The organism is Nitrospira defluvii, assembly GCF_905220995.1.
GTDB lineage: Bacteria > Nitrospirota > Nitrospiria > Nitrospirales > Nitrospiraceae > Nitrospira_A > Nitrospira_A defluvii_C.
In genome coordinates, this window is the sequence record NZ_CAJNBJ010000018.1 from 230686 (window position 1) to 274707 (window position 44022).

52 protein-coding genes and 2 rRNA genes (1 of these 54 only partly in view) are annotated in these 44022 nt (G+C 58.3%); 22 read left to right on the forward strand and 32 right to left on the reverse strand.

Annotated features, from left to right (window positions below; translation table 11 throughout):
• The 6 genes from KJA79_RS19780 to KJA79_RS23405 form a co-directional block, all read right to left on the reverse strand.
• A protein-coding gene (locus KJA79_RS19780) for an ABC transporter permease (RefSeq protein WP_213043819.1) crosses the window boundary here: on the reverse strand, positions 1–514 show its 5' portion. It extends 299 nt beyond the left edge of the window; only the first 514 of its 813 coding nucleotides appear in the window; its start codon is at positions 512–514; the stop codon falls past the left edge of the window.
• A 184-nt stretch (positions 515–698) separates the two neighbouring features.
• Positions 699–1031, reverse strand: a complete 333-nt coding sequence (locus KJA79_RS19785) for a PilZ domain-containing protein (RefSeq protein WP_213043820.1) — start codon at positions 1029–1031, stop codon at positions 699–701.
• 34 nt (positions 1032–1065) lie between these two features.
• Positions 1066–1446, reverse strand: a complete 381-nt coding sequence (locus tag KJA79_RS19790) for a PilZ domain-containing protein (protein WP_213043821.1) — start codon at positions 1444–1446, stop codon at positions 1066–1068.
• A gap of 145 nt (positions 1447–1591) precedes the next feature.
• Positions 1592–2530, reverse strand: a complete 939-nt coding sequence (gene lpxL, locus KJA79_RS19795; protein WP_213043822.1) for an LpxL/LpxP family Kdo(2)-lipid IV(A) lauroyl/palmitoleoyl acyltransferase — start codon at positions 2528–2530, stop codon at positions 1592–1594.
• Positions 2531–2677: 147 nt separating this feature from the next.
• Positions 2678–3058, reverse strand: a complete 381-nt coding sequence (locus tag KJA79_RS19800) for a PilZ domain-containing protein (RefSeq protein ID WP_213043823.1) — start codon at positions 3056–3058, stop codon at positions 2678–2680.
• Positions 3059–3222: 164 nt separating this feature from the next.
• Positions 3223–3582 carry a cysteine rich repeat-containing protein gene (locus KJA79_RS23405; RefSeq protein WP_213043824.1) on the reverse strand — a complete coding sequence of 120 codons (360 nt, stop codon included), beginning with the start codon at positions 3580–3582 and terminating at the stop codon, positions 3223–3225.
• A gap of 228 nt (positions 3583–3810) precedes the next feature.
• Here KJA79_RS23405 and KJA79_RS19810 point away from each other — a divergent pair, with 228 nt between their 5' ends.
• Both KJA79_RS19810 and KJA79_RS19815 read left to right on the forward strand, forming a co-directional pair.
• Positions 3811–4680, forward strand: coding sequence for an acyl-CoA desaturase (locus KJA79_RS19810; RefSeq protein WP_213043825.1), 870 nt, complete (start codon positions 3811–3813; stop codon positions 4678–4680).
• A 312-nt stretch (positions 4681–4992) separates the two neighbouring features.
• Entirely contained in the window at positions 4993–5307 is a 315-nt protein-coding gene (locus KJA79_RS19815; RefSeq protein WP_213043826.1) for an RNA-binding regulator, read from the forward strand.
• Between the two features lie 76 nt (positions 5308–5383).
• Here KJA79_RS19815 and arfB read toward each other — a convergent pair whose 3' ends face one another.
• Positions 5384–5800, reverse strand: a complete 417-nt coding sequence (gene arfB / locus KJA79_RS19820; protein WP_213043827.1) for an alternative ribosome rescue aminoacyl-tRNA hydrolase ArfB — start codon at positions 5798–5800, stop codon at positions 5384–5386.
• 215 nt (positions 5801–6015) lie between these two features.
• On the opposite strand from arfB, the gene KJA79_RS19825 reads away from it, so the two are divergent.
• The 8 genes from KJA79_RS19825 (at position 6016) to KJA79_RS19860 (ending at position 13459) form a co-directional block, all read left to right on the forward strand.
• Entirely contained in the window at positions 6016–7785 is a 1770-nt protein-coding gene (locus KJA79_RS19825; protein ID WP_246507817.1) for a sensor histidine kinase, read from the forward strand.
• 31 nt (positions 7786–7816) lie between these two features.
• A complete protein-coding gene (locus tag KJA79_RS19830; protein WP_213043829.1) occupies positions 7817–8278 on the forward strand; it encodes a response regulator in 462 nt (153 codons plus the stop codon).
• Complete coding sequence (locus KJA79_RS19835) at positions 8275–10518, forward strand: PAS domain S-box protein (RefSeq protein WP_213043830.1); 2244 nt, start codon at positions 8275–8277, stop codon at positions 10516–10518. Before KJA79_RS19830 ends, KJA79_RS19835 begins: the two co-directional genes overlap by 4 nt.
• A 69-nt stretch (positions 10519–10587) precedes the next feature.
• On the forward strand, positions 10588–11232 hold the full coding sequence (locus KJA79_RS19840; RefSeq protein ID WP_213043831.1) for a response regulator: 645 nt from the start codon (positions 10588–10590) through the stop codon (positions 11230–11232).
• Between the two features lie 169 nt (positions 11233–11401).
• Positions 11402–11758: a hypothetical protein gene (locus KJA79_RS19845; protein ID WP_213043832.1), complete on the forward strand. Its 357-nt coding sequence runs from the start codon at positions 11402–11404 to the stop codon at positions 11756–11758.
• The gene (locus tag KJA79_RS19850) at positions 11755–12183 is read left to right on the forward strand and encodes a hypothetical protein (protein ID WP_213043833.1); all 429 of its coding nucleotides are present in this window, start codon (positions 11755–11757) and stop codon (positions 12181–12183) included. The genes KJA79_RS19845 and KJA79_RS19850 overlap by 4 nt, the downstream gene beginning before the upstream one ends.
• Before the next feature lie 140 nt (positions 12184–12323).
• Positions 12324–12734: a hypothetical protein gene (locus tag KJA79_RS19855; protein ID WP_213043834.1), complete on the forward strand. Its 411-nt coding sequence runs from the start codon at positions 12324–12326 to the stop codon at positions 12732–12734.
• A 23-nt stretch (positions 12735–12757) separates the two neighbouring features.
• On the forward strand, positions 12758–13459 hold the full coding sequence (locus KJA79_RS19860) for a response regulator transcription factor (protein ID WP_213043835.1): 702 nt from the start codon (positions 12758–12760) through the stop codon (positions 13457–13459).
• A gap of 76 nt (positions 13460–13535) precedes the next feature.
• On the opposite strand, the gene KJA79_RS19865 is transcribed toward KJA79_RS19860, so the two are convergent.
• Complete coding sequence (locus KJA79_RS19865; protein ID WP_213043836.1) at positions 13536–14078, reverse strand: MlaC/ttg2D family ABC transporter substrate-binding protein; 543 nt, start codon at positions 14076–14078, stop codon at positions 13536–13538.
• Between the two features lie 283 nt (positions 14079–14361).
• Here KJA79_RS19865 and KJA79_RS19870 point away from each other — a divergent pair, with 283 nt between their 5' ends.
• On the forward strand, positions 14362–15612 hold the full coding sequence (locus tag KJA79_RS19870; protein WP_213043837.1) for a murein transglycosylase domain-containing protein: 1251 nt from the start codon (positions 14362–14364) through the stop codon (positions 15610–15612).
• Positions 15613–15752: 140 nt separating this feature from the next.
• Positions 15753–17258 (forward strand): hypothetical protein, encoded by a 1506-nt coding sequence (locus KJA79_RS19875; RefSeq protein WP_213043838.1) that lies wholly within the window; start codon positions 15753–15755, stop codon positions 17256–17258.
• Positions 17259–17264: 6 nt separating this feature from the next.
• On the opposite strand, the gene KJA79_RS19880 is transcribed toward KJA79_RS19875, so the two are convergent.
• The gene (locus tag KJA79_RS19880) at positions 17265–18392 is read right to left on the reverse strand and encodes a glycosyltransferase (RefSeq protein WP_213043839.1); all 1128 of its coding nucleotides are present in this window, start codon (positions 18390–18392) and stop codon (positions 17265–17267) included.
• 48 nt (positions 18393–18440) lie between these two features.
• Entirely contained in the window at positions 18441–19190 is a 750-nt protein-coding gene (locus KJA79_RS19885; protein ID WP_213043840.1) for a sterol desaturase family protein, read from the reverse strand.
• Positions 19191–19681: 491 nt separating this feature from the next.
• Here KJA79_RS19885 and KJA79_RS19890 point away from each other — a divergent pair, with 491 nt between their 5' ends.
• The 4 genes from KJA79_RS19890 (at position 19682) to KJA79_RS19905 (ending at position 24177) form a co-directional block, all read left to right on the forward strand.
• On the forward strand, positions 19682–20173 hold the full coding sequence (locus KJA79_RS19890) for a hypothetical protein (RefSeq protein WP_213043841.1): 492 nt from the start codon (positions 19682–19684) through the stop codon (positions 20171–20173).
• A 136-nt stretch (positions 20174–20309) separates the two neighbouring features.
• Positions 20310–21992: an alginate export family protein gene (locus KJA79_RS19895; protein ID WP_246507809.1), complete on the forward strand. Its 1683-nt coding sequence runs from the start codon at positions 20310–20312 to the stop codon at positions 21990–21992.
• A gap of 6 nt (positions 21993–21998) precedes the next feature.
• Positions 21999–23558 (forward strand): sigma-54-dependent Fis family transcriptional regulator, encoded by a 1560-nt coding sequence (locus KJA79_RS19900; RefSeq protein WP_213043843.1) that lies wholly within the window; start codon positions 21999–22001, stop codon positions 23556–23558.
• 337 nt (positions 23559–23895) lie between these two features.
• Positions 23896–24177 (forward strand): hypothetical protein, encoded by a 282-nt coding sequence (locus KJA79_RS19905; RefSeq protein ID WP_213043844.1) that lies wholly within the window; start codon positions 23896–23898, stop codon positions 24175–24177.
• A gap of 282 nt (positions 24178–24459) precedes the next feature.
• On the opposite strand, the gene KJA79_RS19910 is transcribed toward KJA79_RS19905, so the two are convergent.
• Positions 24460–24801: a hypothetical protein gene (locus KJA79_RS19910; RefSeq protein ID WP_246507811.1), complete on the reverse strand. Its 342-nt coding sequence runs from the start codon at positions 24799–24801 to the stop codon at positions 24460–24462.
• Between the two features lie 34 nt (positions 24802–24835).
• A complete protein-coding gene (locus KJA79_RS19915; protein WP_213043845.1) occupies positions 24836–26131 on the reverse strand; it encodes a DEAD/DEAH box helicase in 1296 nt (431 codons plus the stop codon).
• A gap of 304 nt (positions 26132–26435) precedes the next feature.
• On the opposite strand from KJA79_RS19915, the gene KJA79_RS19920 reads away from it, so the two are divergent.
• Positions 26436–26723 carry a hypothetical protein gene (locus KJA79_RS19920; RefSeq protein ID WP_213043846.1) on the forward strand — a complete coding sequence of 96 codons (288 nt, stop codon included), beginning with the start codon at positions 26436–26438 and terminating at the stop codon, positions 26721–26723.
• Positions 26724–26865: 142 nt separating this feature from the next.
• Entirely contained in the window at positions 26866–27174 is a 309-nt protein-coding gene (locus KJA79_RS19925; protein ID WP_213043847.1) for a DUF3574 domain-containing protein, read from the forward strand.
• A 28-nt stretch (positions 27175–27202) separates the two neighbouring features.
• Here the strand turns inward: KJA79_RS19925 and KJA79_RS19930 are convergent, their stop codons facing one another.
• Positions 27203–28225 carry a FecR family protein gene (locus KJA79_RS19930; protein WP_213043848.1) on the reverse strand — a complete coding sequence of 341 codons (1023 nt, stop codon included), beginning with the start codon at positions 28223–28225 and terminating at the stop codon, positions 27203–27205.
• Between the two features lie 311 nt (positions 28226–28536).
• On the opposite strand from KJA79_RS19930, the gene KJA79_RS19935 reads away from it, so the two are divergent.
• Complete coding sequence (locus KJA79_RS19935) at positions 28537–30123, forward strand: tetratricopeptide repeat protein (RefSeq protein ID WP_213043849.1); 1587 nt, start codon at positions 28537–28539, stop codon at positions 30121–30123.
• Positions 30124–30277: 154 nt separating this feature from the next.
• Here KJA79_RS19935 and KJA79_RS19940 read toward each other — a convergent pair whose 3' ends face one another.
• The 13 genes from KJA79_RS19940 to KJA79_RS20000 all read right to left on the reverse strand — a co-directional run bounded on the left by KJA79_RS19940 (position 30278) and on the right by KJA79_RS20000 (position 37349).
• The gene (locus tag KJA79_RS19940) at positions 30278–30622 is read right to left on the reverse strand and encodes a hypothetical protein (protein WP_213043850.1); all 345 of its coding nucleotides are present in this window, start codon (positions 30620–30622) and stop codon (positions 30278–30280) included.
• 85 nt (positions 30623–30707) lie between these two features.
• Positions 30708–30950, reverse strand: a complete 243-nt coding sequence (locus tag KJA79_RS19945) for a CsbD family protein (protein ID WP_213043851.1) — start codon at positions 30948–30950, stop codon at positions 30708–30710.
• Positions 30951–31381: 431 nt separating this feature from the next.
• Positions 31382–32275 (reverse strand): thiamine pyrophosphate-dependent enzyme, encoded by an 894-nt coding sequence (locus KJA79_RS19950; protein ID WP_213043852.1) that lies wholly within the window; start codon positions 32273–32275, stop codon positions 31382–31384.
• Between the two features lie 52 nt (positions 32276–32327).
• Entirely contained in the window at positions 32328–33224 is an 897-nt protein-coding gene (locus tag KJA79_RS19955; RefSeq protein ID WP_213043853.1) for a thiamine pyrophosphate-dependent enzyme, read from the reverse strand.
• A 269-nt stretch (positions 33225–33493) separates the two neighbouring features.
• Positions 33494–33814, reverse strand: coding sequence for an iron-sulfur cluster insertion protein ErpA (erpA, locus tag KJA79_RS19960; protein WP_013248027.1), 321 nt, complete (start codon positions 33812–33814; stop codon positions 33494–33496).
• A 419-nt stretch (positions 33815–34233) separates the two neighbouring features.
• Entirely contained in the window at positions 34234–34422 is a 189-nt protein-coding gene (locus KJA79_RS19965) for a hypothetical protein (protein WP_213043854.1), read from the reverse strand.
• 92 nt (positions 34423–34514) lie between these two features.
• Complete coding sequence (locus tag KJA79_RS19970) at positions 34515–35105, reverse strand: phycobilisome rod-core linker polypeptide (protein ID WP_213043855.1); 591 nt, start codon at positions 35103–35105, stop codon at positions 34515–34517.
• A gap of 14 nt (positions 35106–35119) precedes the next feature.
• Positions 35120–35287, reverse strand: a complete 168-nt coding sequence (locus tag KJA79_RS19975) for a hypothetical protein (RefSeq protein ID WP_213043856.1) — start codon at positions 35285–35287, stop codon at positions 35120–35122.
• 102 nt (positions 35288–35389) lie between these two features.
• Positions 35390–35578, reverse strand: coding sequence for a hypothetical protein (locus KJA79_RS19980; RefSeq protein ID WP_143833442.1), 189 nt, complete (start codon positions 35576–35578; stop codon positions 35390–35392).
• A gap of 55 nt (positions 35579–35633) precedes the next feature.
• Complete coding sequence (locus KJA79_RS19985; RefSeq protein WP_213043857.1) at positions 35634–36242, reverse strand: MlaC/ttg2D family ABC transporter substrate-binding protein; 609 nt, start codon at positions 36240–36242, stop codon at positions 35634–35636.
• A 197-nt stretch (positions 36243–36439) separates the two neighbouring features.
• Positions 36440–36736 carry a ComEA family DNA-binding protein gene (locus tag KJA79_RS19990; RefSeq protein WP_213043858.1) on the reverse strand — a complete coding sequence of 99 codons (297 nt, stop codon included), beginning with the start codon at positions 36734–36736 and terminating at the stop codon, positions 36440–36442.
• 140 nt (positions 36737–36876) lie between these two features.
• On the reverse strand, positions 36877–37164 hold the full coding sequence (locus tag KJA79_RS19995; protein WP_213043859.1) for a hypothetical protein: 288 nt from the start codon (positions 37162–37164) through the stop codon (positions 36877–36879).
• Positions 37165–37211: 47 nt separating this feature from the next.
• Positions 37212–37349, reverse strand: a complete 138-nt coding sequence (locus KJA79_RS20000) for a hypothetical protein (protein ID WP_213043860.1) — start codon at positions 37347–37349, stop codon at positions 37212–37214.
• Between the two features lie 873 nt (positions 37350–38222).
• On the opposite strand from KJA79_RS20000, the gene KJA79_RS20005 reads away from it, so the two are divergent.
• Entirely contained in the window at positions 38223–38609 is a 387-nt protein-coding gene (locus tag KJA79_RS20005) for a hypothetical protein (protein ID WP_246507812.1), read from the forward strand.
• A gap of 366 nt (positions 38610–38975) precedes the next feature.
• Here KJA79_RS20005 and KJA79_RS20010 read toward each other — a convergent pair whose 3' ends face one another.
• A complete protein-coding gene (locus tag KJA79_RS20010; RefSeq protein ID WP_213043861.1) occupies positions 38976–39665 on the reverse strand; it encodes a carbonic anhydrase in 690 nt (229 codons plus the stop codon).
• Positions 39666–39740: 75 nt separating this feature from the next.
• Positions 39741–40463: a uracil-DNA glycosylase gene (locus KJA79_RS20015; RefSeq protein WP_246507813.1), complete on the reverse strand. Its 723-nt coding sequence runs from the start codon at positions 40461–40463 to the stop codon at positions 39741–39743.
• 294 nt (positions 40464–40757) lie between these two features.
• On the opposite strand from KJA79_RS20015, the gene KJA79_RS20020 reads away from it, so the two are divergent.
• Together KJA79_RS20020 and KJA79_RS20025 are read left to right on the forward strand one after the other, a co-directional pair.
• Positions 40758–40919, forward strand: coding sequence for a hypothetical protein (locus tag KJA79_RS20020; RefSeq protein WP_213043862.1), 162 nt, complete (start codon positions 40758–40760; stop codon positions 40917–40919).
• Positions 40920–40939: 20 nt separating this feature from the next.
• The gene (locus KJA79_RS20025) at positions 40940–41473 is read left to right on the forward strand and encodes a class I SAM-dependent methyltransferase (protein ID WP_213043863.1); all 534 of its coding nucleotides are present in this window, start codon (positions 40940–40942) and stop codon (positions 41471–41473) included.
• Between the two features lie 186 nt (positions 41474–41659).
• Here the strand turns inward: KJA79_RS20025 and KJA79_RS20030 are convergent, their stop codons facing one another.
• From KJA79_RS20030 to KJA79_RS20045, 4 genes are all read right to left on the reverse strand, one after another.
• Complete coding sequence (locus KJA79_RS20030) at positions 41660–42061, reverse strand: hypothetical protein (protein WP_213043864.1); 402 nt, start codon at positions 42059–42061, stop codon at positions 41660–41662.
• Entirely contained in the window at positions 42037–42420 is a 384-nt protein-coding gene (locus KJA79_RS20035) for an IS110 family transposase (protein ID WP_213043865.1), read from the reverse strand. The genes KJA79_RS20030 and KJA79_RS20035 overlap by 25 nt, the downstream gene beginning before the upstream one ends.
• Before the next feature lie 265 nt (positions 42421–42685).
• Positions 42686–42802: ribosomal RNA gene (gene rrf, locus KJA79_RS20040) — 5S ribosomal RNA — on the reverse strand.
• 64 nt (positions 42803–42866) lie between these two features.
• A 23S ribosomal RNA gene (locus tag KJA79_RS20045) occupies positions 42867–44022 on the reverse strand; the annotation flags it as partial.

Here is a 44022-nt window from a genome sequence, read left to right on the forward strand (position 1 = left end):
ACGTCAGGCACAGCATCGAGAGCACCATGCCGACCATACGAGGCATAATGACGAATTGGCTGATGGGAATTCCCATGAGTCGGAGCGCGACCACTTCCCGCGTCACCGACATGTTGCCCAGTTCGGTCGCGATGGCCGTGCCCGATCGCCCGACGACGATGAAGGCGGTGATCAAGGGACCGAGCTCCCGAATCACCGTGACCACGATGATGCTGCCCACCAGTCCGCCAGCCCCGAGCTTGGGAAGCTGTGTCCCGGCCTGCGTCACAATGATGATGCCGAGCAAGAGCGCAATGACGCTGGTCACGGGCAGCGCGTCGACACCCGTGAAGAGAATCTGACGGATCAACACCCGCAGCGTTTCCCGCCGCCCCTGTCGCGCCGGTGATACCAGATCCAATACCGCTTGTGTGAAAAGCGTGGCCAACGCCGCCAGGTAGGCATATCCGGCTATGGTCTTCCGTCCTACCCACTCGATCATCGGGTGTGCGCGGCCTCCCCCACGTCGCAGCATGCACCGAGCGCCTTGCGTCCGCGCCTGGCGTCACGGCGAAATTGTAGGGAAGCACCACACGTAAAGCAACGAGGCCAGCCCCGGCAGGCGTCACGAGGCGGACGGGTGAGATATGGGATCTGCGACCTGATCAGGATCTGAACAATGGACGCGGAAGAAAGAGGGAGCACATCTCGATGAAGGGTTACGAGACGGGCCGATGCTTGATGACGAACTGCTGGATGCGGTGGAGTTGCGGAGGGCGCATCACCACAAACTCGATTCCGACCTCGCCCCCGCGCGCCCATCGGACCACCGCCTCGTCCACGCGGACCGGCCACTCCAGCCCGTCCGTAAGGAACAGCGAGAGCCGCAGGCGAAAACCAGGTGGCATGACATGCTCCGATCGTGCCATACAGCCGGTGAAGGACACATCGAGCATTTCCGCTACCCCGTCGACCTCATCCTCCCCGATAAACTCCAGGCGACAATCGGTAGCGACCCGACGAGACTTGCGCAGCGTGTTCGTCTGTTCCACGCACCCCTCCCCTCTCACTGCCGAATCCTGCGGCCTACAAGCCCCCAACGGAAGCGACCGCCACGAATTGACGCAAGCGAGCCTGTTCGACCGTTCCCATGGACACGAACTCCACACCAAAACAGGCATCGCCCCCCCAACGCACCAACGCCAGATCCACAGCGGTAGGCGACGACTCTCCCGGCAACAGCAAAATGAGCGACATCGCATCCCCCACCTTCACGCCCACGTCGCTGGTGATTTTGCAGCCACCTGGCGAGAGGTTAAGAATCACGCCCTCGCCCTCCACATCACCATTAAAACTGGTGGTCGGGGCAAACGGTGCGAAGGAGAGCAGGCAACCAGGCGGCGCCAGACGCCGTTGATGCTGACGCAACTCCTTCTGAGCGGGGGCAAGCTTGTCGGATTGATCCATAACGGAACGGATGATGCGATCGTCTGTAAGATGCAGCAGGGTCAGTATATCGCAGGAGGGAGCAGTCGCCGAGTACTTCGCGAGAATTCACCAGCGTCTCGCCGGTGAGCCTCGCTGCAGGCTCAGTCGGGACCTGCGGTACTCCCTACCGCCTGTAGAGCGGCGGCTCACCGGGAGGACGACTCTTGAAGCGGCGATGTTGCCAGAAATATTGCTCCGGCACCCGACGAACGGCATCTTCAATCAAGCGATTGATCCGTGTGGCATCCTCGATCATTTCTCCCGACGGAAACTGATCCAAGGCCTGCCCGACTTCGATGTCATACCCGGATCCATCAGCTCGTCGATAGTAGAAACAGGGAACCACCGCCGCGCCACTGACCTTGGCCAGTCTGGAGGTGGCAGTCAATGATGCGGCCGGCACCCCGAAGAACGGAGCAAAGACACTGCGCTTGGTACCCGCGTCGATGTCCGGGGCGTACCAAACCACCTGATTTCTCGCCAACGCGCGGAGGATGCCCCGCATATCACGGTGTTGAATCAGGTCTGAATAGTATCGGCTCCGGCAGCGATTGGCGATCATGTCCGCCACGATATCGTTTTGGGGCCGATAGACGATGGCGACTGGTTGCTCCAGGGCCATAAATCGTCCGGCCAGTTCGGCCGAATGTAAATGTGCCCCGCAGAGCAATACCCCTCGCCCGGCCTGGAGCGCCTCCCGAAGATGGTCCAACCCCTTGATCGTATATTCGCAATGCTCCCGAGGGTCCTTTGCCCACCAGGCCATCGCGATTTCCAACACTCCCATTCCCATGGACTCGAAACAGTGCAACGCAACCGCGTTCCGTTCATCCGGCGTCTGTCCGGGGAAACAGAGCTTCAGGTTGACCCGCACGATCTCCCGCCGCTTGGTGAGCAGGCCATGCAACAACCGTCCACACTGTCGTCCAAACGCCAGTTGTGACCGGTAGGGAAGCCAGGACAGCAACCGAAACAGAGCAATGCCGACCCAGGTGGGCCAATACATGGGGTGGTAGGGACTGCGCGGCTGGCGCCGAGTATGTGGGGTCTGTGTCCTAGACATGGGAATGGGGAGGCCATTGTATGGAAACGGAGCGGCGAGCGCAATCTCGAAGGAGGCTGGGACGCGGTATACGCGATTGAACGAGGAGCCGCACCAACCAAGCCGATCGGCACCTGCATGATCAGAGGCGGCAACCAGGCAGTGGCGCTAGGAGGTGGGCTTCGTCGCGAGCGTGATAAACTTCCGCAGCCGCATTTCAGCCACCGACGACAGATTGACAAACTCCAATCCGTACACCTGCTCCCGCTCCCATCGCACTGTGGCTTCCTCAACCGTCATCGGCGACACCTGATTCGGCAGGGAAAGACTGACCGACAGCCTATCACCCCGCTGAATCCCCGCTTCGCTCATGACTTTGGCCCCCCTCATCGACACGTCAAACACGACACCGATGCCATCGCCGCCGCGACCGAGCCATTTGGCCAAGCCCAAGCGCGACAACGAGCAGACGAATGGTGCCGGCACGCGTAACCTGGGATGCTGACGCAAGTCGACGGAAAACTGTTCCTGCCCCGTAGTGCCACTCATACGTACCCTCCCGTATGTCTAGTGGTCACTCTATCGCACGGGACGCGGTTCCGAAAATAAATTGACGAAATCGACCGATGACCATGGAGGACACGGACCGTGAGACGGTGAGACAGGCACGGATCGTCCTCGTGACCAATCCGTGTCCCGGCACGTCCAAAAGCTTACGGCCGGCGCTTGCTTCGTTGTTGCACGGTTTCTGCGCACGTGGGGGAGAGGTCCTGCGTATGCGCCTTCAAGCACTGGGCTATTCTGCCCTCCCCCGGTTTGACGTTCGCACACAGTCGCGTGACATCCTCGGCGCAGGCTTTCCTCCCCGGACGACCACCCCGCCTCCGTTCTTCAGCTCCCGCCCCGTTTGCATCGGATGGCGCGGAGGATACCGCCGGTGCATCCTGCCCAGACGGAGTAGCCGCATCGCCGGCCGACCAGGCGACACCGCTTGCTCCCGATATCCCAAGCACGACGCCACCCAAGAGCCCCACCAACCTGCATATTCCCTGTTTCGCGCATTCGATTCGCATACACACTCCCTTCGATGCTGGATGACAACCTTGACTCGCCGCAACCGGTCCAGTCGTGAGGTCAACGGCCTCTGCTCCCCTCTGCTTCACTCAACGCCTCCCCGCACCAACGGTTGACGGACATATGGGCACCACATAGCGGCCGCCGGCTCCCTCTCCCTTCACACCCGTCCCGAATACCCAGGTCGACCTCTTGCGAAATCCCGCCTGCTTATCTATTCTAGCGGGATGCAACAAGCCTCCCCGAACTCCGTTCCAGCCCACATCGTCCACCGGGTTCATCATAAATTCTGGACCTACCTGCTCTTCTGGTCGGTCGTGGCTGGTTCCGTCATTGCCGTCCCCGGTTATGGACTGCTGTACGGCTATTCGTGGTTGGATTGGACCATGTTCGCCGTTCTCTATGTGGTCACCGGGCTAGGGATCACGGTCGGGTACCACCGGCTGTTGACTCATCGTAGTTTCGAATGTCCAGACTGGGTCAAAGCCTGTCTCTTGATCGCCGGTGGATGGGCCCTGCAGAATTCCGGCGCAAAATGGACCGCCGACCACTTACGCCATCACGCGCATTGCGACGACCCGCAAGATCCCTACAACGCCAAACGGGGATTCTGGTATAGCCACTGCGGATGGTTGCTGGACCCTATTCCCTGCAATGACGAGCGATTCGGCTCTCGCGTGATGCAGGACCAGGTCGCCATGTGGCAACACCGGAACTACGCAACCATCGTCCTGATCGGCCTGGCACTGCCCTTTGTCGTCGGTTTTCTTCATAACGGCTGGCAGGGAGGCATCGGCGGATTCATGTTGGCAGGGGTCGGACGTACCTTTGCCGTGCTGAACTCCACATTCTGCATCAATTCCGTCTGTCACATTTGGGGCGATCAGCCGTATGGGACAGCCGATTCAAGCCGCAACTCCTGGCTCGTCTCCCTGCTCACGTTCGGCGAGGGCTATCACAACTATCACCACACGTACCCGAGCGATTATCGCAACGGTCCGCTCTGGTACAACTTCGATCCGTCGAAGTGGCTTATCTTCACCCTGTCGAAGCTGGGACTTGCCTCGTCACTCCGGACGGCCTCCTCGAACACGTGATCCGCCCGCATCCGATGTTGCCGGTTCCACGCCCTGTTGCACGACCACATCATGCCCCGAATAAGCGAACCGCCCCTCGTTGACAGCTCTAGCAATCTCACAGGACATCTGGTAGGATGCTGTGTGCGCTTATGACGGGCCACATAAGTTCACATCACTAAACGGCCCATCACCGATATTGTTTGTTAGCGAGCAGTTGATCGGAAGTCAGACCCAAGTCGCCTCAATCATTGCGCCTTCGGCCCGCTCATTCCCCTCATCCCTCTGTTCTCGTGTCGCCGACAATGTCATTTTTCAAAAGGAGAGACCCCTATGGGTACTAAATTGTATGTCGGCGGACTGCCGTATGCTGCCACTGAATCGCAACTGAACGACTTGTTTTCGGCTCACGGCACCGTCGAATCGGCGCGCGTAATCACGGACAAGTTTACCGGACAATCACGCGGCTTCGGCTTCGTGGAAATGTCGACCGAGGACGAGGCGAAGGCAGCCATCACGGCCTTGAACGGTTCGGACATGGGCGGACGCCAACTTACCGTCAATGAAGCGAAACCGCAGGAGTCCCGTTCTGGTGGCGGCGGTGGACGTTTCGGCGGCGGTGACCGAGGCGGACGGTCCCGCTTCTAGTCAGCGACGAACATCGTTTGGGCTCTGAAGGGGCGCGTCATCCGACGCGCCCCTTCCTTTTTAGACCGCCGTCGCATCACTCATGGTCGGGCCTTCCACGCAATGCTTTCAGCCGCCCCCGTTGTGTCTTTTCCTCCACACGTCGCTTCTTGGCCCCTTGCGGCGGTTTGGTCTGACGCCGCGACGGGCGTGAAATTGTTACGTGCCGGATCATCTCTCGCAGACGGTCCAAAGCCAGCTCGCGATTGCGCTCCTGACTTCGTGAGTCCTGCGCCTTAATGATGATGACGCCCTCGCGGGAAATACGATGGTCGCGCAACGCCAGCAGACGCTCCTTGTAGGCAGGAGGAAGGGATGAGCCCCGGATATCGAAACGAAGATGGATCGCGGACGAGACCTTATTGACATGTTGTCCGCCCGCGCCTTGCGCGCGCACAGCCGTCAGTTCGATGTCGTCGTCCGGAATCGTCACGTGAGCCGAAATAAAGAACATCTCTATCGACCCCCTTGGTCTCAGGAACGTACTCGGGCCAGACCAGAGGAGTCAACTCTTCGGCCAAGCGATGGTTACGAGGAGCAGACCCTTCGCTGAATGGACCGGGCCGGAGGCTTCCGATTGGATCTGCGTACAAGAACCGGTTATTATATCTAAGGTGTTACCCGCAGGCGGCCAGTCCGAACAGACCCATGAGCAACCGCGTGAACCACATGGTATCGCAGGCAGACGCCCCCCCACATCGCAGCAGATGGACCGGCAGGATCCTCCCGATACTGCTCGTGCTCTGCTTCCTCATCGCCACCGCGTTGGGGCTGTATGCCTTATCCTTCCTTCGCTCCATGCTGGTCATGGAGCGAGGCCAGGAGCTCGCGAGAAACGCGGCTGCCGTCGCGGATACGCTCGATCGTATCCTCTTCGAACGGTTCGGTGATATTCAATTGTTTGCGAACGACGGCATCCTCCGGAACGGCGCCCGGGATGAACAGCACCGCAGGCTTCTCCACTACAAGCAGCTGTACTGGTACTACTCCTGGTTGGGTGTGGCCGATGCCGAGGGCCATGTCATTGCCGCGACAGATTCGCTTGCCCCGGCCAGCATCACCGCACTCCCTCCCGACGCGCTTGAGTTCGTACGTCGGACAGGAACCATATACGTGGATAAGGTCCCCTCGACTGCGGGCCCGGCGCGGCAGAATGCCGTTGGATTCATGGCCCCACTCTATGGACCTCAAGGAACGTTTCGTGGAGCCGTGGCGTCGTACGTCCCGATTGAGAATCTCAAGACCATCTTCGACCAGGAAGGGAGGCTGCGATACGGCCGGGATATCTATGACTGGCTCCTGCTCACCCGTGACGGCGTCATCCTCAGTGAAAAACACCTTCTGAACGGCACTGCGGGGGAACCCCTGAAACTGGACATCCCCTCCGTGGGCAAAGCGGCTGCCAACCGCGATCAACCGGGCTTTGTCGAGGAGACGCATCACCGCCGAGGGGATTCCGTCGTCACCGGCTACGCCTCAACCAGGGGGTATCACAATTTTGCCGGGCTCGACTGGATCGTACTGTTCCGCCAAACCCACGAACAGGTCTATGCGCCGGTCGACCGACTCCTCTGGACAGTGGGCGGAGTGGGCCTCCTGGTGATCCTGCCGTTGACGGGATTCGGTATCTGGGTCTCGTGGCAACTGGGACGGGAACGTAACAGGTTGCTCCTCACGCAGCACACCTTGGAAAAGTCCGTGACGGAACTGGGGCGATCCAATGCCGATCTCCAACAATTTGCGTATGTCGCCTCGCACGATCTCCAAGAGCCGCTCCGCATGGTCAGCAGCTACACCCAACTCATCGCAAAACGGTACCGAGGAAAACTCGACGCGGATGCGGATGAATTCATCGGATACGCCGTCGACGGGGCGACCCGCATGCAAAAGCTCATTCAGGATCTCCTGACCTATTCCCGTCTCAGCACGATGGCACGGGAGTTCGAACCGGCCCCGATGGGGGCGGTGCTGAACTGTGCCCTGGACAACATGGTAAACGCCGTGAAGGAAAGCCACGCCGTGATCACCCACGACCGGCTGCCGACGGTACGGGGCGACGCCCAGCAGTTGGCGCACGTCTTCCAGAACCTGCTGAGCAATGCCATTAAGTTCAGCGGGAACGCACCCCCCCGCATTCACATCTCCGCCCGGCGGGAGGGGGAGGAGTGGCGGTTTTCGGTACAAGATGAGGGAATCGGTATCGACCCCCAATACGCGGGCCGCATCTTCGTCATTTTCCAAAGGCTTCACACCAGAGCGGAGTATCCGGGCACGGGAATCGGCCTAGCGATCTGCAAAAAGATCATCGAACGCCACGGCGGACACATCTGGGTGGAGTCAGAACTCGGGAAAGGCGCCACTTTCTGGTTCAGCATTCCCGACCCTGCGCAGGCCCCATCAGCCGTTCACCACACACGCGAAGCCGCATTGTCCGAGTGAATTCGCGACAGCACGCAAAGGAGTATTGCCCATGGCCATCCCTAATCTGGTGAAGCCGATCGAAATTCTCCTGGTGGAGGACAACCCGGGGGACGTACGCTTGACCATTGAGGCGCTGAAGGAAGCGAAGGTCATCAATCATCTCACCGTGCTCAAGGATGGCGTTGAAGCGCTCGCGTTTCTCCGCCGCCAGGCGCCGTACTCAGCGGCGCCACACCCCCACCTCATTCTTCTCGACTTGAACCTTCCCAGAATGGACGGCCGCGAAGTCCTAGCCGCCATCAAAGCCGACGACAGCCTGAAGCACATCCCGGTCGTCATACTGACGACCTCACAAGACGAACAGGACGTGCTAAAAAGTTATAACCTTCACGCCAATTGCTACATCTCAAAGCCGGTGGACCTGGATCAATTCGTCCGGGTCGTGCGATCGATCGAAGACTTCTGGCTGGGCATCGTGGTGTTACCGGCCTCGCAACCTGGAGGAACATGACCAGTGGTCCGATGCATGTGCTGCTGATCGAGGACAATCCGGGCGACGTTCGCCTGTTGCGTGAATTGCTGGGGAAGACCCGAGCCGGAGCATTTGTCCTCACCCAGGTCGATCGTTTGGCTGCCGGCATTCGGCATCTGGACGAGTGCGCCATCGACGTCATTCTCCTGGATCTTTCCCTGCCCGACAGTCAAGGCATCGAGACACTGCTCAAGACACATGCGGCAGCGCAGGGGGTTCCTATTGTGGTCATGACCGGAACGGAGGACGAGGAATTGGGGCTCCGACTCATTCAAGCCGGAGCCCAAGATTATCTCGTCAAGGGCCAGACGACCGCCTCCCTGCTGGCTCGTACACTGAAATATGCCGTCGGCCGCAAGCGGCTGGAAGAAACCCTGCGCGAACAAACGCGGTTTCTCCAATCCGTCCTGAACAGCATGGCCGACGGGGTGGTGATGGCGGATGAAACGGGAGCCTTTCGAATCTGGAATCCTGCCGCCGAACGGATTCTTGGAAGTAGGCCGGCTGGCCGGAAAATCGGGCAGTGGTCCGAGCACTTTGCCATCTTTCTGCCGGACAAAGTCACGCCGTACCCGCCGGAGGACGTCCCTCTGGCTAAGGCGATCCGCGGCGAATCAGTAAGCAATGCCCTGATCTTTTTCCGACCGTCGGCCGACGCCGATGGGCTCTGGCTTGACGTTTCCGCCCAGCCACTATGCGACGAGAATGGACAGGCGAGGGGCGGAGTCGTGGTCTTTCGCGATATCACCGCCAGCAAACGCACCGATGAAGCATTGCGGGACAGCGAAGAACGCTTTCGCGCCATCATGGACAACAGCCCTGCTCTGATCTTCATCAAGGATCTCGAGGGACGATACCTGCAGGCCAACCGCCAATTTGAAACCGTCGCCCGGTTGTCGCACCACGGTCTGGTCGGGAAAACGGATGAGCAGGTCTTCCCTCCCAATCAAGCTCACGCCTACCGAGCGAATGATCGCCAAGTCCTCGAGGCCGACGCCCCGATGTGGTTCGAGGAGTCGGCGCTTCATGATGACGGGCTCCATACCAGCATCGTCGTCAAGTTTCCCCTGCGCAATGCGCAGGGCCAGTGCTACGCGCTGTGCGGAATCGCCACCGACATCACTGATCGGAAGCGCGCGGAGGAAACGCGACAACGACTCGCCAAAGACCGCCTGCTCCTGCTCGAATCGACCGGAGAAGGTATTTATGGCATCGACAAGGCCGGCCTCTGTACGTTCATTAACTCAGCAGCGGCGCGCATGCTGGGTTATGTGCCGGATGAACTCCTCGGGAAAGACATGCATACATGCATCCATTCCCGCTATCCGGATGGGGCCGTGTATCCCCGTGAACGCTGCTACATCCACGACACGCTCAACAGCGGTACCGGGTGCAAGATCGACCACGAAGTCTACTGGCGGAAAGACGGGACCGCTTTTCAAGTTGAATACTCGTCCTTTCCGGTTATCGAGCAGCAACAAATTACCGGAGCGGTCGTGGTGTTCCTTGATATTACCGAGCGCAAACGGGCAGAACAACAATTGACCCTCTCGCATGACCAGCTGCGAAATCTCTCCGCCCGCCTCGAACTTGTTCGCGAGGAAGAACGCATCCGGATCGCGCGTGAGATCCATGACGAACTGGGACAGGAACTGACCGGCATGAAGCTGGAACTCTCCTCACTCAGCGACCATCTCCAGACGTCCGGGCCGACGCAACGACAGAAACTGCATTCGATCTCCATGCTCGTGGACGCCGCAATCCAATCAGTGCAACGCATCGCCACCGAATTGCGCCCCGTGGTGTTGGATCAACTCGGGCTTATCCCCGCCATCGAATGGCAAACTCATGAATTCCAGACGCGGACGGGTATTCAATGCACGCTGGATATCTACCTAAGAGCCGTGGCATTGTCCCATGCCGGCTCCAATGCGATGTTCAGAATCTTTCAGGAAATTCTGACCAACGTGGCCCGACATTCACAGGCGACGGCCGTCGCCATCACCCTTCAGGAACAGGCCGGCAACCTGGTCTTGGAGGTTCGCGACAACGGTCGGGGAGTGACCGAGTCTGAACTGTCCAATCCGCACTCACTCGGGTTGGTCGGGATGCGGGAACGGGCGCTACTCTTAGGCGGTGAGACCATCCTGACGGGCACTCCGCAGGGAGGCACGACGGTGAAGGTCCGGATTCCACTCAGCCCATCGCAACCGGCATGACCCCTGTGGCAACACAGGAGCAAGGCAGTTCCTCCGAGCATCGACGAAACAGAAAGAAAGGAGCACATCGTGACACACATTCTCGTCGTCGACGATCACGCAGTCGTGCGGCAGGGCGTCCGGCAGATCCTCAGCGAACAGTTTCAGGACGCGGTCATCGGCGAAGCGGCCAGTGCACAGGAGATGATGGAGCAGATGCGCAGGCACAACTGGGATGTCGTCGTCCTTGATGTGGGGATGCCGGGAAAGAGCGGGCTCGATGCGCTCAAGGATCTCAAGCAAGCCTCTCCCAAGCTCCCGGTCCTCGTGCTCAGCGCCTATCCGGAGGATCAGCTCGCGCGACGCATGTTGAAGGCGGGGGCCGCCGGTTACCTGAACAAGGACAGTGCTCCGAACGAGCTCGTACGTGCGTTGCGGAAGATTCTGGGCGGCGGCAAATTCGTCAGCGCCGCAGTCGCGGAACTCTTGGCGTCAAATTTGGACGACCATTGCGAAAAGCCGCTTCATGAGCAATTGTCCGACCGGGAATACCAAGTCATGTGCTTAATCGCAGTCGGAAAAAGCTTGAAAGAGATCGCTGACGATCTGTGCGTCGGCGTCAGCACCATCAACACCTATCGAGCACGTATTCTTGAAAAAATGCAGCTCCGCAACAATACCGAACTGACCCACTATGCGATCGAGAATCGTCTCGTGAACCGGCTCGTCTCCTAAACCGCATCCACCATCCCCCCTCCAACACCGTCACCGCTCGTAGCAGAAACGTCGACAGACCGGATCGCACAACCAGCGACGCAGAATTTGCGCAAAGAGCGATGCTGGTCCGGGCCTATTTCGGGTAGAGATACCACCGTAGAGGCTGGCGGCAAGGAGAGGAAACCAGATGATGCTGATCGACGACACCAGAAGCACGGCGGAGGCCACTGGGATGCCGGTATGCGACTCGGCCGGGATCGGGGCCCTCATTCTCCGCGAGCTGGAGCAGCACGGCCCATGCACGATCGAAACGCTGACCGCCTCGCTCCCCTACTACTCATGGAACCAGTTATTCATGGCGATCGATGCCCTGTCGCGAGAGGGCGCGCTGCGGCTCCGGCTGCAAGCTCGATCGCAATACCTCGTATCCCTCGCGGCACCTCGGACGGACGCGTTCCTTCCTGTCGCTCAATCCAGAATCACTGAAGCCAGGGACTTGGCGGCGTGCAATTCACCCAGGGGCGGGAAGGAGGCAGTGTCATGAGTGCAACCAGCATCCGCACCAAACCGGCCGGACGGACGCGGATCATGATCGTCGATCCTGAGCTGCAGCTCGGACTCAAACTGGCCGATCACCTGGCGAGGAACGGATACCAGGCCGTTCTCGTCCGAGATCTCGAATCGACACTGGCTCAACTCGGCGAAATTCGACCTGAGATCATTCTCTTGAGCCAGGACTCTTCCATGATGCACCCGCCTGCCGTCGACATCGAGGCGCTTCGGATCATCAACACACTCTGCCCCCAAGCCCCGGTTCTGAGACTGAATCGATCGCTGCACGGAACTATGCCCTTCACCCCACTGTCGCCCGACAGCCCTCACGCCTCCCCGCCTCCAGCCTTGCAACCACACGTGGTCGAGGACGTGCTTCGTGCACAACTCGGGATCCCCTGCATGCGGGTACAGTAACTCGATTTCCCACCCCGCTCTGAGTCGGTAAGGAGCGAGGTGTCGCGACAGCTCGCCGAATATGTGCAGATGAGGAGTAAGACGGGAACGGCAGAGCAGAGATGAGAGTCGAACGTTCTAGCGATCTGCACAAGGGAGACATGATGATGCGCTGCCCAGCGACGGATTGCGGTGAAGCGATGCAACCGGACTATCGTGCCGGGTACGATGCGGTCAGCGGTCTCGAATGCCTCTTTTGTCCTCGTTGTGGACATCGCGGTATGAAGGCACGGGACGGAGTGCAATTGCTGTTCACCGGGCAGCATGAATATGTCTTCAGCTATGGGCCGTCTTTGTCGCATCTCAAGGTCATTCTCTCGACGGTGGCAATCAACATTTTCCGGGTTCAGGGAATCCCTCCGACTCAACTGGCCCGGCATGTTGCCGATTGGGCCCTGCTCACTGGACAGGTCTGCGGCACGGTGCGCTTCTCCGGCGACCTGGTCCTCTCCAGCTGCTATGCGTATTGCCAGCAGCAGGCGAGCCACCCCTCGGGAGTCTCACCGGTGTAATCGATCACCAAGGAGAACCGCCGATGCCCGAACCGGACGCATGCCCGGCAGGCCCAACCATTGCGATCGTGAGCAGGAATCAGCTGACGCGTCTCGGTTTGCAATCCTTTCTCGCCCAACACCGTCAGCTCCGGCTCATTGGTCAAGCTGCCAGTGCAAAGGAAGCAGAGCCCCTGGTCACGCGAGCCAAACCACAAATCTTGATCCTCGAACCGGACACGACCTTTGAGACCGGGGACTGTGTTCGCGCAGTGCGTGCGATTCTTCCGACCATCCGGATCATCCTGCTCTGTAGTGCAAGAGACAGGGACTGCACAGTGGCCAACCGATCACCGGTGGTGGACAGCGTCGTACTGACGAATCAACCACTGACAGCCCTGTTTGCCGCTATCCATGCGCTTCTGCCACGTCACCGGCCGGAGCACTGGGATGGCCCCCCTCAGAGTGACGCACCACTGCAGCGAGCCAGGCCGGCCGGACTCTCCGACAGCAGCGCAGTCCTGCCGAACGCGACGGAGGGCCTGACCAAACGTGAGTCGGACGTGCTGGCGCTACTCGGAGAGGGCCTGACCAATAAGGATATTGCCCGCCGACTCTTCATTTGCCCGACAACCGTGCGCCATCACCTCAGCCACATATTCAGTAAGTTTGATGTGAATAGTCGGCAACAACTTCTCCTTCGGGCACAGCAGCATGGACTCCTGCAACTTGACGGCAACGGGTAAGGGGGCTCGCGAGAGAAGGACGCACCATCAGGAGGATAGATTGTGGTGGGCCTGTGCCAAGGGGATGCCGGGCAGCCTAGGCGACGGGTGCCTTCAGCTTGAGGTATTCCATAAGATCCAAGAACGAACCCTCACGGAGAATACGGGAAAATTGCAGGTGATAACTCGCCACGATGCTGGTGCCGTCGATGCTGACGTCGTCGACGAGCCAGCTTCCGTTTTGCGCGATCAGGTGAAACGCCATTCTGGTATCAATCGCCGGGCCCGCCGGAGCGATCAGCACCTGCACACCGTCGGCCTCTTCCCGCTCGGCAAGGTACACGACCTGCGCGGCAGAATAGTCTCGTAACCGATCCGTCAGATCATCGCGCAATACCTGCACAAAGAGCCGAATGAACTGCCGACGGTCGGCGGCGGTCGCTTGCGCTCCTGCTTCACCCAACGCACGTTCGGCCATATCCTGATAATGAAACGCACGCCGGACAACCTGTTCGATTTCCCACTGACGTTGCCCCGCCCGACTGGTCTCTTTCAACTCGGTCAGGAGATAGAGCACATCATTGATGGTAGCTTGCACGGTTGCGGTGGGCGTCTGCGCTGCCCATCCCGGTGCCGGCACGCACAACAGCATAGACAGGCACAGAAGGCCTCCGCACAGAACCGTTGCGCCGAATCTCTCTTTCCACCAACCATTCACAGCTTCGCCCCCATATCACCCGCCCTCACCCTTCGTGTTCCCCTCGCTCCTGTATCCTACTGACCGAGAAAATCTTCCGTCAAGCACGTGGATCTACCTGCATCCTCTGCCCTAGGCCGGAACAACCGTCCGCGTGCTGCGCGTCCTCCCGCGACATTGTCAAAATGTCTTTTCCTCGCCGACCAAGCTTCGGTATACTCCCGCCATGCCTGCTCGACATTGGCCGTCATTCCTATTCAGCCTTGCCCTTCCGATCCTCTGTGCCGGCTGCGAAACCACCGATAAGATGCTCGGGGCCGCGGAGCGGGCCGTCGGCAGCACGACCGGCAGAACGGTGCTGGGTATCGTCCAAGGCAAGGACCCGGCCGATATCGCCCGGCAACGAGTCGAACAGTACGGCCGCGACCCTCAAGCGCTGCTCAGAGACCTCCGGGCGATTCAGCGGGACTTCCAAGCGCTGATGGCGGCGCTGACGGGGGAGGTCGGCAAGAAGTGGGGCACCAAAGAGGTCAAACTGCCGGAGCAGAAGAAATATGTGAAGTACACGCAAAATTATCGGAGCCGGGCGATCGTCGATTTCGATGCGGGGAACATTCTGATCGAAACCCTCGACGAGCGGGAGCCGAGAACCAGCCTGAAAAATGCCGTGGTCACCACCCTGCTGACTCCGAATGATCCACGGAGCGTCGATCTGTTTTCAGACAAGGAAGTCACGCTGACCAGCGACAAGGAGCCCTATCTGCTTGGGCTGGTGGTGGATCAGGCAGGAAAACCGGTCCGCACGCCGACCGAAGCCGAACAATTTGCGGAGTCGCTTGTCGCCAAGAGCACGACCACGCGAAAAGTCGACCAGGACAATGGGGAGAAAACCGCGCACGTCGTCACGATTCCCATGGTGAGTAATTTCTCCCACAAGCAGGCAGAGAAATACCGTGCCGTCGTCGGTCAGTTTGCCGAGCGGTATCAGATCAGTCCCAGCCTCGTCTTTGCCATTATTCGAACGGAGAGCAACTTCAACCCCTTTGCCGTCAGTTCCGCACCAGCCTATGGGTTGATGCAGCTCGTGCCGACAAGCGGCGGACGGGATGCCTATCGTAAAGCGAAGGGGGAAGACAAGGCGCCCACGCGCGACTACCTGTTCGACCCCGACAACAATATTGAGCTGGGGACCGCTTATCTCAACGTATTGACGTATACGCACCTGGACGACGTGGCCGATCTTGTCTCGCGGGAATACTGCGTCATTTCCGCCTATAACACCGGCGCCGGCAACGTGTTCAAAACCTTCTCCAAAGACCAGCGTGCGGCAGTGGACCAGATCAACAGGCTCCAGCCATCCGCCCTCTACGACCGTCTCCGCTCATCGCTTCCCTATCAAGAAACCCGAGACTACCTGGCCAAGGTGGTAGGCTATCGCAAGCAGTTCGTGAGTCTCGGCGAGAACGGGCCCCGCTAGATTCCCCTGGCCGCCGTCCATTGGGTGAGAAGCCGTTCATCGCAACAACCTCCGCACCACCGACATCAAAAGGGAGAGTCACGATAGAGCGGTCATCCGACAGACACCTCCGCTGGAGCATTCTCGGCTCGGCTGGAGCCTTGCTGCTCATCGCGCTGATCCCCCTCGTGCTGGTGCACATACCGCCGCTGGTGGACTATCCCAATCACCTGGCTCGCGTTCACATTCTGGCCGACAACGGACAGCATCCGCTCCTCCGGCAGTACTACGAGATCCACTGGGACCTCCTCCCCAACTTGGCGATCGATATCCTCCTGCCTCCCTTGCTGACCGTCGTGTCGGTCGAAACAGCCGGGAAACTGTTTCTCGGGTTGATTCTTACATTCCTGGCATTCGGTACCATAGCCTTGCATCGGGCCCTTCATCAGCGGTGGTCGCCATGGCCGATCTTGGCCTTCTTCTTTCTCTACAACAGTGTCTTCCTGTGGGGATTCCTGAATTACTTGTTCGGTCTCGGCTTGGCCCTGCTCAGCTCTGCACTCTGGATCACCCTCCGTGACCGTTCTGCTCGCCTCTTGATTCCACTGTTTTCCCTGCTTGCGGTGGTACTCTTTTTCGCCCATCTGTTCGCCTTCGGCGTGTTCGCACTCGTGGTGCTGTCCTACGAAGGTGCGTCCTGGTGGAGCCACCGGCACGCAGGCGGGCGATTCATGGAAACCTCGCTGGGGAAGGCCCTGCCGACGACCGTCTTGCCGATGATCTTGTTGATCCTTTCACCGACGTTCAGAACCAACCCGGCCGACTATCCATTCTGGCTCCGCGGATTGCCTCCCCCGCCGGCGGTGACCTTTCTTCCGTTGAACGTGAAGGTCGAAGCCTTCAAAGGCGTGCTTCGCACGGAGCACCAGGGGTTGGACCGGGTATCAGCGGTGCTATTGGTCGGTCTTGTTGGGGTGGGCCTTTGGCGGAGACAGTGGTCGCTGCGTCCTTCCATGTACCTTCCCTTGGCTGCGACGCTGGGAGCGGCACTGGCGATGCCCGCGTCGATCGGGACAACGGCGGTCGTCGATATTCGTATGCCCGTGGTCGTGGTGTTACTCGCAATTGCGAGTTCGGATTGGCCGAATTGGCGTCGGCGCTGGTTTGTTCCTGTCGCCCTCGCGTTCAGCCTACTCTTTGTGATGCGGATGGCCGTGATTACCGAAGGATGGCTGGAAACCGATCGTCACTATCGCCAATTTATCGCGGCACTCGATCAACTTCCGGAAGGAACCCGTTTGCTGTCGGCGATTAAACTGGCCTCCTACGATGCCAACTCACCACGAGACTCGAGGATTCCTGAGACCAGGCCGATGGTCAACCTGTCCTGTTGGGGCATCATCCGTCGATCAGCGTTTGTGTCCAATCTCTTCACGGCACCCGGCCAACAGCCGGTGCAATTGACTCCGCCGATGCGCTCCCTGCTCACGGTGGAGGAATTTCTCGCGCAAGCCGTCCCCATTCCTTGGGATCGGTTTCGCACACAATACGACTATGTGGTCGTACGGCGCACTCAGACCCTTCGCCCACCGGTCCCCTCAGACTTTGTTCCCGTCACACAGGGGGAGGAGTTCACGCTGTACCGGATCCCCGAACGGCAGCCCTGACCGACGCTACCTGCTCTTGGCTTTCCAGGTGTACGAGGCGGTGACGGCATAGTTCCACACCGTCCCCACGACGATACCCGCCATTGCAGAGAAGCCCCAGTGAAGATCCTGCCCGAAGAGATAGGACGCCACTCCCACGTTTCCAATCGCGCCGAGGCCGCACACGAGCGCGAAGGAAAGCCACCCCCGCAGCCAATGCCATCCCGTGAGCCGCCGGTCGCGATAGGTGATCAGATTGTTCAGCGCAAAATTGCTGGTCATTGCCAGCACGGTTGCGAGCCCTTGCCCCCAAGCGAAGGGCAGGGACAATCCGCGATAGAACAGCAGCAACACAGCAAAGTGCACGACCACTCCCGACCCACCGACCAGGGCAAATGCGACCAATCGCACCGGCACGTAGCGGCCGATCGACTTGTCGAGCAGGAGCATCAAGTACTCCCACACCACCTGGCCATCGACCTTACTCTCCCCAGCCTGCCGGATTCTGAATTCAAAGGGAAGTTCCTTGAATCGCAGTAGCCGCGGCGAGGACGCAAACAAGTCGAGCAGCAGTTTGAATCCGAGCCCCGAGGTCCGCCTGACGAGCAGATCGAACGTGTCACGGCGTAACGCAAAGAACCCGCTCATGGGATCGGTGAGTCCTTCCGGTACCCAGGGACGGCTCATGGAGGTCGCCCACCGGCTCGTCTTTGCCCGCATCTCATCCCACTGCCCGATACTCCCGCCGGCCATGTACCGGCTCCCGATGACGAGGTCGTAGTTCTCTTCTTTGAGCTGGCGAAGCATCTCCGGCAAGAGCCGCTCATCATGTTGCAGATCACCATCCATCACGGCCAGAAACGGCGCCGAGCTCGTCAACATCCCTTCGAGACACGCAGAGGACAACCCGCGCCGACCGATTCGCTGCACACAACGTACGTGTGCGTTGAGACGGGCAAGGCCGCGCACCAGATCGGCGGTGTTGTCGGGCGAGTCATCGTCCACGACGATCAATTCCCAACGCACCCCGGCCAGGCATGCTTCGAGGAGGTCGACCAGTCGGCCGATGTTTTCTCGTTCATTGAAGGTTGGGACGATGATGGATAATTCCGGACCCGGCTGGGGGTCGGCACCGCTCCGTCCTAGTGTCGACATCTGCATGGTAATTGGTTCCGTAGGCCGCCGTGAAGCAACAAAACAGGGCTACAAGCCTATCACAAGCCTTGCGGGCGTGACTCGCTCGTTGAGCCCAAACGAGAGCTGTCCCTGAATCCGATCGGGGTTGTAGTAGGTGCCGAAGAGGCGATCCCAGATCGTCAGCAAGGCGCCCAAATTCTTGACCTGATGGGCGGGGGCACTGCTGTGATGGATGTGGTGGTAACGCGGCGTCACGAAGACCCATTCCAGCCAAGCGGAATTCCAGGTCACATTCAGGTGCATCCAGCTATTCCGCACGATGTGCTCGACCATGATAACCTGAAATACCCAACCAGAGGCCTCATGGAGTAAGGGCAAGGCCGCGACATAGGTCAGGTTGAACAGCGCAATATGAGGAATGGTTGCGCGAATGCCGGCCAGCCAATAGAGGGACGTCGGCGAGTGGTGCCATCGATGAACGGGCCAGACCGTCCGGGTATGCATCAATCGGTGCACCCAGTACAGCCCGAAATCCTCCACGAGATAAAACAGCAGCAGCTTCCAGACCGAAGGCAAATTATACAGGGCGACCGGGAGGTATTGCGGAATTGGGATGCGGTCGGTGACCTGCACGACCAGCAGAAACGACAGGTTGTACAGTCCCAGTGCGAGCAGGTCCTTCCATAGGACCGACCGATAGCGGATGGGGTGCGCGGGATGGAGCCACTCGGCTGCGAAACACAGGAGGCCGACGCCCCAGAATAGGAGATAGGGATACAGACTGTTATTCATCACACCGGGCCGAACCCTGACCATCCATGAACCACGGCTCCGTACACTCCACGCTCATCGTCCCTTCCCTCCTCCATTCGGTCTTCATGCCACGAGATTCTCCGCCATGCAGAGATACCCTTCCTACCCTACAGAAGGCGTCCACGGTTGCGAATCAATTTTGTGGTTTTCGCCGCCTGACGCCGGAACTTTCCGAGCACCCGTCTGCAGACAAACAACCCCGCGCCGCATCGTTATCTTTCCGAATGCGATCGCACAGAGTCGAACACCAGTCCTGAAACGATAGACCGTTTCATTTCACGTGGCCACCGTTCCCACGAACGGTCCCGCTACACCATACAAACACCGCAACATCATACCCACGAGAAATCAATGCGTTAGTGAACGAGTTTGGCTCCGCCATCCCGGCATGGGCATTGCTAGTTCTGTGAGTCATGGGCGTTGACGCTGAATAGTACGCGAGAACCACTTCACCCGGCGGCATGACGCCCCGGATACATCTCAGGGAGGAGAACATGACCCGACATCTCACCATCTATTCTACAGCATTGCTACTCGGAGCCTACACCCTGTTGGGCCTTCCAACGGCCCACGGATTTTCCGGCGGGATTGAACCAGTCGTGTGGAACAACCAGCAGAAATCCGCCGCCTGGGCCGAAGAGTTGCTCGGCCAGGTCGTCACCTACCAAACCATGGCTGAAAAAAGCCTGATTCCCGGTAATTTTCAAGCCTATGTTGATCAAACCAGCAAGATCCGCGAATTGCACCGGTCGGGAAATCGTCGCGCCACCTATGAGGGCGTCAACGCGCTGATGGTCATGTTAGAGGCACGAGTGGGCGGCATCGACGAACACAGTGCCGAGGCCTTGTGGGACTACTGCTACCGGGTGACGCCCGATGAATTTCATGCCCGCGACCGGCACATTCGCGCCAAAGGCGCTGAGACTGTGAAGGAGCATGAAGAATTTATGCGCAACATGGAAGAACGAGCCGGCATGAGTTTCTGAATACCGTTCGCTGCGTCGAACAGTGAATCTCTCGACGGGCCGGGGACCACCGAATGGATCACCGGCCCGCACATCTCCTCTAAGGAGAAATGAAGGATTCCATGTTCCTTGACCACCGATGCGCCATCACATCGTCATGCGGAGCCTGTTGCTGCTCTGCCTCGCCCTGATGCACCAATCCTGGGCTGTTCTCGACGCCCCCTTGGCCCATGCCGAGGCCGGACAGATCGGCTATGGCCCCCCTTCACCGCTGTTTGTCTCCTCGTACGAGACATACGGCACCGAGACCAGTAGCCTTCACACCAGGACGGCCACATCGCTGTTCGACCTCCAGCGCTTCTGGATGCGTGCGGACCTGCGAGTCAGACCCGAATGGCGGAACGGTGTCTGCTTCGGAGGCGGGCCGCCGATCGCCGGCGCCTGCAACAGCCTCAATGCGGCAGGGTCCGGCACATCCGCATTCAGCGGGAATAAGGCGAACGACTCCTTCATCCAGCAATGGGCACGCGTGGGCCTCGGCTACGATCCCTCCCCCGACGTCAACTTTTACATCGAGCTGCAAGATTCGGCAACCTGGGGGGCCAGCGGCAGCCCGACCAATGCACTTCAAGGTGGAGACGCCTCCAATCATCAATGCGCGGTACTGCGTCCGGGCCAGTGCCGACTGGGGCTACGCGCGGCGTACGGATTGCTTCGCAACCTCGGTGGCATCGACGGGTTAAGCCTTAAACTCGGACGCCAATACCTTGTGTTCGGCAATCAACGGCTGTTCGGACATTTTGATTGGGCCAATACCGGCTACTCCCACGACGGCATCATGCTCAGCTACGCCACATCGGCGTTTGATACGAAGCTCGGTTGGTTCCGACACTCGGAAACCGATCTGGGACAAGCCGACCCCGGCGGAAGTCTCACTCCCAATCTCCTGACGTGTACGCCGGATCCGTCGACATCGCTCTGTAATCCTGCCCTGGCACAACATGCAACCGACGCGGGCAGTGATGTGGACATGGTGGTGTTCTACAACCAAATCCGCAGCCTCCCGCGCATGGTCGTGGAACCCTACTATGTGCTGTACTCCAATCGACTCCCCGAGCGGGCCAATCCTGGGCAGTATCTGGCGAAATCCTCGTCACAACTCCGACACATGGTCGGCCTCCGCATCGAAGTCCGACACGGCAACTGGGACATGCTCCATGAAACGGCCTACCAATTCGGTCAGATGGCCGACGGATTCGGTGTAGACAACCGACGCAACCTCCGGATCAATGCCTGGGCCTCCGGTACCTCGCTGGGCCACACATGGTATCAACATGCCTGGAAACCTCGTGTGGCGATCGGGTTCGATTATGCCTCGGGAGACGGCGACAGCAATTGCGCCACGCCAGGCGGGACTCTCGCACGGAGTTGCGGCGGCAACGCCAACACCTTTGAGAACTTTTTCCCGACCAACTTTCTCCACGTCGGCTATATGTTGAACGGCGCTTGGCGCAACAGCGTTCAACCACAGATTAATTTCCAAGCCCGTCCGACCGCCCGAGACCACATCGAAATCTGGGCGTTGCGCAAATACTTGGCAAGCGCGCGGGATAATTGGTACCGTGGTTCACAGGGGCCGCTGATCTTCTCACGCTCCGACAATACCACCACCCACATCGGCGACGAGCTCGACGTCGCATGGAGTCATATGTTCGCCGACGGAAAGATTTCACTGGCGGTCATGTACGGGCATTTCTTTTCAGGGCCCTACATTCGGGAACACCTGGGCACAACCAAGGACCAGGATTGGGGCATCGTCCAACTCTGGACCAATTTCTAAGCACCCATGCAACGCGCTACCCTCAACTTTGAGACGCTGCTGGAAGTGACGAATGCCCTGAACTCGCAACGGGACATTGAAAGTCTGTGGCGCGTGATTGCCGATCAAATTCAAAAGGTCATTCCCTGGGACCGGGCCGGCATTACCTTATACGAACCAAGTACCGATTCCTTCCGGTTCTACGCGGTCATCACGAACATGGCCACACCGGCGCTCGCGCACGATAGCGTCATTCCGCGAGAGGGCAGCGCCGTCGGGTGGGTGTACGACAATCGGCGCCTGCACATCAGAGAAGATCTGCAACAGGAGCAGGTGTTTCTGGAAGATGGCTACTACGTCCGTGAAGGTTTGGGACGGATGATCAACCTGCCGCTCCTGGTTCGTGAACATTGTCTCGGCACGCTCAATATCGGCAGCGTCCAACCGGGAACACCCGATCCGGACGACTGCAAATTCCTCCAGCAGGTCGCCACCCAGATTGCCTACGCCATTGATCATGTGCAGGCCTATCAACAAATCAAACAACTCAGCGAACAACTGCGACGGGAGAACGAGTATCTCGCCGCAGAGGTGAAGGCGAGCCGCGACCTTCGCCTTGTTGTGGGAACATCCCCGTCATTCACGAAGGTGGTGGACCTGGTCAAAGCCGTGGCGCCTACCGATACGACCGTCCTCCTCCTCGGGGAAACGGGCACCGGGAAAGAGGTCTTGGCCCAGGCACTGCACGACCTCAGTACCCGCTGCGACAAGCCGTTCATTCGGGTGAACTGCGCCGCGCTTCCCTCCGGTCTGATCGAAAGCGAGCTGTTTGGTCATGAACGAGGCGCATTTACCGGGGCGCAATTGCGGAGACCCGGACGCTTTGAATTGGCCCATACCGGCACATTGTTCCTGGACGAAATCGGTGAGATGCCGATGGAGACCCAGGCCAAACTCCTGCGCGTGCTGCAGGATGGCATGGTAGATCGCATCGGTGGCACCCAACCCCTTGCCGTCGACGTGCGCGTCATTGCCGCTACAAATGCCGACCTGTCTGCCGCGATCCGGCAGGGCACCTTCCGGGCGGATTTGTACTACCGTCTTCACATTTTCCCGATTTCAGTCCCCCCGCTTCGGGAACGTCGGGAAGACATTCCTCTCCTTGCGCAACATTTTCTCGCGCAGATCGGTACCAAGCTCAAACGGCCCCATCTCTCCTTCGACGCGCAGTCGATGGCCCGCCTGCTGACCTATAACTGGCCGGGGAACGTGCGCGAACTGCAGAATGTCATCGAACGGGCCATCATTCTCTCCCACTCATCCCGAGTTACAGTGGAGGAGATGTTGCTTCCGATCGCAAAGCCCCCTTCCAACCAACATGCCGTCACACCTGTGAACCTTGGCGACCTTGAGCGGCACCACATTACGGAGGTTCTCCAGCGCACAAAGTGGCGAATTTATGGCGACCAAGGGGCCGCTCATCTGTTGGGCCTCAACCCCGAAACGCTTCGAAGCCGGTTGAGAAAGCTGGGAATACGGCGGCCAGCGACCGATGCACCTGGACCGCATGCCAACCCCGAGCGATGAATGCCCACCTGTGACGTACTCGCTCATGTCATCGCAAGGTGACAGCAGTAGTACGAACGTCTTCTGGTTGAATCCCCCCACCGGATGCTCGTTTGACCGGATTGTCGAAAGCATGATAGGGTGATCAACCGTACGAGTCATGAGCGAATCCCCCACAGTTCGCGCTTCCCTGTGATCGCCGCGCGAGTGCTTCCTTACGGTACGCTCCTCCTACGGCCCATTGTCCCTGCTCCGGATCTGGACATCGGCGACATCGCGGGTCATGGCATTCGTGCCTCCTGCACCAGTTGAATGGCCTGGACATCGCCGTTCTATCGTTCGTCGAAAGGAGTGCCTGATGAAAATGACGTCCGTCTGGCGCGGCAATAAACCAAACCGTAAGCAGAAACGGGCCGTGCCCAAGCTGAGAATCCCTTGGACCGAGCTCGGCCTGATTGATCCGTCCGTCGTCTCTCAAGAACGGTCGATGGAGCAGATCCGGCGCGAGGTGACGGCGTTGGCAAGTACTGGATTCGGCGAAGAAACCCGCGCGCGATCCGAGCAGCCTCCAGTGCGTGCTGGGCATCCCCGCCCGCGCACCAACAAGGTCCGACCCACCCGTCGACCACCGCAGTCGTAACTGGGCCAATCACGTCGCTCCGCCCGAACGGAGAATCGAACAGAAGGAGGCCACCATCGCACGAGCAGGCAAGACCACCATCGCGAAACGAGATCGAGAAAAGGCCAAACAGGCCAAGCAGCGGGAGAAAGAAGCCCGTCGTGTTCAACGCAAGGCCGAAAAACCTGATCGGCCCACGACATCGACTGGGGAAGATCCTGATCTGGAAGGATTGCGGTGGGGACCTCAGGAGCCCCTGTATTAAACAGCGGCTCCTGGGCAGGCCACGACTCTCAGTTCGGACTACGACGATTTCACAATAAAACGGTCTTCTCCGAAGACCCCGCGCAGCTGCTTGCTGACCAGCGAGCGGTACTCTCCCTTCTCCTTTGCCATCCGGACCAGTCCCTCTGAATCGGTCAAGATCAGGAGATCTTCCTCTGCAATCAACACCCGATCCCCCTTCCCGACATTGATCCGATACTGCGTCCGTCCATCGGGATTTCTGCTCGGACCGTTGACGATCTCCGTCAAGCCGTCGATATGGCCCTTCTGCCCGTCCAGACGATGTTGCACCATTGTCCCGTCCGGAATTCTCACCCACTGACTTCCAGCCCGCGGTCCATCCTGGTTCTGGTCACTCACCTTCGTTCCTCCCTTGCAACGTATGCTGGCCCAATTAAGACACCGGTCCAAGATCGCTTCCGTTCCTGATACCCCCGTCGGCTTCCCTAGACCCGCCATCGGCGGTTTGTCGCCATCCTCGAGCGGTGCGAGCGCGGCGGCGGCGCAGCGGCGCTTCACTTCTCGGCGCATGGCCCTCTGGGCGTGCCGTACTACTCTGCGAAACCGAGCTTCCTTCCGCACGCGGCACCGCTTGCCCGAGCAGGCGCTCAATGGCTCGCAATTGCTCTTGATCTTCAACCGTGACAAACGTCGTCGCGCGGCCGGTCGTTCTCATCCTCGCCGTACGCCCGATCCGATGTACATAGTCTTCCGGGCAGTTCGGCACGTCGTAATTGATCACATGCCCAATATTTGCCACATCGATACCTCGCGCGGCAATATCCGTCGCCACCAACACCCGATAGGTTCCCCGCCGGAACCCCTCCAGGGCCGCCCGACGTTGCGGGAGCGTCCGTCCACCATGCAGCACTGCGACCCGATGCCCGGCGGAACCGAGGAGATTCCCCAGTCGATCCGCCCGATGCTTGGTTCTGGTAAAGACCAGCACGGTATCGTCTGCCGGTTGCAGCAGCGACATGAGGAGCGCATTTTTACGGTCGTGCGTCGTGTGATGCACGGCTTGCGAAACCCCGTCGGCCGTCGTGGCTGATTTGGTCACCATCACCCGCACCGGATCTTTCACGCTGGCCTGTGCCAACCGCGCAAGATCCGTCGGCATGGTCGCGGAAAACAGCAATGTCTGCCGCTCCTCGGGCATGGCATCCAGGATCTGATTGATTTGCGGCGCAAAGCCCATGTCCAACATCCGGTCCGCCTCGTCGAGCACCAAGATGGTCATGGCAAGCAAGCTGATCGTGCCATTCCACATATGATCCAGCAATCGCCCCGGAGTGGCCACAATGATATCCGGACGTTGTCTCAATCCTCGAACCTGGGCTTGCATATCAGCCCCGCCGACCACCGTGGTGGCGAACAGCTGCAAGTCACGGCCCAAGGCGTCGATCGTGGCCTGAATCTGGATGGCCAGCTCACGAGTAGGCGCCAGAATGAGTGCGCGAGGCTGACCTTTGGGAGTTCCGCTCAACCGCTCCAACATGGGAATCACGAACGCTGCGGTCTTTCCCGTGCCGGTCTGGGCGCAGCCCAACACATCCCGTCCCGCCAATGCCTGAGGGATGGCTTGGGCTTGGATCGCAGTCGGTTCAACAAAACCTGCTTTGGTTAAATTTCGCAACAGGGTAGGAGACACACCAATAGACTCAAAACTCGTACACGCAGTCGTCTGCACGCAGCTATCCTTTCGTTGTGGATCGCATTAAGACGGGATCAGAGAACCGTGGGGAGGGTGAATCCGGAGGGAGTCAGCTCCAAACTGGACCTGGTCGCGATGCGATCGCGCGGTCCACGTTGAGGAGGTACAGCATTGGTGGACCGATACAATGCTGCAGTAGTTTCACACTCTACCGCAGGGTGCCCCTATCGGTCAACAGGTCGGCCGTTTTCCGTCGCTCCTGCCAGGCTGCCCACATAAGAAACGATTGGTTCAGCACTGAGATTCTCTTATACTTTGTCCAAGGATGTGGGAGTCGTTCATGAAGCAGGCTCTGTCTTTCCTCTCGATACTTCTGCTCGCTTCCTCAGTCGCGCTGCCGGTTGAAGGAGCATCCGAAGCAACCGGTCGCGGAAAGACCGACACCAAACAAGGCCTCACCCTGGACGACATCGGGCGTGGCGTGAAGAGTGCCGCGAAACACATCGAGGAAGAAATCCCCAAGATCGGACCGGCCATCGGGAAGGCATTCAAGCACGTGACCGGCAGAGAGAAAGAGGCCGGCAAGTCGAAGGAGGCGCCGCAGCGCTCCACCAAGCCGAAGACGTAACACCGCGCAGCGCTCTGGGCTACCACCTATGCTTGCCCGCCATCCCATCATACAAGCTTCCCTGTGGCATCTACTGATTGCCCTGCTGATGAGCGGATGTGCATCGTCCGCCCCCATTTGCTTACCGGGAACACACCCGATCGTGCTCGACTCACTCTATTTCGGAACCGCGAAGCCGGACGGCATCGTGACGGACCAAGAATGGACTAGCTTCCTGAACGACACGGTGAGTGGGGAGTTTCCTGAAGGACTGACATTCTGGATAGCCCAGGGACGCTGGAAAAACGCGACTGGCTCCGTTGCGACAGAAATCTCACACGTGCTCCAACTCGCACATGACGGGAGCCAGGAGCGAGAACGCGGCCTTCAACGCATCATCCGCACGTACAAATCGCGGTTTCGCCAGGACGCCGTCATGCGGATCCGCTCGCAGGTCTGTCGGTCTTTGTGAGATCACTTCTGAGAAATCGCCACATACCCTATTCCTTTCGAGATCCCCGCCCTCGCTTTCCCACGTCTTTCAGGATTTCTGTGAGGATGCCACGGCTGTTCAATCCACCGGACTGGGCCGGGCCCAAGCTGCCCACATTGATCCCTTGTAAGGGAGGCGGCGCGGCCTGAGGAGTGGAGCTTGGCGAGACAGTCCCCGGGGTTGGGGAAGGTGGGAACAGGCTTGTCAGCGGCACGCCGGCAGTGGTCGCCAGAATGACTCCCTTCGGAGCCGTGCCGACCGGTTCCTTCTCAGTTCCCACTGCAGAGGCTACAAAAAACTGCCCAGTCTCAAGCGCAACACCCACCTGCGCATTGACGATTTGGTGCATGACCGTCCCCGGGATTTGGCGATGTTCCTCCCTGACGGCGAGCGGCTGTGCCGGCGCCTGATTCACCTCGTGCTCAGACACGGCCAAGAATTTCCCCGTCTTCACCGATACTTCATTCCCCGCCTTCAGAGTTAAGACTTTCCCCTCTTCCGTTAACGGTTCAATGCGTGCGGTTCCTTCGAGCACTCGAACTGTTTCGCCAGGAATCCCATTCAGTAGGCCATAAAAAAATGATTGGCGTTCTGCCCCGGGAACCATCGACTCTATGATTCCTCCCCGTGTCCTCACCGTTGTAAGCGGTGTTCGAAGCGTCAGGGTATCAGTCACTCTCCCGGCATTGTACGACAGGGCAATTCGCACGGTCCCTTGATGCAGTCGCACGTCTGTTTGCCCATATTGCGCCTCCCCAATCGTCGCTCGTGCATCATGGTGTAGGGCCACGATCGCCCGATGATCCCACAGTAGTTCCAATTTCCCGCCCTGTCCTGTCCGGAGTTCATCGCCGGCGGATATGAGATCGCCGAGCTTCAGCGGAACCATGCCTGACGGATCAGATGCGCGCGTCTTCACCGGCGTCCCGAGAAGATCCGTGACGAGGCCAAACGCCGGCTTAGGATTGGAGAGGGGGCGTGGCGCCTCTTGGGCCAATACCGGGATGGCCACGCCCAACAGAACCGCCACACTCCACCCAACTCCCCTTACCCACCTACTACGCGTGTCCATGAGATCGATATCCCTCGCCACCACTGCCGACTTGAATCACATCACCAATCATGTAATCTCCGCGAGACCTTGACCATAGCCACTTTGCAGAGATTTGGTCTCGGAAAATACAAACCCCGTATCGTATAGTAGGGAGGCGCACAGCTACACGTCAAGCGAAGAACCTGCAGGCAGGGAGGAACTCATCACGCATGCATTCGCAATGGTTACCGACCATTCCTCCATGCAACTCTCACGTTCAGCGACGACCGCTTCTCGCCGCAATATTCATGGTCGTCGTCATGCTGGTATGGTTTCCTGTTTGCTCCCTGGCGCAGCAGGCTGATGCGGAGGTACTCGTCGCCGAGGGAATTCTGGCCCTTGAGGCCAAGCAGTTTGACGAAGCGCGCGCTTTCTTCGCACGGGCCATTTCACTGGATCCAGGCCATGGGCGAGCCTATTATTATCTCGCGCGTTGCCATCTGGCCCAAGGAAGGTCGGACCTGGCCATTGCTCCCCTCACGACTCTTCACCAGCTTCGGCCAAACGATCTGGATGCGACCTACCAATTGGGAATCGCACATTTTGCACTGCGGGCCGACGAGAAGGCGGCGCCGCTCTTGGAGGAGGTCTTTCAGCGGGAGCCGAGTCGGAAGGACTTAGGCTTTGCTGTGGGCGTACTTCGTTATCAGAAGAAAGATTATGACGGTGCCGTGGCTGCGCTGGCGAGCAACCGATCATCCGATCCGGACATTCAGCAACTTGTGATGTTTTATCGAGGCCTGGCCCTGGGAATACTCGGCCTTTCCGACCAGGCACAGGCGGAATTGATCTCCGCGCAACGCGTCCAGCCCAATTCTCCGATCACCGGTGCATCCGTCCGCATCCAGGAAGCACTGACCGCCGCCGCGACACGGATGCCGGATACCCAGCGACTTCATGTGCAACTCGCAGTTGGAGGGTATTACGACGACAACGTGGCTGTGAACCCTCGCACAAGCAGCGACGTGGTCGCGGAGACTCTCCGTGCACGCACCACACAGTCCCCAGGCTTCGTCACCTCCGCTAGGGGCGACTACTCCTGGTATCGCAATGGGCCGATTGAGTCGACGGTGGCCTACTCGTACTACCAGACGGTGAACACCAACAGCGGCGTGGGCGCCTTCGACATCCAAGACCACCTGGGCGCGCTGTCCGGCGTCTATCGAGGCACGTTGGGAAGCATCCCCTATGAAATCGGCGGGCAATACAGCTATGACTACATGCTTCTCGGGCTAAAGGGCTTTCTCTCACGTCACACACTCACCTTCCCCGCCGCCTTCGTTCCGCCCGCAGTGACATTGCCAGCCCTCGGTCGGATGGAAAACCTGACCACTGTCCTGTATCGGTATCAGCGAAAGGACTTCTACGCGGAGCCCGGCAATAGCGATCTCCGATTTGCCCCGGAATCACGCGATGCGTTCAACAGCATGCTCGGGGTTCTCCAGGCCTTTCGCTTCCGGCAAGATCAGTACATCCTCCGGTTGGGGTACCAGCACGACGTCGAGGCCGCCAGCGGATCCAGTTTCGCCTATTCAGGAGATCGAATTCAGGCAGGAGTGCAAGTTGTGCTTCCTTGGTATGACCTCAACCTCAGACTCGACTACGAAGTACACTGGCGGGCGTACAACCATGTCCAAGGCATTTTCTTAGACAATACCGGGGAATTATCCGCGCGCCGGGATATCGAGCAAGACATTTTCTGCCAAATCACCAAGCCATTACCCCACAACCTCAACCTTGCGCTGCAATATCAGGGAGTCCTCAACAGCTCTAATATTCCCGTGTATGCCTACAGCAAGAACGTCGTTACAACCCTTCTCACCTGGTCGTATTGACCTTGTCGTGCAGATCACACGCGACACGGTGAAGCGCGGATTTAAGGACGGAGCACGCCCGGAGACTCGCACAAGGCGGGGCATCTCCGGGCCCACCCACATCCAGCTTGCAGGTCCGGTTTAACCGCGAAGCTTGGCGCCCGACCCCGTCAGGTCAGGCCCACATGCGATGTTGTTCGCTGACCTGCTCGCTTCCATTCGTCTTTACGATGACCCACAACACATCCTCCGGAATCGACACGACCTTCAGCTGAGCACAATGACCATTCGCCTCTCCTTGGAGTTCCTCCACCACTTGCACCAACCGCTTGTCGTCACGGGGAATCGACACCCCGCACCGGTTGAGGCTTGGCTCCCGAGGACCTGCCGCAGAAGGCCAGTAGGCGCCCAGGTCGGTCTCGTTGAGCGCATCCGGCTGCCCCAGCTCACGCAGGCGCAGAAATGCTTTGTGACTCAAACAGAACTGATCATAACTCGTGTTAATGACGATCTTTCGCACGACTGGTGCCCTCCTTTTGGCTCTTATCGCCCGCGCGGGCGCAAGGCCTCGCCGAGATATCGATGCTCCGGACGGAGACACTGATTCAGGCGGTCGGTTTCAGGTCTTGGTATCCGATATAGTTACCGCTCCAATGCGCATGCCGACGATCAGCCCACAGACTGACTTCGTCCTTGTGCCCCTCACCATAACGTTTCTGCAGCACATCACCGAACTTTGCCAGGCTGCCCTGGATTTCACCGAGATCGCTCTCCGTGATGTTCCCCCACCTGGCCTTGAGGGGAGCCTTGAGTTGCAGCCAGAACTGTTGGAATTGCTCCTGTGTCATTGCATTCTCCTTTATCGGTGGCAAGCATCGCGCCACACCGTTGTAAGGGCCGACACGCGCGAACGCATGCCGAGACCTGGTGCTCTGAGATGGAAACTCTGGCGTAGAAGCAGCGAAGACCGGGGAATCAGACGCGCAAAGGATGGAAGGAGGCGCGCAAGATGAGACAGTCGGCGTGGCTCAAGACGTCATAACTCACCCTACAGTGCGCGACTGGCTGTGTCAACGGAGGCTGCGAGGCTCGATGAGGCAAGCTCTTGATTCCACGCGACTTAATTATTTTCTGGCAAGGCTCAAGCGAACCGCCCGTGTGGAGCAGTGTGATGGATCAGCATCAATTGCAGTCCCTGCCTCGCTCTGGCGAGGCAGGGGGTTCAACTCCTGCCCGCCAGAGCGAGCCTGGGAAATGACTGCTTATCCCTTAAGGCTACTCAGGCCGTCGTGACGGAAGCAGGGACGGCCTTCGGCATAAATTCCTTGTAGCCATAGCGCTCGGCAAGATACGCCTTCGCTTCGTCGCTGACATACTCGGTAAATTTGTAACGATCGTCTTCAACGGTCTTGGCATCTTCCATCACCTTGTCGGTCGGGATCGCGTACTCGATATTGCAGGAAGTATACGCCTGAATATACGTAGGGCCGATGTCCCGGGCGATCAACACCGCTTTTTTGATGACGCTTTCCACCCGCCGCGGATTGTTCGGCACGACCGTAGCGATATAGGAACAGCCGGCGACTTTGGCCATCGTGACCATGTCCATTTTTTCGAACTTCTTTCCCAGCGGAGCCATCTTCAGCACGGCCCCTCTGGTCGTCATACCGCTTTCCTGCCCGCCGGTGTTGCCGTACACCTCGTTGTCCAACATGATGGTCGTGAACCGTTCCTTCCGGAACCAGGAATGCAGCACCTGCTGGAACCCGATGTCGGCGGTTCCGCCGTCGCCCGCGATTACGACCACATCCTTCGGCTTGTCGCCGAAACGGAGCCGGAGTCCTCGCGATAAACCGCTCGCGACACCATTCTGGTCGCCGTAGTTGCCGTACACGAATGGAATCGCCGCCTGGGAAATCGCCAATCGTCCGCAACCGGCCGTCCCAACGGTAATGGTATCTTCGGGATTCGGGAAGGCGATGATCGCCAACCGAATGAACAGTGTCATGGCGCAGCCGGCACACATCGGGTGTTCTTCCAGGATTTCCTTGAAGCTGCCCATCTGCGACACCGTTGTCTTTTTCCCGAATGGTCCATGTTCGACCATATCCCGATATTCTTTCGGCATGAACTGCTCGAAGCCGGGTGTAAACTTGACATAATCGAGACTCATCTGAAACCTCGCTCTCTTATTGCCGCGGAAGCGGCGGTGATCATCCTACCGCTTAGGACACCAGTTGCTTGGCAGCGGCTTTCTTCTCTTTGGCTTTGGCATCACGCTCCGCTAAGAGCTGTTTTGCCGGCTCGCTGATATATTCCTTGAAGGCAAACCGTTCCGTGGGCTTCTCGGAGTCCCGCATTTCCTGCAAACCCTCCATGCTGTTCTTGCCGATCTCCAGAATGCAGGGCGTATAGAGTTGCAGATAGGTCGGCCCGATTTCCCGCGCGATCAGCACCGCGTTGCGTACGACCTTCTCAACCAGCGACGGCTTGCTCACCGTGCAGTTGACTACGTAGTGACAGCCGGACTCCCGGGCAATTTCAGGCAACCGGACCTTCTCGAACAGCTTTCCAACCGGCGCCATTTTGGCCACGAACCCCTTCTGCATAAGACCGCTCTCCTGCCCGCCGGTGTTGGCGTAGAGTTCGTTGTCAAAGCAAATGGTCGTGAACTTTTCCTGGCGGAACCAGGCTTGCAGGGTCATGTCCAGGCCGATGTCCACCGTCGCGCCATCTCCCGCCAACACGACCACATCTTTAATACGATCAGGAAAGCGGACACTCAAGGCTCGTTTGAGCCCCGAGGCAATGGCATTCTGATTCCCGAACAGGGAATGAATGTTGTGGACGGCCACCATCGGAAACACGAGGCTCGTACAGCCGGTCGAGCCGACCATGACCGTGTCTTCGGGGTTGGGGAGCGAGGCCAGAATATATCGAAACGCCATGGATTCAGGACATCCGGCACAGAGTGAATGCTGCTCGATCAATTCCTTGGAGGTGCCGATGTCCTTCCATCCACGATCCTCCTTGCCGTATGTGGCACTGCTGACCAGGTCCTGATAATCCGACGGCATGATGTCATACAGATCCGGCGAAATCTTGATGCGTTCTTTGCTCATCGCTCTCTCCTCTCAGCTTTTCCAAGGGTCAATGTGCTTCAAGCCGGCTGGAAACCGTTTTTCCTTCTCCGGCGCTCTACGTGTTAACCGCGACGGGCGAGCGTGCCGGAACGCACCCCAAGCGCACGCTTAATTTCTTCCACGATGATTTCCGGCAGCATGGTCATCCCGCCACACACTCGCGGGCCGGCGATGACACGCTCACTTCTTGGGAAGGTGAGCCTTCAGTCACGGCGACGATCGCACAGAGACAGCGATGCGAGCCGGAATTAGGCGCTGAATGAGCTCCCGCAGCCGCAGGTCGTCTTGGCTTGTGGATTCTTGATCGCAAATCCCGAGCCCTGCACGCTGTCGACATAGTCGACTTCGCAGCCACTCAACAGCGGAGCGCTTTGCGAATCCATGATCACCTTCACGTCGCCCTTTTCAATCACGGTATCGTCATCGCTCATCTTCGACTCGAACGCCATCCCATATTGATAGCCGTGGCAGCCCCCGCCCTTCACATAAACCCGCAACCCCAAGGTATCTTTTTCTTCCAACATCAACTCGCGAATTTTCTCTTCAGCCGTTGCCGTGATGGTAATCATAATGGTGCTCCCTTGTACTGCTATATGAAACGGGTAATAGTGTCTGATGGAACTACTGGTCACAACGCCGTGCCTCGCCGGAAGCGACAATCGCTCCGTCCACGAAGACGGTATCATCGGTCAGTGCAGGGCACTCTGGCGTAAGAAGCGACGGAGACCGGACAATCAGTCGCGCGGGAAGGAGACTCGAAGCGCGAGGGAGAGAACAGTCGGCGGAGCTAGAGACGTCATATCCTTCACGCTAAGCGCTATGGCGATCGGAGTCAAGGGATATTGAGGCCTAGTCCGTTGGTTGACTCGTGCCCGGGAGGCAGCAAGGGAGTACAGAAGACACCTATGCTTCCAACAACGAGAGACATCGGAGCATCGGCAAACCACATGGCTACCCCACCAATCAGACAGTTAGGCCCGGTGAGGCCTCAGGGCTGGGTGGCGGCCCCGACTGGCACCGGCTTCTCCTGAGGTGCCGTCTGTATTGAGGCCTTCAGGCCTTGGATGGCTCGCGCCACATCTTCCTCTGTCGACCCGAAACGATCCCCCATCACCTTGATGGCTTGATTGATCGACTTTGTCATATTTGCGATGCGTTCCTCCGGCGTCATACTCATTTTCTGCCTCTCTCTCCTGCGATGAGGTTATTGCCGTCCCGTCAAGCCACCTGCACTGATGAAATCCTGAGCCTGCTGCGCTGGAACCGCTGCTATAGAGCCGCTTGCGGGCAACCGACTGCCGCCTGGTTCTCACTGGTTATGTAAGGTACTTTGGTGTCACCGAACCGGTCTCGGTATTCCTTCCCGTCGATCACGTCACGGATCACCCGTTCAAAGCCGAAACTCACCAGATCCTTGCGAGCGCTGGCCAACGACGCACTATCCACACGCCGGCCTAACAACGCACAGTACAGGCTATCGATGGCCTTTTCAGGGGCCGCTACGGGCGGTACTCCCGGGGCCGATCCGGTCTGCGCAGTACCCATGTGGGGTGTTATCCACTTGGCGTTAAATTCCGACGATAGGGCGATCGCCTCAACAATCTGCTTCACATTTTTCTCCCCTCTTGCCAACTGCAACGCATAGCCGGATTGCACCATATACCGTTGTTGGTCCGCCTCGTTCGTCTGAAGCGAACTTGGCTCCGTCCCCATCGGTCGCATGAGCAGCTGCGCATGCGACTGCGCGAGAATTGCCGCAACCTCCTGCGGCGCCCACTCCTTCGCAGCTTCAACCTCACTGAAGCAAGGCGCACTAATTCCCAGCAGGGCGCTTATGATGCATGCATCGCGGAGCCGCATAGTGATGGGTCCTCTTACCACACGCGGGCCGGTCGCCTTGTCGCAAGGTGGATCAGCATCAACAGCATTCCCCCCCCTGTAAAGATCCAATAGACCTGGCTCGGCATCTCGGCGAGCCCGGTCCAATTGAGCCCCCAAACCACGAGTCCAAGCACGAGAGCAATCAACGAGGCATGCAACATGACACACTCCTTACTCTTCCTGCTATCTGCCGGGAATTCCGCTCATCTCGCGCCACAACCGGTCATGCGAACCTACGACGACTGGGGAAGTGATTGCGTGACCTAGCAGGCAGCGACAGCCAAATGCGCCCAGGTCGCGCGGGGCTCCAGATGCCACTGGCGGTGAATATCGATCAGTGAATCGATGACTGCGCCACATTGCCGGCAGCCCCACCCATAGGCCAACGTCCCGCTCACGATATCCTTCATTTTGATCATCATCATGGGCCCATAACAACGCGGACATCTCATTGCGCTCTCTCCCGGGGACATGACCGCTCGTGACCGTGCCATTGCGCCCCTCGCCTCACGACCCGCTCTTCTCAAACAATTTCACGACCAGTGTCTTCTCTTTGATTCGCTCCATCAACTGCGCACAGGAGGCATCGCGAATGATGCTCGCAAACTGCGCATGGTAGCTTGCGACCAGGCTCCCCCCGTCCATCACTGCGTCGTAGACCAGCCAGCGTCCGTCCTGACTGACCAAACGAAAGTCGATGAAGGTGTCAACCTTCTTCCCGACCAGCCGCGTTTTGACCTGCGCGAATGTGCGCTCCCGTTGTTCCGAGAGATAGGTGATCCGTTCACCGGAATACTCCACCATCCGGTTCGCAAGCGCATCGCGAAGCAGCTGGACAAAAAGCCCGACATACTCCCTGCGGGCCACATCGCTCAGCTGCCCCCAGGATGCTCCCAGAGACCGTTTGGCCATGTCCTCGTAATGCACATGATGCCGAATGACCTGTTCGATTTCCCAACGTCGCGCCTCGGATCGAGTCGGGCCTTTGAGCTCCTTGAGGATAGAGAGCAGCTCGGAGACGGTCCCCTTCACCGCCTCGGTAGGGCCCTGCTCGGACCAAGCGGCCGTGGGCTGTACGATGCCCATCAGCAGGCTGATGGATGCTACAAGGGCCATGCCCCGCCAAAATGCCTGACGTAGCCAGAACCTTCTCGCCACCCCTGCTGTTCTACTATTGTCAGTCATACAGTCATTTTTCCCGGTCATTCGAGCCACCCGTCCCAATCCTGAGAGAGAACACCCCGGTCATTCCATACCGGAGGGCCAACACACGCGAGGCACCGATCCCAGGCACCTCACCCATCCCTCACATCTTAAGACTGGTTTGCCACCAGTCGATCCATGATTCTGCCGTAGATGTATTCCGGCAAAATCTCCTTGGTCAGCAACTCTTCTCGATGGTGATAAGGCCGCCCTTCCACGATCTTCTTCGCATAATGCTCGCCGATTCCGGTCAGCGACTTGAGTCGAGAAATCTCAGCCCTGTTGATATCGAGGAGCATATTTCGACCGACTCTCGCAGGCGTCTCACTCGCTCCTGCCACCATTCGCTCCTCGACGGCGCCAGGCCGGCCGACCGATCTTGAACGAACTCGATGTTCCATACGCATACCGTCATCCTTCCTGCATTACTCACCCTTCGGCACAGCCCAGAGCCAAGAAAAAATGGCCGCTACTATCTGCCACGCGCACAGCCGGCACACCGCACCCGGTCAAATCCATGCGCAGGTAGCCACGTGGGACGATCGGGCTACCGTCCAGGAACAGCCCGCATGGATGCACGATCGGATTCATCTCGCTGGCAACTCTGTTCAGCAATCAACCGCTGTCCTGGTGTCGCCCCCTGAGGAATTCTCGTCATGCACATAGGCAGAGTATCCTCGACGGCGCCGGAAGCCACCGCAACGGACTTGACCGGCGCGACGGTCACAACGGGTTTCTGCTCCGTGGCATAGACGGTCAGTGAGACGGCTAGCAACCAAGCGGTTGCCAGAAAAAGACTCAATACTCTCGTAGTGATTGTTCGATGAATACGCATAGGATGAAACCTCCTAAATAGGCAACCGTGTAACTTACAGAAGCCGGCTACCGCCCCCTCGCCACCAGCACATAATCATGCAGGTAGGTGTACAGCATTACGCTCAGCATGGCAGCACCGAAGCAGACCGTCGCGACCGTAAACAGATTGTGTGAGGCCCAAAACAGTACCGTCTGCGCCATCATGGTATCCTCCATTTGGCATCAGATCCCTTGCCGGTTGGCAGGAGACCTCAAGAGCACTCGTAACTCGAATCGTCTCTCTACACAGTGCCGTCCGAGTAACTAGCCCACATCGCAACAACCCACGTGAAGACCATGATTCCGATGAGTGTCCAAATTTGATACATGACAACCTCCTAGCTGCGCGAATCTTGCCGTAAGCAAAAGACTCCATCTTGAGTAGATCGACTGATCGGCCAATGACCGATCACTGCAGGCCTATCATCGCTGGACTCTTGTTCTATGGCGGCGAAGCGGCGAAGACTTGGGACTCGCACGCGCAGGGAGTGAGGGAGAGCAAGAGAGTGCGCGCGAAAGGAGAAAGCCGGCGTGGCTCAGTACGTCATGAGTTCACCCTATAGGGCTGCGAGAGTGGTGTCAACGTGCCGGAGAGCTGGTCTCATTGCAAGAGCATGATTCTATGCGACAATAATTATTCTCAGCGATCGGTCGTTTTGCACCATATTCATGTGTTCATGTGCCGAGTCCCCCAAATCAACAGCATCGCGCATGACCACACCTGCACTTGGGGAGTAAGGAACGTCGACAATGACCGCACCTCCATCGTAAGGTATGGCCGATGCGGCATGAACAAATGTGATACACTCTCGATGGACCGCTGACTCCTCAGCCGATTAAGTTTGCTTCCTATCGACTCTGTGTCCGTAGATTTGTAAGATCGATTCAACCGACCTTCCGTCCGGGATACTCCGCTCGTTTCATTCTGAAATTCGCAGTCGTCAGCCCAGCCGTGTACTGCGATGGAATTGTGGCTCGCGGAATCACGAGACCCCTAGCGGCTACGTACTGCTACGATAACAAGGAGACACACGCGCTATGAGCAACGGGCAAGAAAGTCAGACATCGCCGATGGCACGATGGGTGCGCATTCCAAACGGCACCAAGGTCAGGCACCGACATAAGGGGTATGACGGCCACATCGACGGATTGACTGAGATTGTGGTCGGATCGAATCGAAATCCCGATGGAAAAACACAGTACCGATTGAACATCGGTGGCTCGTCCCGGGAACTGGTTACTGAAGACGACCTCAGCATCCTTGTGGATGGGGACAATCTCGTAATCATGATCCGGCAGAAAGAACCGTATCGTCGCTCGATCACGTCACAACTACACGGCGTGCTCGCCGAAGATCGATTCATCAAAGCCGGCAGATCGAGCGCCGGGCCAGCAACGACGCCCCCTCAATTGCCATCCGCCTGATATACGTCGCTCCGATGCGACCCACGGAGGTGACCATGAGCCACACGACTTCTAAAAAACGCCAACGGGAACAGACACAACGTGAACGCCGTACGCAGAAAGAGGCTCACCGCCTAAAACGAAAAACAGAAGGGCCAAAATTGCAAGGTCAAGATGACCCCGACCTGGCAGGTATGGTCGCAGGACCTCAGCCTCCACGAGAAGATGGCATCCACTAAGTGGTTGAGGCTGGTCGGCATAGATTCACGTAACCACCAACAATCGCTCGAAAGACATTCGAAGTGGAGCTGGGACTGGTGGTCGTGGGAAACACTCGAAGCAATGGTGGGGGCTTGGAACATCCGATCGTTGTCTGAACAAAGAAGATTATTCTTCGTCGATCTCGCGCTCATTCAACGATTGAACCGGTCGAGCATTGTGGCCAATCAGCGACACGAACCGTTCGATATGGGCAGGGGTAATGGAGATGGGTTCCTTCAGCACAATCCAGTGCACCCTCTCCGTACAAGGAGGCGTGGTCAGCGAGCCATCGTAGGCGTAATGGTGCAAGTCTTTCGGCAGCAGGTCCTGTGGGTTAATCAGCAAGTCCCGCACCTCATCCTGCTTCTCGCTCGGAATCCGATCCCACACGGCGGCCAGAGAGGCTGATTCACTACCCAAATCCATCAGCACCGCCAAGACCACCAGATGACCCGTCTCATCTCGATGCACGAGATGCGCTTCCATCGGATAGCTGCGGTCGTTCAGCTGATGTTCACTAGGCTCGTGGAAATGGAACTCTTTGAGCGTATACGTTCGTCCAAGGACTTCAAGCGACTCGCCTGATTGAAAATCCACTTCAATGGTGTGGTGGGAAGTAACAACGTGACCGGGGGCGGTAGTGTAATGCACCAAGAGCCCGTCATGGCTCTGGTGATGGGGAGCGGTGCGAATATTAATGGGCGACTGGTGAGTACCTTTCTCACAGGACGCAGTGGTCGGAGCGATTTCCTCCCAATGCGAGAGCCCCTGGTCGCCATCATACTGCCACGCGATGGGCACTGTGTTCAGCGACAATTAGAATTGCGAGCCGCAAGTCAAATCATTTAGGTGCGAGCAGCGATCGCACCTACCGCGCCACCCGACTCCGACTCAGAGATCAGGAATTTGCCAATCGATCGGTTTAAGATTCGCTTCAGTGAGGGCTCGATTAACCTGCGAGAAACACCGTGAACCGAAGAACTTTCTCGCGGACAAGGGTGAGGGGTGGGCGCAGGAAATCACTACATGCTGCGCAGCCGTGATCAATGCCTGTTTCTTCTTCGCCTCCACGCCCCAGAGCACGAATACCACACGACTTGGTTTTGCATTGACCACCTCAAAGATACGGTCGGTCACGGCCTCCCACCCGCGCCTTCGATGCGAATTGGCGGCATGCGCGCGAACCGTCAAGACGGTATTCAACATCAGTACTCCCTGCCTGGCCCAGGGCATCAGGCAGCCGTTGTTTGGAATGCGGCACCCGACATCGTCTCGAAGCTCACGGTAGATATTTCTGAGGGACGGCGGCACCACGGGAACATGAGGCCGCACCGAAAAACACAGTCCGTGTGCCATACCCGGCGTGTGGTAGGGATCCTGACCAAGTAGCAGAACTTTGACCTTTTCATAAGGCGTGTTGTGCAAGGCCGCATAAATATCTTGGGATGGCGGCAGGATCGTTTCGCCCGCCGTTGCTTCCCGATCAAGAAACATCTCGAGGGCTCGATAGCGATGGCTGTTCACCTGATTTGTGAGCAACTGCTTCCAGCCGGATGGAATGGGAGGCAACAGAAAACGCAACCTATCACCCTCCAGAGGTTTCGAACGAGACATCCCACAGACAGGCACGATTGCGTGGCCACTGAAGGCCATCCCGCGTGAGAGCTGTAAGAAAATCGACGTGGCGCCGGCAGCCCCATGCGTCGATGGAGATCATACTGGAGCAATCACCTTAAAATGTAGGAGAAAACGACAGCAGGTGTGACATCCCCTGACATTGACCGGTGCCGATAATCAGCATAGAGTGTTTGATAGCTTACATTCACCGCACGTGTAGAGGAGAACCTGCAAGTCTTGCGGCCTCGGCGAATCACCCGATTCGTCGAAAGAAAGAAGCGCAGAGATCGCATGTCGATGATCGCTCCGGTGACACGTAAAATACTCAAGACCATCCTGCCGGACTCCACCAGGCGCTGGATCCTGACGCTGGAGAATGCTCACACGCACGGTGGCCTCCTCGAACCGGACTCCACATTGTATCGACGTATCGACTGGTCGGCTCCATACTGACACGGAGAACCCGTTCCTGCGTGCACACCGGACCGTTCAAGGGCATGCGGTATATACCGCATGCCGTCCACGTCCAAAGCAGCGCGTACTGCCCGAAATTGCTCGGCACCTACGAACTGGAGCTCCATCCGGTCGTGGAAGCGCTACGGCCGCAGGCCTCATACCAGCATATCGTCAATATCGGCGCAGGCGAAGGTTACTATGCCGTCGGGTTAGCGCGTCAGTTGCCACAAAGCCGCCTGACGGCGTATGAAGCCGATCCCGAGAGCCGGGCAATCTTGAATCGCATGGCACAGCTCAATGAAGTAGCATCACGCATCACGATCCGGGAATTCTGCACTCCGTCCCTCCTGCAGGAAGCGTTGCAGGGCCTCGAGCACACGTTGGTGGTCTGCGATGTCGAAGGAGGCGAACAGGAGTTGCTCGATCCCGCCTCCATTCCGGAGCTGAGCCAAGCCGATATCCTCGTCGAGCTGCACGACTTCCTCATCGCAGGTATTTCAGATGTGATCAGACAGCGGTTCGCGACCACACACCGGATCACTGAGATTTGAGCCCGGCCGCGACAGCTGAGCGATTGGCCATCCTCCTTGAGCCTCCCGATTGCCTATCGACGAACCGCGCTTTCTGAGTATCGCCCAGGAGGCATGCGTTGGTTCTGGATGTCCGCCAACGATTGAATCTGTCGGGTTTCTCGAGTGGATCGTTAGTCCAATCCCTGTCACAGTACTCTCAGACAGTTACTGGGGGGACAACAGCCGCTCCCCCCGATCTGTTGTGTTTCTGCCCGCACCAACCTCCCCGAAACTGTCATGCGACTTCGAGAAATATCTCCCAACACCAGACGCCTCCACTCCAACTCCTCGTTGACAGCGCTCGTCCTGGGCACAGTACTCCTTGAGTTCGCGATCAACGGTGGTCCCCCGGACATCCACCGCGCGCAACTCTTCAGACAGGGCTGTAAAGGTCGTTCGAGCGAGGGGCGTGAGGTCATTGGTCAGATCCTCGACGAGTCGGGGCAAGGTACGCCGCAAGGAACTCACTTGCTGTGGAACGAGCACTCCGTATTCCGCCACCAGCCCACGAATCTGGTTGACCAGCGCCGTGCGCGCTCCGATCAGGCGTCGCCTGACCCGATGCATATTTTGCAGATCTTGCTGTGCGACGGTATTGGGGGCACGAAGCGCATGGTGGGGCGAAGAACGACTTCACAAATCGCCTCGGCATCATTGAAGTCATTCTTGTTACTCTTCACGTACGGTTTAACAAATTGCGGGCTGATCAAACGCACCTCGTGGCTCAACGCCTGGAACGTGCGACTCCAATAGTTCGCGCCCCCGCACACTTCCATCCCCACAGGGCAGCGAGACAGGTTGGCCATAAACTTGACCAAGGCGGCCCGTAAGAACCGCTTCTGGAACACGGGTCTCCCAGCGGCATCACGCCCATGCACATGAAAGACGTTCTTGGCGATATCGATCCCCAGCGTCGTTAGGCTCATGGTTCCCTCCTCGGTGAAGTGGTGGACTCACATGACTACCACCATGCCAAAGTGAGAGGGATGGGTCCATTCCATTTGGATCCCGCTCCTTTCGCGAGGGACCGTCGAAGCCGCCAGTCTACTCTCGTTTAGAAGTGCTGTCGTTTTCCGGGGAGACGTCAGTTCGGTCTTTCATATCGGGAGTCCCTCAAAACCCCTTGGTTCGATAAATCCCTCGTGGGAAATAAAAGAGCCTGCCCGATTTCTCGAGCAGGCTCTTTTTGTAACCCGGCAGCGTCCTACTGTCCCACTGCCTCACGGCAGCAGTATCATCGGCCTTGGAGGGCTTAACTTCCGTGTTCGGTATGGGAACGGGTGTGACCCCTCCGGCAAGGCCACCGGGAACTTCTGAAGAATCAAANGTCATTCGTTTGTTCTTGTTAAGACCACGTCTATCAGGAGCAAAGGATGTTAAGCCGCACGGACGATTAGTACTGGTTAGCTACAGCCCTTACGAGCCTTCCACACCCAGCCTATCAAACTCGTAGTCTACAAGTGTCCTTTAGGGGGCTTGCGCCCCGGGAGAGCTTATCTTGAGGCAGGCTTCCCGCTTAGATGCTTTCAGCGGTTATCCCAACTGAACATAGCTACCCGGCACTGCCGTTGGCACGACAACCGGCACACCAGAGGTTCATCCTTCACAGTCCTCTCGTACTAGTGAACGCCCCTCTCAACTCTCCTACGCCCACAACAGATAGGGACCGAACTGTCTCACGACGTTCTGAACCCAACTCTCGTACCGCTTTAATAGGCGAACAGCCTAACCCTTGGGACCAGCTTCAGCCCCAGGATGCGATGAGTCGACATCGAGGTGCCAAACCTCCCCGTCGATGTGAACTCTTGGGGGAGATCAGCCTGTTATCCCCGGCGTACCTTTTATCCGTTGAGCGATGGCCCTTCCACGCAGAACCACCGGATCACTAAGCCCGACTTTCGTCTCTGCTCGAACTGTCGCTCTCGCAGTCAAGCTCCCTTCTGCCTTTACACTCGACGGCTGATTACCGACCAGCCTGAGGGAACCTTTGGGCGCCTCCGTTACCTTTTGGGAGGCGACCGCCCCAGTCAAACTACCCGCCAGACACTGTCTCTGCCCTGGATCACAGGGCCAGGTTAGAATATCAGAACAATCAGGGTGGTATTTCAACGTTGGCTCCACCTGACCTAGCGGCCAAGTCTCACAGCCTCCCACCTATCCTACACAGATCCTTCCAACACCCAATGTCAAGGTGTAGTAAAGGTGCACAGGGTCTTTCCGTCTAGTTGCGGGCACCCGGCTTCTTCACCGGAACAACAAATTCGCTGAGTCACTCCCTGAGACAGCGCTCCAGTCGTTACGCCATTCATGCAGGTCGGAACTTACCCGACAAGGAATTTCGCTACCTTAGGACCGTTATAGTTACGGCCGCCGTTTACTGGGGCTTCCCTTCAAAGCTTTGCCTTGCGGCTAACTCCTCCGGTTAACCTTCCAGCACCGGGCAGGCGTCAGACCCTATACATCCACTATCGTGTTTGCAGAGTCCTGTGTTTTTGGTAAACAGTCGCTAGAGCCACTTTATTGCAACC

What these genes read in the sequence shown, in the direction of transcription:
- KJA79_RS19900 (WP_213043843.1), top strand. Translation starts at nt 21,999, where the DNA reads ATGCAACGCGCTACCCTCAACTTTGAGACGCTGCTGGAAGTGACGAAT.
- KJA79_RS20035 (WP_213043865.1), bottom strand. Translation starts at nt 42,420, where the DNA reads ATGAGCCTAACGACGCTGGGGATCGATATCGCCAAGAACGTCTTTCAT.
- KJA79_RS19945 (WP_213043851.1), bottom strand. Translation starts at nt 30,950, where the DNA reads ATGACACAGGAGCAATTCCAACAGTTCTGGCTGCAACTCAAGGCTCCC.
- KJA79_RS20005 (WP_246507812.1), top strand. Translation starts at nt 38,223, where the DNA reads ATGAGCAACGGGCAAGAAAGTCAGACATCGCCGATGGCACGATGGGTG.
- KJA79_RS19920 (WP_213043846.1), top strand. Translation starts at nt 26,436, where the DNA reads ATGAAGCAGGCTCTGTCTTTCCTCTCGATACTTCTGCTCGCTTCCTCA.
- KJA79_RS20000 (WP_213043860.1), bottom strand. Translation starts at nt 37,349, where the DNA reads ATGATGGCGCAGACGGTACTGTTTTGGGCCTCACACAATCTGTTTACG.
- KJA79_RS19990 (WP_213043858.1), bottom strand. Translation starts at nt 36,736, where the DNA reads ATGCGTATGGAACATCGAGTTCGTTCAAGATCGGTCGGCCGGCCTGGC.
- KJA79_RS20030 (WP_213043864.1), bottom strand. Translation starts at nt 42,061, where the DNA reads ATGCATCGGGTCAGGCGACGCCTGATCGGAGCGCGCACGGCGCTGGTC.
- KJA79_RS19980 (WP_143833442.1), bottom strand. Translation starts at nt 35,578, where the DNA reads ATGAGATGTCCGCGTTGTTATGGGCCCATGATGATGATCAAAATGAAG.
- KJA79_RS19970 (WP_213043855.1), bottom strand. Translation starts at nt 35,105, where the DNA reads ATGCGGCTCCGCGATGCATGCATCATAAGCGCCCTGCTGGGAATTAGT.
- lpxL (WP_213043822.1), bottom strand. Translation starts at nt 2,530, where the DNA reads ATGTCTAGGACACAGACCCCACATACTCGGCGCCAGCCGCGCAGTCCC.
- KJA79_RS19800 (WP_213043823.1), bottom strand. Translation starts at nt 3,058, where the DNA reads ATGAGTGGCACTACGGGGCAGGAACAGTTTTCCGTCGACTTGCGTCAG.
- arfB (WP_213043827.1), bottom strand. Translation starts at nt 5,800, where the DNA reads ATGTTCTTTATTTCGGCTCACGTGACGATTCCGGACGACGACATCGAA.
- KJA79_RS23405 (WP_213043824.1), bottom strand. Translation starts at nt 3,582, where the DNA reads ATGCGAATCGAATGCGCGAAACAGGGAATATGCAGGTTGGTGGGGCTC.
- KJA79_RS19985 (WP_213043857.1), bottom strand. Translation starts at nt 36,242, where the DNA reads ATGGCCCTTGTAGCATCCATCAGCCTGCTGATGGGCATCGTACAGCCC.
- KJA79_RS19905 (WP_213043844.1), top strand. Translation starts at nt 23,896, where the DNA reads ATGAAAATGACGTCCGTCTGGCGCGGCAATAAACCAAACCGTAAGCAG.
- KJA79_RS19995 (WP_213043859.1), bottom strand. Translation starts at nt 37,164, where the DNA reads ATGCGTATTCATCGAACAATCACTACGAGAGTATTGAGTCTTTTTCTG.
- KJA79_RS19950 (WP_213043852.1), bottom strand. Translation starts at nt 32,275, where the DNA reads ATGAGTCTCGATTATGTCAAGTTTACACCCGGCTTCGAGCAGTTCATG.
- KJA79_RS19815 (WP_213043826.1), top strand. Translation starts at nt 4,993, where the DNA reads ATGGGTACTAAATTGTATGTCGGCGGACTGCCGTATGCTGCCACTGAA.
- KJA79_RS19790 (WP_213043821.1), bottom strand. Translation starts at nt 1,446, where the DNA reads ATGGATCAATCCGACAAGCTTGCCCCCGCTCAGAAGGAGTTGCGTCAG.
- KJA79_RS19895 (WP_246507809.1), top strand. Translation starts at nt 20,310, where the DNA reads ATGCGGAGCCTGTTGCTGCTCTGCCTCGCCCTGATGCACCAATCCTGG.
- KJA79_RS19890 (WP_213043841.1), top strand. Translation starts at nt 19,682, where the DNA reads ATGACCCGACATCTCACCATCTATTCTACAGCATTGCTACTCGGAGCC.
- KJA79_RS19845 (WP_213043832.1), top strand. Translation starts at nt 11,402, where the DNA reads ATGATGCTGATCGACGACACCAGAAGCACGGCGGAGGCCACTGGGATG.
- KJA79_RS19825 (WP_246507817.1), top strand. Translation starts at nt 6,016, where the DNA reads ATGGTATCGCAGGCAGACGCCCCCCCACATCGCAGCAGATGGACCGGC.
- KJA79_RS19955 (WP_213043853.1), bottom strand. Translation starts at nt 33,224, where the DNA reads ATGAGCAAAGAACGCATCAAGATTTCGCCGGATCTGTATGACATCATG.
- KJA79_RS19975 (WP_213043856.1), bottom strand. Translation starts at nt 35,287, where the DNA reads ATGTTGCATGCCTCGTTGATTGCTCTCGTGCTTGGACTCGTGGTTTGG.
- KJA79_RS19810 (WP_213043825.1), top strand. Translation starts at nt 3,811, where the DNA reads ATGCAACAAGCCTCCCCGAACTCCGTTCCAGCCCACATCGTCCACCGG.
- KJA79_RS19870 (WP_213043837.1), top strand. Translation starts at nt 14,362, where the DNA reads ATGCCTGCTCGACATTGGCCGTCATTCCTATTCAGCCTTGCCCTTCCG.
- KJA79_RS19830 (WP_213043829.1), top strand. Translation starts at nt 7,817, where the DNA reads ATGGCCATCCCTAATCTGGTGAAGCCGATCGAAATTCTCCTGGTGGAG.
- KJA79_RS19860 (WP_213043835.1), top strand. Translation starts at nt 12,758, where the DNA reads ATGCCCGAACCGGACGCATGCCCGGCAGGCCCAACCATTGCGATCGTG.
- KJA79_RS19850 (WP_213043833.1), top strand. Translation starts at nt 11,755, where the DNA reads ATGAGTGCAACCAGCATCCGCACCAAACCGGCCGGACGGACGCGGATC.
- KJA79_RS20020 (WP_213043862.1), top strand. Translation starts at nt 40,758, where the DNA reads ATGTCGATGATCGCTCCGGTGACACGTAAAATACTCAAGACCATCCTG.
- KJA79_RS19880 (WP_213043839.1), bottom strand. Translation starts at nt 18,392, where the DNA reads ATGTCGACACTAGGACGGAGCGGTGCCGACCCCCAGCCGGGTCCGGAA.
- KJA79_RS19935 (WP_213043849.1), top strand. Translation starts at nt 28,537, where the DNA reads ATGGTCGTCGTCATGCTGGTATGGTTTCCTGTTTGCTCCCTGGCGCAG.
- KJA79_RS19855 (WP_213043834.1), top strand. Translation starts at nt 12,324, where the DNA reads ATGATGATGCGCTGCCCAGCGACGGATTGCGGTGAAGCGATGCAACCG.
- KJA79_RS19835 (WP_213043830.1), top strand. Translation starts at nt 8,275, where the DNA reads ATGACCAGTGGTCCGATGCATGTGCTGCTGATCGAGGACAATCCGGGC.
- KJA79_RS19885 (WP_213043840.1), bottom strand. Translation starts at nt 19,190, where the DNA reads ATGGTCAGGGTTCGGCCCGGTGTGATGAATAACAGTCTGTATCCCTAT.
- KJA79_RS19965 (WP_213043854.1), bottom strand. Translation starts at nt 34,422, where the DNA reads ATGAGTATGACGCCGGAGGAACGCATCGCAAATATGACAAAGTCGATC.
- KJA79_RS20015 (WP_246507813.1), bottom strand. Translation starts at nt 40,463, where the DNA reads ATGTCTCGTTCGAAACCTCTGGAGGGTGATAGGTTGCGTTTTCTGTTG.
- erpA (WP_013248027.1), bottom strand. Translation starts at nt 33,814, where the DNA reads ATGATTACCATCACGGCAACGGCTGAAGAGAAAATTCGCGAGTTGATG.